Annotated in this window: 42 protein-coding genes, 1 tRNA gene and 1 pseudogene (1 of these 44 only partly in view); 29 read left to right on the forward strand and 15 right to left on the reverse strand. The window is 38.1% G+C overall.

Annotated features, from left to right (window positions below; genetic code table 11):
* Positions 1-1,218, forward strand: the 3' portion of a protein-coding gene (locus L1283_RS18435; RefSeq protein WP_159333377.1) for a recombinase family protein. 255 nt of this gene lie to the left of the window's left edge; 1,218 of the gene's 1,473 nt are visible here — the last part of the coding sequence; its start codon lies beyond the left edge, outside the window; its stop codon occupies positions 1,216-1,218.
* 326 nt (positions 1,219-1,544) lie between these two features.
* Positions 1,545-2,483 (forward strand): annotated as a pseudogene (locus tag L1283_RS18440) (recombinase family protein); the annotation flags it as partial.
* 577 nt (positions 2,484-3,060) lie between these two features.
* Here the strand turns inward: L1283_RS18440 and L1283_RS18445 are convergent.
* Positions 3,061-3,134, reverse strand: a tRNA-Pro gene (locus L1283_RS18445).
* Positions 3,135-3,476: 342 nt separating this feature from the next.
* On the opposite strand from L1283_RS18445, the gene rplS reads away from it, so the two are divergent.
* From rplS to L1283_RS18470, 5 genes are all read left to right on the forward strand, one after another.
* Positions 3,477-3,824: a 50S ribosomal protein L19 gene (gene rplS / locus L1283_RS18450; RefSeq protein WP_075994123.1), complete on the forward strand. Its 348-nt coding sequence runs from the start codon at positions 3,477-3,479 to the stop codon at positions 3,822-3,824.
* Positions 3,825-4,121: 297 nt separating this feature from the next.
* The gene (locus L1283_RS18455) at positions 4,122-5,207 is read left to right on the forward strand and encodes a carbohydrate-binding family 9-like protein (protein ID WP_088162902.1); all 1,086 of its coding nucleotides are present in this window, start codon (positions 4,122-4,124) and stop codon (positions 5,205-5,207) included.
* A 123-nt stretch (positions 5,208-5,330) separates the two neighbouring features.
* Positions 5,331-6,941, forward strand: coding sequence for a CTP synthase (locus L1283_RS18460; protein ID WP_088162903.1), 1,611 nt, complete (start codon positions 5,331-5,333; stop codon positions 6,939-6,941).
* A 39-nt stretch (positions 6,942-6,980) separates the two neighbouring features.
* Entirely contained in the window at positions 6,981-8,807 is a 1,827-nt protein-coding gene (yidC, locus tag L1283_RS18465) for a membrane protein insertase YidC (protein ID WP_088162904.1), read from the forward strand.
* A gap of 118 nt (positions 8,808-8,925) precedes the next feature.
* A complete protein-coding gene (locus L1283_RS18470) occupies positions 8,926-9,711 on the forward strand; it encodes an META domain-containing protein (protein ID WP_088162905.1) in 786 nt (261 codons plus the stop codon).
* A 115-nt stretch (positions 9,712-9,826) separates the two neighbouring features.
* Here the strand turns inward: L1283_RS18470 and L1283_RS18475 are convergent, their stop codons facing one another.
* Positions 9,827-11,176, reverse strand: coding sequence for an acyl-CoA dehydrogenase family protein (locus L1283_RS18475; protein ID WP_198385988.1), 1,350 nt, complete (start codon positions 11,174-11,176; stop codon positions 9,827-9,829).
* Between the two features lie 327 nt (positions 11,177-11,503).
* Here L1283_RS18475 and L1283_RS18480 point away from each other — a divergent pair, with 327 nt between their 5' ends.
* From L1283_RS18480 to L1283_RS18495, 4 genes are all read left to right on the forward strand, one after another.
* A complete protein-coding gene (locus tag L1283_RS18480) occupies positions 11,504-11,725 on the forward strand; it encodes a PG1828 family lipoprotein (RefSeq protein ID WP_075994129.1) in 222 nt (73 codons plus the stop codon).
* 145 nt (positions 11,726-11,870) lie between these two features.
* Positions 11,871-12,074 carry a PG1828 family lipoprotein gene (locus L1283_RS18485; RefSeq protein ID WP_088162907.1) on the forward strand — a complete coding sequence of 68 codons (204 nt, stop codon included), beginning with the start codon at positions 11,871-11,873 and terminating at the stop codon, positions 12,072-12,074.
* Between the two features lie 126 nt (positions 12,075-12,200).
* Positions 12,201-13,550: an adenylosuccinate lyase gene (gene purB / locus L1283_RS18490; protein ID WP_088162908.1), complete on the forward strand. Its 1,350-nt coding sequence runs from the start codon at positions 12,201-12,203 to the stop codon at positions 13,548-13,550.
* Positions 13,551-13,622: 72 nt separating this feature from the next.
* On the forward strand, positions 13,623-14,177 hold the full coding sequence (locus L1283_RS18495) for a NifU family protein (RefSeq protein ID WP_088162909.1): 555 nt from the start codon (positions 13,623-13,625) through the stop codon (positions 14,175-14,177).
* 125 nt (positions 14,178-14,302) lie between these two features.
* On the opposite strand, the gene L1283_RS18500 is transcribed toward L1283_RS18495, so the two are convergent.
* Complete coding sequence (locus L1283_RS18500) at positions 14,303-16,720, reverse strand: glycoside hydrolase family 3 N-terminal domain-containing protein (protein ID WP_088162910.1); 2,418 nt, start codon at positions 16,718-16,720, stop codon at positions 14,303-14,305.
* A gap of 170 nt (positions 16,721-16,890) precedes the next feature.
* Between L1283_RS18500 and L1283_RS18505 the strand changes: the two genes are divergently transcribed.
* The 7 genes from L1283_RS18505 to L1283_RS18535 all read left to right on the forward strand — a co-directional run bounded on the left by L1283_RS18505 (position 16,891) and on the right by L1283_RS18535 (position 22,715).
* Positions 16,891-17,739 carry a transketolase gene (locus L1283_RS18505; protein ID WP_075994134.1) on the forward strand — a complete coding sequence of 283 codons (849 nt, stop codon included), beginning with the start codon at positions 16,891-16,893 and terminating at the stop codon, positions 17,737-17,739.
* A 1-nt stretch (position 17,740) separates the two neighbouring features.
* Positions 17,741-18,694 (forward strand): transketolase family protein, encoded by a 954-nt coding sequence (locus L1283_RS18510; protein ID WP_075994135.1) that lies wholly within the window; start codon positions 17,741-17,743, stop codon positions 18,692-18,694.
* 21 nt (positions 18,695-18,715) lie between these two features.
* A complete protein-coding gene (locus L1283_RS18515) occupies positions 18,716-19,261 on the forward strand; it encodes an RNA polymerase sigma factor (protein ID WP_075994136.1) in 546 nt (181 codons plus the stop codon).
* Positions 19,262-19,294: 33 nt separating this feature from the next.
* Positions 19,295-20,251 carry a hypothetical protein gene (locus L1283_RS18520; protein WP_145327963.1) on the forward strand — a complete coding sequence of 319 codons (957 nt, stop codon included), beginning with the start codon at positions 19,295-19,297 and terminating at the stop codon, positions 20,249-20,251.
* A complete protein-coding gene (locus L1283_RS18525; RefSeq protein ID WP_232475616.1) occupies positions 20,251-20,670 on the forward strand; it encodes a hypothetical protein in 420 nt (139 codons plus the stop codon). Before L1283_RS18520 ends, L1283_RS18525 begins: the two co-directional genes overlap by 1 nt.
* A gap of 61 nt (positions 20,671-20,731) precedes the next feature.
* A complete protein-coding gene (locus L1283_RS18530) occupies positions 20,732-21,919 on the forward strand; it encodes an aspartate aminotransferase family protein (RefSeq protein ID WP_088162912.1) in 1,188 nt (395 codons plus the stop codon).
* Positions 21,920-21,953: 34 nt separating this feature from the next.
* Complete coding sequence (locus L1283_RS18535; protein ID WP_075994140.1) at positions 21,954-22,715, forward strand: SGNH/GDSL hydrolase family protein; 762 nt, start codon at positions 21,954-21,956, stop codon at positions 22,713-22,715.
* A 69-nt stretch (positions 22,716-22,784) separates the two neighbouring features.
* On the opposite strand, the gene L1283_RS18540 is transcribed toward L1283_RS18535, so the two are convergent.
* The 5 genes from L1283_RS18540 to thrA all read right to left on the reverse strand — a co-directional run bounded on the left by L1283_RS18540 (position 22,785) and on the right by thrA (position 30,333).
* Positions 22,785-23,981: an MFS transporter gene (locus tag L1283_RS18540; protein WP_088162914.1), complete on the reverse strand. Its 1,197-nt coding sequence runs from the start codon at positions 23,979-23,981 to the stop codon at positions 22,785-22,787.
* A gap of 65 nt (positions 23,982-24,046) precedes the next feature.
* A complete protein-coding gene (locus tag L1283_RS18545; RefSeq protein WP_075994142.1) occupies positions 24,047-25,234 on the reverse strand; it encodes a class I SAM-dependent rRNA methyltransferase in 1,188 nt (395 codons plus the stop codon).
* Between the two features lie 162 nt (positions 25,235-25,396).
* Complete coding sequence (gene thrC, locus L1283_RS18550; RefSeq protein WP_088163763.1) at positions 25,397-26,704, reverse strand: threonine synthase; 1,308 nt, start codon at positions 26,702-26,704, stop codon at positions 25,397-25,399.
* A 155-nt stretch (positions 26,705-26,859) separates the two neighbouring features.
* Complete coding sequence (locus tag L1283_RS18555; protein WP_088163765.1) at positions 26,860-27,798, reverse strand: homoserine kinase; 939 nt, start codon at positions 27,796-27,798, stop codon at positions 26,860-26,862.
* A gap of 87 nt (positions 27,799-27,885) precedes the next feature.
* On the reverse strand, positions 27,886-30,333 hold the full coding sequence (gene thrA / locus L1283_RS18560; RefSeq protein ID WP_088162915.1) for a bifunctional aspartate kinase/homoserine dehydrogenase I: 2,448 nt from the start codon (positions 30,331-30,333) through the stop codon (positions 27,886-27,888).
* Positions 30,334-30,869: 536 nt separating this feature from the next.
* Between thrA and L1283_RS18565 the strand changes: the two genes are divergently transcribed.
* Together L1283_RS18565 and L1283_RS18570 are read left to right on the forward strand one after the other, a co-directional pair.
* Complete coding sequence (locus L1283_RS18565; RefSeq protein WP_046671999.1) at positions 30,870-31,451, forward strand: C40 family peptidase; 582 nt, start codon at positions 30,870-30,872, stop codon at positions 31,449-31,451.
* Between the two features lie 105 nt (positions 31,452-31,556).
* Positions 31,557-32,069 carry a phosphoribosyltransferase family protein gene (locus tag L1283_RS18570; RefSeq protein ID WP_070563077.1) on the forward strand — a complete coding sequence of 171 codons (513 nt, stop codon included), beginning with the start codon at positions 31,557-31,559 and terminating at the stop codon, positions 32,067-32,069.
* Positions 32,070-32,078: 9 nt separating this feature from the next.
* On the opposite strand, the gene L1283_RS18575 is transcribed toward L1283_RS18570, so the two are convergent.
* From L1283_RS18575 to L1283_RS18595, 5 genes are all read right to left on the reverse strand, one after another.
* Positions 32,079-33,545: a LysM peptidoglycan-binding domain-containing protein gene (locus tag L1283_RS18575; RefSeq protein ID WP_088162916.1), complete on the reverse strand. Its 1,467-nt coding sequence runs from the start codon at positions 33,543-33,545 to the stop codon at positions 32,079-32,081.
* 184 nt (positions 33,546-33,729) lie between these two features.
* A complete protein-coding gene (gene tatA / locus L1283_RS18580; protein WP_088162917.1) occupies positions 33,730-33,927 on the reverse strand; it encodes a twin-arginine translocase TatA/TatE family subunit in 198 nt (65 codons plus the stop codon).
* A 93-nt stretch (positions 33,928-34,020) separates the two neighbouring features.
* The gene (locus L1283_RS18585) at positions 34,021-35,334 is read right to left on the reverse strand and encodes a murein hydrolase activator EnvC family protein (protein ID WP_088162918.1); all 1,314 of its coding nucleotides are present in this window, start codon (positions 35,332-35,334) and stop codon (positions 34,021-34,023) included.
* 108 nt (positions 35,335-35,442) lie between these two features.
* Positions 35,443-36,246 (reverse strand): DUF4292 domain-containing protein, encoded by an 804-nt coding sequence (locus L1283_RS18590; RefSeq protein WP_088162919.1) that lies wholly within the window; start codon positions 36,244-36,246, stop codon positions 35,443-35,445.
* On the reverse strand, positions 36,236-37,957 hold the full coding sequence (locus L1283_RS18595; RefSeq protein ID WP_145327962.1) for a tetratricopeptide repeat protein: 1,722 nt from the start codon (positions 37,955-37,957) through the stop codon (positions 36,236-36,238). The genes L1283_RS18590 and L1283_RS18595 overlap by 11 nt, the downstream gene beginning before the upstream one ends.
* 235 nt (positions 37,958-38,192) lie before the next feature.
* Between L1283_RS18595 and rplM the strand changes: the two genes are divergently transcribed.
* From rplM to L1283_RS18625, 6 genes are all read left to right on the forward strand, one after another.
* Positions 38,193-38,636, forward strand: a complete 444-nt coding sequence (gene rplM / locus L1283_RS18600) for a 50S ribosomal protein L13 (RefSeq protein WP_046671993.1) — start codon at positions 38,193-38,195, stop codon at positions 38,634-38,636.
* Positions 38,637-38,647: 11 nt separating this feature from the next.
* On the forward strand, positions 38,648-39,034 hold the full coding sequence (rpsI, locus tag L1283_RS18605) for a 30S ribosomal protein S9 (protein ID WP_070563091.1): 387 nt from the start codon (positions 38,648-38,650) through the stop codon (positions 39,032-39,034).
* Between the two features lie 18 nt (positions 39,035-39,052).
* Positions 39,053-39,850, forward strand: a complete 798-nt coding sequence (gene rpsB / locus L1283_RS18610; RefSeq protein ID WP_075994149.1) for a 30S ribosomal protein S2 — start codon at positions 39,053-39,055, stop codon at positions 39,848-39,850.
* A gap of 195 nt (positions 39,851-40,045) precedes the next feature.
* Positions 40,046-40,882: a translation elongation factor Ts gene (gene tsf / locus L1283_RS18615; protein ID WP_075994150.1), complete on the forward strand. Its 837-nt coding sequence runs from the start codon at positions 40,046-40,048 to the stop codon at positions 40,880-40,882.
* 186 nt (positions 40,883-41,068) lie between these two features.
* Positions 41,069-41,932, forward strand: a complete 864-nt coding sequence (locus L1283_RS18620) for an SDR family oxidoreductase (RefSeq protein ID WP_145328036.1) — start codon at positions 41,069-41,071, stop codon at positions 41,930-41,932.
* 143 nt (positions 41,933-42,075) lie between these two features.
* Positions 42,076-42,897, forward strand: a complete 822-nt coding sequence (locus L1283_RS18625) for a helix-turn-helix domain-containing protein (protein WP_145327961.1) — start codon at positions 42,076-42,078, stop codon at positions 42,895-42,897.
* On the opposite strand, the gene L1283_RS18630 is transcribed toward L1283_RS18625, so the two are convergent.
* Positions 42,894-43,154 (reverse strand): hypothetical protein, encoded by a 261-nt coding sequence (locus tag L1283_RS18630; RefSeq protein ID WP_075994153.1) that lies wholly within the window; start codon positions 43,152-43,154, stop codon positions 42,894-42,896. The genes L1283_RS18625 and L1283_RS18630 overlap by 4 nt on opposite strands.
* Positions 43,155-43,336: 182 nt before the next feature.
* On the opposite strand from L1283_RS18630, the gene L1283_RS18635 reads away from it, so the two are divergent.
* The 3 genes from L1283_RS18635 (at position 43,337) to L1283_RS18645 (ending at position 46,347) form a co-directional block, all read left to right on the forward strand.
* Positions 43,337-43,732 (forward strand): hypothetical protein, encoded by a 396-nt coding sequence (locus L1283_RS18635; RefSeq protein WP_232475617.1) that lies wholly within the window; start codon positions 43,337-43,339, stop codon positions 43,730-43,732.
* 157 nt (positions 43,733-43,889) lie between these two features.
* Positions 43,890-44,666: an ABC transporter ATP-binding protein gene (locus tag L1283_RS18640; RefSeq protein ID WP_088162924.1), complete on the forward strand. Its 777-nt coding sequence runs from the start codon at positions 43,890-43,892 to the stop codon at positions 44,664-44,666.
* 1 nt (position 44,667) lies between these two features.
* The gene (locus L1283_RS18645) at positions 44,668-46,347 is read left to right on the forward strand and encodes a hypothetical protein (protein WP_145327960.1); all 1,680 of its coding nucleotides are present in this window, start codon (positions 44,668-44,670) and stop codon (positions 46,345-46,347) included.
* A 95-nt stretch (positions 46,348-46,442) separates the two neighbouring features.
* On the opposite strand, the gene L1283_RS18650 is transcribed toward L1283_RS18645, so the two are convergent.
* Positions 46,443-48,359, reverse strand: a complete 1,917-nt coding sequence (locus L1283_RS18650) for a peptide-N-glycosidase F-related protein (RefSeq protein WP_145327959.1) — start codon at positions 48,357-48,359, stop codon at positions 46,443-46,445.
* Positions 48,360-48,503 lie beyond the last annotated feature (144 nt).

The following is a 48,503-nucleotide window of genomic DNA, read 5'->3' on the forward strand; positions in this document are numbered from 1 at the left end:
GACCGTTTTAGCCGTAATGCAGGCGATGCATACCAAATGATAAATATTCTACGTGACCTCAATATTGAACCACAAGCCATAGAACAGCCGTTAGATCTCTCAATACCAGAGAATAAGATGATGCTGGCATTCTATCTTGCAGCTCCAGAAGTTGAAAATGATAGGCGTGCATTGAACGTTTTTTATGGAATGCGTCGAGCAAAGAAAGAAGGAAGGTATATGGGGTTGGCACCTGTAGGTTATAAAAATAAAGTTGATGAGAGCGGTCTCAAATTTATCACACCAAAAGAACCTGATGCATCAGTCTTGCGTTGGTCATTTGAACAATTGGCGAAAGGTCTTTACAATACCGAACAGATTTGGAAAAAATCAAGAGAAAAAGGGTTAAAATGCAGTAAAAATGCGTTCTGGCAGATGATAAGAAATCCGCTTTACTGTGGTAAGATATTCATTCCGCCATTCAAAGATGAAGAAGGTTATTTTGTAGAAGGACAACACGAGGCAATTCTAGAAGAAAAACTGTTTGAAGAAGTCCAGGATATCCTAGACGGGCGTGGGAGAAAATATCGCTTAAAAATTGATACACGTAATGAGTTTCCACTACGGGGATTTCTGATCTGTCCAAAATGTGGAAAATTATTAACAGCTAGCCGATCAAAAGGTAGAAGCAGATATTACAACTATTACCATTGTTATAAAGGATGTTCACTGCGTATTGGGAGTGATAAATTAACTGAACTGTTTGAACAGGAATTAGGGAGATATAAACCACGCAAAGAATTATTAGAAGTATATAAGGAAATTTTGAAAGAGTGCTATTTTGAGCAAACAAGAGATATACAGACTGCAAAAAAACAAATTTTTACACAATTGAAAGATTTTGAAAACCGGATATCCCATATAAGGGACCTATTGGCTACAGACAAGATCGACGCATCAGAATACAATGAAATAAAGAGCCAATACGGTATCTCAATCGATCAATTAAATAAGAAGTTTTCTGATGTAAGCGGAAGAATTCCAGATATAGAAGAACTTTTAAAAAATGATATTTCAGAACTTCTTAAACTTGATGGCGTTCTAAGTCAGAGCAGTAGTGAAGATTTAAGAGCTTTCCTAAACATATTATTCCCTGAAAAATTGATATTTGATGGAGAATCTTTCACAAAATCAAAATTCTGTCCGGCAGTGAAAAAGGGGTATCGATACATTGTATAGTATCTGAAATATCTAAAAGCTTTCAATACATAAAGTTTCAATCAAAATATGCCTTTATAGGGCATTTTTTTTTGATTTTCCCATAAAGGATTGTAGGAAATTAAACTCTGACAGTCCTACAATTCAATTTACAACAAAACAAACAATTTTTATGAACATTGCTGAAAAATAAGATGTTAGGTGTTTTGATTTTTGTAATTTAGTGCCAAACAAAGCCAACGAGCACCATTGAAAGACAGGATACATTACTTAAATAGTTTATTGTTAAGGGTTCCAGGATCTATGTATAATTTTTGTGCGGAGTTGTCTATAAATTATTTTTAGCGATGGGAAATATAGCAGACTTATACATTCGAGTTAGTACAGATGAACAGGCTGATAAGGGCTATTCACAGAGAAACCAAGAAGAGATGTTGCGCAAGTATTGCATCAATCAGTCGATTGAGGTAAGAAATATTATCTATGAGGACCATTCCGCAAAGACATTCAATAGACCCGAATGGAAAAATCTTGTACTGACACTTAAAAAAAAGAAAAATAATGTGAACCTTATTCTGTTCACAAAATGGGATCGTTTCAGCAGAAATGCTGGTGATGCCTATCAAATGATTAACATTCTTCGCGGGTTGGGCGTAGAACCGCAGGCGATAGAACAACCACTTGATTTGTCTATCCCTGAGAATAAAATGATGCTGGCATTTTATCTTGCGGCTCCTGAAGTTGAAAATGACCGTCGTGCATTGAATGTATTTTACGGAATGCGCCGAGCGAAGAAAGAGGGTCGCTATATGGGATTAGCTCCTGTAGCATATGAAAATAAAACTTCCGAAAATGGAAAGAAATTTATTGCACCGAAAGAGCCTGACGCTTCCGTTTTAAGGTACGCATTTAAAGAAATAGCGAAAGGTATATTCAATACCGAGCAGGTGTTTAAGCAAGCGAAAGAAAAGGGATTGAAATGTAGCAAGAATGCTTTTTGGCAGGTTATACGAAATCCATTGTACTGTGGTAAAATATTCGTTCCCCAGTTCAAAGACGAAGAAAGCTGTTTCGTTGATGGGCAACACGAGGGAATCATATCTGAATCGCTCTACTATGAAGTACAGGACGTATTAGATGGACGCGGACGAAACTATCGTCCCAAGATAAAAACCATTGATGAGTTTCCGGTTAGAGGATATTTGGTTTGCCCTGAATGCAGTAAGTTATTGACTGGAAGTAAATCAAAAGGTAGAAGCCGTTACTATGCATATTATCATTGTATCGGAGGATGTACGCATCGTGTGAATGCTGAAAAAGTCAACGCGGCTATTGTAGAAGACTTAATTGAATTTCTTCCTAAAATCCAAAATAGATCTTTCTATGAAGAAACCATTTCGAAAGACTACCTAGGTGGAACACTAGAAGTACAATCAGAAAAAAAGGAGATTTTGGCAGAAATTAAAGATTATGAAGATCGATTATCTCACACGCGAGACCTGCTTGCTACTCGTCAGATTGAAGCTGAAGACTATAGAGAAATGAAATCAGTCTATAGTTCAAAGATTTCTGCTCTGGAAGCAAAGCTAAATAGAGTTAATTATGATTCAGATAACATTCAAGACCTTATAAAACAAGGAATTAACAAGATAATTGAGATAGAGAAAAATGTAATGAAAGGAGAACTTGCAGAGATATCAAAAGATATTGGTTCAATTTACCCTGAAAAAATCATTTTTTCAGAAAGCCAAGTTCGAACCGCTCGTCGAAACGATTTTATACAACATATCAACTTGATAAACAAAAAGTTATATACAAAAAAAAACGGGACAAAAGTAGATTTTTCTACTTTGTCCCGTGAAGTCGGGGTGGCAGGATTCGAACCTACGACCTCCACATCCCAAATGTGGCGCGATACCGGGCTACGCTACACCCCGAAAAGGTATCACCTTTGTTTTGTGTGGCACAAATATCGAATCATTTTTTGACTTTGTCAACACCCTGCAGAAAATTAATCACTAAATAGCTGATTGATTGCACAATATTTTTACACAAAGCACATATTCTATTGAATTTAGTAATTAAAAACCCTCTCCATATAGCCTACAAAGGAATATTCAAAATATCTTTAGATTATCCATTTCATTTTCATATCTTTGCATCCGATTTGAATATCAGTCAATAGTTTTTTAAAAAAGTATTTTTATATTCAGAAAATAAGTCGTAATATTGCATTCCGATTTTTACAGGATATAAATCGTTAATAATTACTCGAAATCATGGATTTAGTAAAATTTGTAGAAGAACAAGCGGTAGTAAAGAATGAAATTCCCGCTTTCAAAGCTGGAGATACCGTCAGCGTTCATTATAAAATTCGCGAAGGAAATAAAGAGCGTGTACAGGTGTACCAAGGTGTAGTAATTCAATTAAACAGCGAAGGTGCTAACGCTACTTTTACCGTTCGTAAAATCTCAAACGGTGTAGGTGTTGAACGTATTTTCCCTGTAAACTCACCAAACATTGAAAAAATTGAAGTAAACAGCTACGGTAAAGTTCGTCGCGCGAAATTATTCTATTTACGCGGCCTTACTGGTAAAGCTGCTCGTATTAAATCGAAAAGAATCTAATTACGACTATTACAGCATAAAAAAAGGCTTTGAATATATTCAAAGCCTTTTTTTATTGACTATATTGCCCTGGCTTCTCAAACGCAGACAGCACAACCAACTTCCTTCTGTAATAAATTTAGGACAATTAGATAATGTCCTTCAAAATTCCAACCCTCTTTTTGCCGCGCTAAAACATTTTACTTACTTTTAGCACCGTATCTGAAAGGTAGAATCGTAGATGATTACAATAGCGGAAAACAAACTGGTATTGTTTCATCCCAACTTGGCTACCGCTAAAAATCAAACTGTATCTTGATGAGAACTATAGCTTTTATCCTTACTTTTATCATCTATCCGACCTTTATTTTTGCACAACGAAATCTGAATGAATTTCTTCAGCTACAGTCGCGCCCTCAAACGTATTATGTACTTCCAGTAACAGATGCGATCACGATTGACGGAAAGGACAGTGAAGCTTCCTGGTCAAAAGCGATATGGACAGATTCTTTTAAGGATATTGAGGGATCAAATAAACCTGCCCCTACTTTTAAGACACAAGTCAAGATGCTTTGGGACAAAGAAAATCTTTACATTTTTGCTAAGCTTCAAGAACCTCATATCAAAGGATATTTAAGACAAAAAGATACAATCATCTATCATGACAATGATTTTGAGATCTTTCTCAAGCCAAATCTGTTATCTCCAGAATATATAGAGATTGAAATAAACGCATTAAATACCGTAATGGATCTTTTGATGACTAAACCTTATCGCTTTGGCGGCAGAGCTAATCTAAATTGGGACACAAAAGATATGGAAAGTGCAGTCTATCATGCTGGGTCCATCAACGATCCTCAAGACAAGGATGAATTTTGGACTGTGGAAATGAAAATACCTGTAAAAAGTCTAAAATACTTTGGCGAAGGAAATCAGATTAAAGCAAATGAAACCTGGAAGATAAACTTCTCACGTGTTCAGTGGCATTATGACAACACCGAAACAACCTACAGCAAGAGAAAAGACAACACGGGTAAGACGCTCGCTGAAGAGAACTGGGTATGGTCTCCAATCGGCCTCGTTAATATGCATTACCCTGAGCGATGGGGACATATAAAATTTGTTAACGACACAGACCATCAACCTATCGATGAGCAATTCCTCGCACTCGAAAAAGTTACCTGGAATATCTTTTACCTGCAACAGATCTATAGAAAGGATAAAAAACGCTATGCAACGTCAATTCAGGAGCTAAGCAAATTATATCCTGAAATTATAAATGAGCACAAAAATTATGAGATTGTATTTTCAAACAGTAATAATTTCTATCGCATTGAAATCAAGTCAAAAGCACAGCCTACATTAAAGACAACAATAGATAGCCAAGGTAATATCTATTTTTAATTTAATTAATCGAGCCATCTTCAATTCTGATTTTGAATAAAAATTGCTATCTTTGTATCCCGTACATAGAGCAACTATTATTGGTCATTTTGACCACATAAAATTGAAAATCCTTTAATTGTTATGACTAAATATATTTTTGTTACGGGCGGCGTTACTTCGTCGTTGGGGAAAGGTATTATTGCTGCCTCCCTTGCTAAACTTCTCCAAGCGCGTGGCTATAAAGTTACCATTCAAAAATTCGACCCTTACATTAACATCGATCCAGGAACATTAAATCCATATGAACATGGAGAATGTTATGTTACAGAAGATGGCGCTGAAACAGACCTTGACTTAGGTCATTACGAGCGCTTCCTGAATGTCCCTACCTCACAAGCAAATAACGTCACGACAGGCCGCATCTATCAACACGTTATCCAACAAGAACGTGAAGGTGCATATTTAGGAAAAACCGTTCAAGTGATTCCCCATATCACCGATGAGATAAAACGCAGAATGCAACTGTTGGGTGAGTCCGGCAAATATGACATTATCATCACTGAATTGGGCGGAACTGTAGGCGATATTGAGTCCTTACCGTTTGTGGAGGCCGTAAGACAGCTTCGCTGGGAATTAGGAGCCAATAATTCGCTGGTTATCCATTTGACTTTAGTCCCTTATTTGGCTGCTGCTGGTGAGCTTAAAACAAAACCTACCCAGCATTCCGTAAAAACATTATTGGAATATGGTGTACAACCTGATATTCTAGTATGTCGTACTGAACATAAATTATCGCAAGAAATCCGTAAAAAATTAGCGCAATTCTGTAATGTCAACATCAACGCCGTCGTAGAATCTATCGATGCGTCGACGATTTATGATGTCCCATTATTGATGTTGAAGGAGAATCTTGATAAAACAGCATTAACAAAGCTAAAACTTTCCAACAAAAATGAGCCTGATCTAGAAAACTGGAAAAACTTTTTAGGTAAGCTCAAAAACCCGACAAGTGAAGTTAATATTGCTTTGGTCGGAAAATATGTTGAGCTTCCAGATGCTTACAAGTCCATTATCGAAGGATTTATTCATGCGGGCGCAACAAACGAATGTAAAGTAAAAGTGAGCTATATTGCTGCTGAAAGTGTTACAAAAGAAAATGTTGCTGAAAAGCTGAAAGGTATGGATGGAGTTTTGGTTGCTCCGGGTTTCGGTGAACGCGGCTTGGATGGTAAGCTAAATGCTATTCAGTATGTTCGTGAAAATAATATTCCGTTCTTTGGTATCTGCTTAGGTATGCAATGTTCGGTTATCGAATTCGGAAGAAACGTATTGGGATTAAAAGATGCCAACAGTTTTGAAATGGATGCCAACACCAGCAATCCGGTCATCAATTTGATGGAAGAGCAAAAAAATATTACCAATATGGGCGGTACAATGCGTTTAGGTGCTTACGACTGTGAAATTAAAAAAGGAACTAAGGCCTTTGCCATCTATGGTAAAACAAAAATTTCTGAAAGACACCGTCACCGTTATGAGTTTAACAATGACTATTTAAAACAATATGAAGCAGCTGGAATGATTGCTTCAGGATTCAATCCGGAGACTGGATTAGTTGAAATTGTCGAATTGAAAAACCATCCATTTTTCGTTGCCGGACAATTTCATCCAGAATTAAAGTCAACTGTTGCAAATCCTCACCCACTTTTTGTTAGCTTTGTAGCCGCTGCTTTGGCCAACAAAAAATCAAAGTAGTAATAGAAGGATACAATTAATTAAGTTTAATTATTAAAAATGGATAGAAATACCCTAATTGGTTTGGTCCTGATGTTTGCTATCATCACTGGTTCATTTTACCTGATGAAGCCTTCAGAATCGGAAATCAAACAAGAACAAGCGAGACAAGAGGCTAAAGCGCGCACAGAAAAAGGACTGCCTGCCGAAAGTGACTCTACCGCTAAAACCAAAGCAGCACAAACAGCAGTGATTGCTGATTCGGCGGAATTGAAAAAGCCTTTTGGTGCGACAAAATTTGGAACGGAGAAAGTCATTACGATTGAAAACGAGAAAATCATTGCCAAAATCAGTACAAAAGGTGGTAAGGTTAAATCTGTAGAACTAAAAGGCGAAAAGAATTTCAATGGAAAACCTTTGATGCTTTTTGATGGTGAAGACAATAAGTTTGGTTTTCAATTTAACGCAGCTGGTCAAAACGTATCAACAAATGATTTATACTTCAATACAGAATCTTCGGATATCCAAGTTTCTGGTGAAGGTAAACAATCTGTAAAATTCCGACTAAATTACAGTGCCGAACAGTATATTGAATATGTGTACTCGATTGCTGGTAAAGGCTATAATGTTGGACTGGATATTAACACAAAAGGGATACAGAATTTAATTCCGCAGAGTCAAAAAACGTTGACCCTTAACTGGAACACCGCGTTGAGACAAAAAGAGCAAAACATAGAATCTGAAAGACAGAAATCTACACTTTATTATAAAGAAGATAATAAAGTAGATCATCTTTCAGAATCAAAAGATGCGGATGAAGCATTGGAGAAAAAAGTACAATGGATTGCATTCAAGCAGCATTACTTCTCTAGTATCCTCAGCACTAAAGATGGCTTTGTCAATGCAAAAGTGGATGTAAAACATGCTTCAGAAACCGACATCGTCAAATTCTATAATACAAACGCAGAATTGGCATTTGATAATCATAAGGACAATAACTATTCCTTAAACTTCTTCTTTGGACCAAATCAATACAATGTATTGAAGGCCGAGGGTAATGACTACCAATCGATCATCAATATGGGTTGGGGCCCTATGCGTTGGATCAACCAATGGATTACAGTACCTGTATTTAACTTCCTGGATGGTTTCCATATGAGCTACGGTATCGTTATCCTTTTATTGACATTGATGTTGAAGCTGATTCTTTCACCAATGACCTACAAGTCTTATGTCTCTATGGCAAAAATGCGTGTATTAAAACCGCAGCTGGATGAGATCAAAGCAAAAGTGGGTGAAGATAATCAAATGTTGATGCAGCAGGAGCAAATGAAATTGTACAAACAGGTTGGTGTAAATCCACTTGGTGGATGTCTTCCGCTTGTCCTACAAATGCCATTTACAATTGCGTTCTTCTACTTCTTTCCAAATTTATTTGAATTGAGAGGACAAAGCTTCTTGTTTATGAAGGATATGTCAACCTATGATACACTGTTTACATTTGCACCTATTTTTGGATCATTCAACCACATCTCTTTGATGTGTATCTTGATGACATTGACAACATTGTTGACGACTTGGTATAACAACGCTACATCTGGTGCTACAGGACAAATGAAATACATGGGCTATATCATGCCTTTGATTTTCTTCTTTGTTTTGAATAGCTTCCCAGCAGGTTTGAACTACTACTATTTCTTAAGTGCATTATTTACGTTCTTGACTCAGTTGGTTATTCGCACCATGGTGAATGATGAGAAAATCTTAGCTAAATTGGAGGAAAATAAAAAGAATCCAAAAGCAGATAAAAAATCGAGCTTCCAAACGAAAATGGAAGAGATGATGCGTGCACAACAACAAGCACAACAAAATAAAAACAAATCGTAAGATTTATCATACTGATAAAGAAGGCTTCCAAATTGGAAGCCTTCTTTGTTTGTGAACTTTTGTAGCATTTCGTCAAACCAAACGTTAAAAAGGGTGTTAATAGGTTAAAATTTAGAATATGAACTTTAAAAACATCGCCATATTGGCCATCTTAATCGTTAGTCTTGGAAGTTGCTCTGTGATCAAGAAGAACGCGAATGAGCAGAACACAGACAGTAGCATGTCGTCAGTAATTGGAAAAAAATGGCAATTGATTGAAATCAATGGACAGCCTGTAGCGGATCAGATCAACGGCAAAATGCCTTACCTCCAGCTGGACGAAAAAAGTTACAGTGCAAGTGGCGGATGTAATGGCATCGGTGGAGAATTGACATTATCAAAAAATGGAAAGATTAAATTTGCTCAGGGCATGTCTACGATGATGGCCTGTCCGGATATGTCTATTGAACAAGCTTTATCCAAAAACCTGACTGCTGCAGATAATTATACGGTTAAGGATGGCATTCTTAGCCTGAACAAAGCTAAGATGGCTCCCCTGGCAAAATTTAAGTTAATTCAGAACAATAAACAAGAACTTAGTGGAACTTGGGAACTTGATTATATATCCGGCCCACGGATCGCTTTCGATGGTCTATATCCCAATCGTAAACCAACAATGACATTTGATGCTGCCAGTGGTAAAGTAAACGGAAATAGTAGCTGCAATAACTACAATACGACTTTTAAAACCAATGGAAATACCATTAATTTTGGCCCGATTATGTCAACGAAAATGGCCTGCGAAGGTAATGGTGAAGCAACTTTCTTTTCGACATTGGAAAAGGTAAACACCTATAGTGTAAGCGAGAATACCTTGACATTTATCATGGGAGATATTGCTATTATGCGATTTAAACGGAAATAGAAAATTGCTTTTTTGCTCCAACTGAAGTAAAAAGGGCATTGTTTAAAAAACAACGCCCTTTTTATGTATTAAGCGATATTTGGCAACAGGAAGTCAAAAACCAGCCGGATCTCGCCTAAACAAAGGCACTAAATCCAGTTATACTTCTACCAACTATGAGTGAATTGATTTCTTTTGTCCCCTCATAGGAATAAATTGCTTCGGCATCGGCCAAAAACCGTGCGACATTATACTCCAACAGAATACCGTTTCCACCCATGACCTCTCGAGCCTTGGAAACAATATCTCTCGTACGTAAAGAACAGAAGACTTTAGCCAGCGAGGCATGTTCATCTTTTAGTTCACCTTTATCCTGTAATTCAGATAATCTGAAGACAAGCGTTTGCATAGCTGTTAAATTGGACAACATTTCAACCAGGTGATTTTGAATAAGTTGAAAAGAAGCGATTGGTTTACCAAATTGCTTCCTTTTACGCGTATAATCCAAGGCATTTTCATAAGCACCCCGCGCACATCCTACGGCCATCCAAGCGACACCTGCTCGCGTCATCTGAAGAACCTTTCCTGTATCTTTAAAGGAATTCGCATTTTGCAGGCGATCACTTTCTGGAACGATACAATTCGCTAAAGTAATAAGGCCATTCTGCACAATGCGCAAAGCCATCTTATCTTTAATTTTTTCAACTGAAAAACCTGGATTATCCTTTCGTACAATAAACCCCTTAACTTCGCCATCATCAAGATCCCTTGCCCATACGATTGTGATATCGGAAAAGGTGGAATTCCCGATCCATTTTTTTTGACCATTTAAGACCCAACCTTCAGCTGTCTTCCTACAGGTCGTTGTCAATCCGCCTGCTGCTCCCGACCCTACTTCGGGCTCTGTTAAACCAAAAGCACCAATCACTTGCATCTGCTGCATTTTGGGCAGCCACTCTTGTTTTTGCTCTTCGGATCCGCAAATATAAATTGATCCCATGGCTAAACCACTCTGTACGCCAAAGAAAGTCGCTACAGAAGCATCTACCCGTGCTATCTCCGCCGCTATGATCCCTTCCATTAATGAACTTCCCCCCATACAACCATACCCATCGTAGGTATAGCCACAAATATTTAAAGCTGCTAGTTTCGGTACTATTTCAAAAGGGAACTCATCTCTTAACCAATATTTATTGACGATTGGCTTAACTTCGGTCTCCATAAACTCCCTTACCTTCAATTGCAATGCACGATCTGAATCGTTTAATTTGCTATCCATAGCATAGAAATCACCATTAATAGGCGGTAATTCCTTTTTTTCTTTTCCTGCACTTAGCATTTTCATTAAACCATGAAGCTGCTTATCATCCATTTTTGATACGGCATCCATGACTGCTCCCAAATCCACTTTCTTCGATATTTCTTCCAATTTGCCAAAGTCTATTGATTTTGCCAAATCCATTATATTCTTTACTTTATCAAACATAACTGCAATTTCTTTTTAAGTGTTTACTTCTTAAAATAAGAAAAATAATCCAAAATTGTTTGGAAATGACATGATACAAATTGACAAGATGGAATTATCCGGTAAACAAACGAATGGACAATATCTTACCTTATATCGCCCAATCCCCTATCAATAAAATAGTGGAATCAGGAATGTTTTGAATAAAACATAGAATTATAAATAAATGAAAAACAATGTGTTAAAAATATTTTTAAAAAAACATCATTTTTTGGGTTACCTTTTTTGGTTACGTGTATTAAGAGATGAAAAAGAAAATTATTTCAATTTAAATTAGAAAATTAGAAAATGAAAAACGCATTAAAATTCGGTTTCTTAGGTTTAGCTTTAACTGTAGCTTTCGCATCTTGTAACAATTCAGAGAAAAAAGCTGAAGGTGCTGCAGATTCAGCTTCTGCTTTAGTTGATTCAGCTGCTAACACATTAGATTCAGCTGCTACTAAAGTTGATTCAGCTGCTGCTAAAGTTGATTCAGCTGCTGCTAAAGTTGATTCAGCTGCTACTAAATAATTCAGGACTGAATAAAGCTTTTGGAAGGCCTTTTTTACGAAAGGCCTTTCTTTTTTTAAAAAAAATAAATACAGGGGTTACCTTTTTGGTTTAATGGTATTAACTCCTAAATAACAAGATTTAAAAATATTTTAATTTTAATAAAATGAAAAACGCATTCAAATTCGGTTTCTTAGGTTTAGCTTTAACATTGGCTTTCGCATCATGTGGTGAAACAGCTAAAAAAACTGACGCTGCTACTGATTCAGCTAACGTTGCTTTAGATTCAGCTAACACGCAATTGGATTCAGCAAAAACTGCTGTAGATTCAGCTGCTGCTAAAGTTGATTCAACTAAAGCTGCTCACTAATTCGCTGAAAAAGAATTTACACCGTATAAAAAGCTTCCTTCAACAAGGAGGCTTTTTTTATATCTACACCAATTAAATTGCTAAGCTCCAAGCATTTTTTTACCTTTGCCAAAAATCATTCAATCTATGGCTTTATCATCTTTAACAGCAGTTACGCCTATTGACGGACGCTATTACAATAATACTAATGAACTTTCAGCATTTTTTTCCGAATTTGCTTTAATAAAATATCGTGTACGCGTAGAGGTCGAATATTTTATTGCATTAAGTGAATCCGGTATTGCTCAATTACAACAGTTTGACAAAACACTCAATGAAAAATTGCGGGATATCTACAGGAATTTTTCTGAAGAAGATGCCATTTGGATCAAAAACACAGAAAAAGTTACGAACCATGATGTTAAAGCAGTTGAATATTTTCTAAAAGATCAATTTGAAAAATTAGGATTACAGGACTACCTTGAATTCATCCATTTTGGTTTGACTTCACAAGATATCAATAACACAGCGATTCCACTTTCCTGGAAAGAAGCCATTAAAGAAAGTTATACACCGGCAATAGAAGAGTTGCTTCATGAGTTAAAATCATTAGCAACGTCATGGTCAGACATCCCGATGTTGGCACGTACCCATGGACAACCGGCATCTCCAACTCGTTTGGGTAAAGAGTTTTATGTTTTTATCGAACGCATAGAACGTCAATTGCAACTATTACATCAAGTACCGTATTCCGCTAAATTTGGTGGCGCAACTGGTAATTTTAATGCGCATCACGTTGCATATCCAGCGACAAATTGGATCAATTTTGGGAATAATTTTGTAAACAATATCTTGGGGTTAGACCGTTCACAAACGACCACACAGATTGAGCATTACGATAACTTTGCGGCGAGCTGTGATGCCTTAAAACGGATAAACAATATTGTCATCGATTTATGCCGTGACATTTGGACATATATTTCGATGGAATATTTTAAACAAAAAATCACTGCTGGTCAAATCGGTTCTTCGGCTATGCCACATAAAGTCAACCCGATTGACTTTGAAAATGCAGAAGGAAATTTAGGTATTGCAAATGCCATTTTTGAGCACCTTGCGGCTAAGTTACCAGTTTCCCGCCTTCAACGAGATTTAACAGATTCTACGGTATTACGTAATATTGGTGTTCCGTTTGCACATACCCTAATTGCTATTAAATCGACTTTGAGAGGGTTACGCAAATTGATTTTAAACGAACAGGCGTTGGCCAATGATCTTGAAAATAATTGGGCTGTTGTTGCGGAGGCACTACAAACTATATTGAGAAGGGAAGGCTATCCAAAGCCGTATGAAGCTTTAAAAGACCTAACACGTACCAACACACATGTTACAAAAGAAACGATAGCAACATTTGTTGATAATCTAAATGTATCAGCGGAAGTTAAAGAGGAACTGAAAGCGATCAGTCCTTCTAACTACACAGGTGTCACTTTATAAGCTTTTACTTATAGATGACCTTAACAAAGCTTCATTTGACCTATATTTGCTTGGAATAAAAATAGATACTACATGGCTACGATTAACGTATATACAGAGTCTACACCCAACCCTTCTACAATGAAGTTCTTGGTCAATAAATTGTTGATCAACGGTAGTGTGGATTTTCCAAATAAAGAAGCAGCACAAGATTCACCGTTTGCACTTGAATTATTCAAATTTAACTTTGTAAATGGGGTATTTTTTGCAAGTAACTTCGTGACCATTACCAAAACTGAAGATGCGGAATGGGAAGACATTGAAGCCTTGCTAAAAGACTTTGTAAAAGGTGCTGTAGAGTCTGAACTTGCTGTAAAAACGGTACACCACGATACAGAGGTTAATTTTGAAGGTACTGAAACTGAAGTGAAGATACAACAAGTATTACATGATTATGTAAGACCTGCTGTTGAACAAGATGGTGGAGCAATCCATTATAAATCCTTCAACGAAGGTATTGTGACAGTTGAACTAAAAGGTTCTTGCAGTGGTTGTCCATCTTCGACAATCACATTAAAAGCAGGAATTGAGGGATTGTTGAAACGCATGGTTCCAGAAGTGACTGAAGTTGTCGCTGAGGCCATGTAATCACAGCTATTCGATACAATAAAAAAAGGATTCAGTAATTAATTTTGCTGAATCCTTTTTTTATTCACTAGTCTTAAGAAGAAATAATCGCTATCCACCATCTGCTTGGTATAGCATTTTTTAACCTAATTGACTACTTCAAATGAATCTTTAAGCGGAAGATTAACAGAAGAATTACCGATAAATAGTTCAAATTTGCCGGGTTCAACTGTCCAGTTATTATGCTGATCCAAAAGTTCCAGGTGGGCAGGTAAGATCGTAAACTGTAACGTCTTCTTTTCCCCTGGATTAAGCTCAACTTTTTCGAATCCACGCAAATCCATCTCATATGTCGTTACCGAAGACAGCACGTCTTTGATATAAAGCTGAACAACTTCGGCGCCTTTCCTCTTCCCTATGTTTTCAATATCAACCGTAACTGTAAGGGAATCCGTTGGTCTGATCTGTTTCTTCGCGAGTTGTAAATTTGAAAAACTAAAATCTGTGTAGCTTAATCCATATCCAAAAGGGTATAAGAATCCAACAACCCGACTATTGCCCCACCCATTGGGTCCGACCCCAGGTTGCCCCGCCTGTGCAGCGGGCTTGGTCGGAAAATTCATTTCAACCTGTCCGACGGACTTCGGAAATGAAATAGGCAATTTTCCACTAGGGCTATACCCTCCAAACAGCATTTCGGCAAGAACATTTCCCGACTGATTGCTAAGAAACCAACTCTCCACAATTGCAGGTAGATACTTGTTTTCCCAATTGACAGTAAGTGGACGACCATTGACAAGTACCAGCACAATAGGTTTACCTGTTTCCTTCAATTTCATTAAATAGTCGCGTTGCTTGCCTGGCAAATTTAGATCTGATCGCGATCGACTTTCACCGACTTCCCGTTCCGACTCGCCCATTACCGCTATGATTAGGTCAGATTCTTTACCGAGACGAACACCTTCGGCCATCTTTTCCAGCTCCTCGCCGGACAAGTCTGTTGGAATAATCTCACTCTCAGGCCAGTTTTTATCCACGACATCTACCCCTTTTGCATAATCAACCCGAAGTGCCTTTGTTTTTCCATAGTTTATAATCCCATCTTTGATGGTGGTGATCGGATTATTGGAAGGTCCATAGCGACTTGTCGTATAATTTGTTGCTTCTGCCATTGGTCCCGTAACCAAAATTCGTTTGTATTTATTCACGTCTATTGGGAGAAGATTCTGTTCATTTTTCAACAGAACAATAGACTCCTTATTCATTTGAAGTGATACTTCTTCATCTGCGGGGGTATGCACCTTTTTATCGGCTATCGCTATATCTTCTCTCAATGGATGATCAAATAAACCCAGTTTAAATTTCACGGTCAGGACTTCGCGAACCCGCTGATCCAATATTTTGATATCCAGCCCTCCTTCTTCTATTAGTTCCATTAGTGGCGTTAGATATGTACTCGGTGGATCAAAATTTGTCCGCACATTCAAACCCGCCTCTAATGCCTGTTTAATAGCATCTTTATAGTTTGCAGCAACATGGTGTTTGTTGTAAATAAACTCTAGAGCCTCACTGTCGGACACCACATACCCTTCAAAACCATACTCTTTTCGGAGTAAGTCCTGTAAAAAATAGCTGCTGGCAGATACAGGCACGCCATCATAATCATTATAACTACTCATGACTCCCAAGGGTTTGGCTTCCTTTATGACCCTTTTAAATGGATAGAGGTGAAGCGAATGCATCTCACGAAAGCCAACATGAGGATCCGTACGTGCATTGCCATCTCTTCCCCCTTTGGGCACAGAATAGACCGCATAATGTTTCAATGTGGATGCGACTCCATTTTGTTGAATCCCTAAAACAACTTGTTTCCCCATTTCAGCAATATGAAACGGATCTTCGCCATAGGTTTCAACCACTCTTCCCCAGCGCGGATCTCTAGAAACATCAAGAATAGGCGTATAGACATTGGTATAGCCCAGATATTTGGCTTCCCTACCAATTATATCGCCAGCTTTACGTACCAGTGAAGTATTCCATGTACTTCCAATATTGATTGGTGCCGGCAGGGAAGTAGCGCGATCATGGTTGAGTCCATGAATCCCCTCATTGGTAAAATCAACGGGAATACCAAGTCGTGTGTTTTCCACAAACCATTTTTGAACATTATTTAAGGCTTGAGCATGGCGGCTGAAGGGATACGAAAATGAACTTTTTGCCGACTTATTATAAGCCAAGCTATTCAACATTTCGTCGATATTGGCCAAGCCGTGTTTCCAAATCTCTTTGTCCCAAGCGGCAGTGGGCTGCTCATCTTTCAAAACCCGCCCATAACCGTAGAGTGTAACCGTCTGATTGGCCTTTTCTTGAACAGTCATTTGACGCAACAGATCCTCCACGCGACTGGCTATTTTCTGTTTGGGGTCTTCATAAATATCCTTTTTCCCATTTTTGTTAAAATCGATCCAATCCTTATGGTAAATGTTGATGTGCTGGGCAGAAGAATGCAAATAAAGGGCTGAGAGCGCTGAAATAATAAGGCTGCTTTTGAGTTGATTAGGCATTATGCTGAAAATTGTTGGTTTTATAAAGTGAAGCAAGGTACAAAAAAAATAAAAATCCGCAGATCAAACACATCGTCGATCTGGGATAAGTCAATATAAATTCATTTTTTAACAAGCATCTAGCTTAAAAATAGTTAACTTTACGACCAATTGTGAAACCAACAAAAAAAATGAGTGCAGATATTAACAAACTAGAACAAATTGCATCACAGGTAAGACGTGATATCGTACGTATGGTACACGCTTGTCAATCAGGACACCCAGGTGGTTCGTTAGGTTGTACAGATTACTTTGTGGCGCTTTATTTCAATGCAATGAAACGCAATCCTTCCTTTGACATGGATGGAAAAGGAGAAGATTTATTCTTCCTGTCAAATGGACACATCTCTCCTGTATTTTACAGTACATTGGCGCATGCGGGATATTTTGAAGTGAGCGAATTAGCAACGTTCAGAAAAATCAATTCCAGACTTCAAGGTCACCCAACAACACACGAAGGCCTTCCGGGTATTCGTATTGCTTCGGGATCATTGGGCCAAGGATTATCTGTTGCAATTGGAGCCGCACAGGCAAAAAAATTGAATAAAGACAATAATCTAGTTTATGTTTTAATGGGTGATGGCGAATTGCAGGAGGGCCAAGTTTGGGAAGCTGCAATGTACGCACCACACAACAAAATCGACAATTTAATTGCTACTGTTGACTATAACAAAGCACAAATTGACGGATCTACAGATCAAGTATTATCTCTTGGTGATCTTCGTGCAAAATGGGAAGCATTTGGCTGGGATGTGATGGAAATTGCTAAAGGCAATGACATGAATGCTGTTGTTGCAGGTTTAGCAGAAGCTAAATCACGCACAGGAAAAGGTAAACCGGTTATTATTCTGATGCATACTGAAATGGGTAGCGGTGTTGATTTTATGATGGGTTCTCATAAATGGCATGGTGTTGCTCCAAATGACGAACAATTGGCGTCGGCGTTGAATCAGCTTACAGAAACTTTAGGAGATTACTAGCATGAAAAAATATACTTATACAGAGTCAAAAGATACACGCTCAGGATTTGGTGCGGGCTTACTAGAAGCAGGAAAGCAAGATGAGAATGTAGTTGCATTATGTGCTGATTTAATCGGTTCGTTAAAAATGAACGATTTTATCAAAGAATTTCCTGAGCGCTTTTTCCAAATCGGTATTGCGGAAGCAAACATGATGGGTATTGCTGCCGGACTTACGATCGGTGGTAAAATACCATTCACAGGTACATTCGCAAATTTCTCAACAGGCCGTGTTTATGATCAGATTCGCCAATCGATCGCATACTCGGACAAAAATGTAAAAATTGCGGCGTCACATGCTGGTCTAACCTTAGGTGAAGATGGTGCAACTCACCAAATCTTAGAAGATATCGGTTTGATGAAAATGTTGCCTGGAATGACAGTGATCAATCCTTGTGATTTCAATCAAACAAAAGCCGCTACGATTGCTGCAGCCAAATATGATGGACCGGTTTATTTGCGTTTTGGCCGTCCTGTAGTTCCTAACTTCACTCCTGCTGATCAGGAATTTGTGATTGGTAAGGCGGTATTATTAAATGAAGGAACGGATGTTACGATCATTGCTACAGGTCATCTGGTATGGGAAGCTATCCAAGCTGGTGAGCAATTAGCTGAGTTGGGCATCAACGCTGAGATTATCAATATCCATACAATCAAACCTTTGGATGAAGAAGCTATTTTAAAATCTGTTGCTAAAACCAAATGTGTCGTAACGGCGGAAGAGCATAATCGTCTTGGCGGTTTAGGTGATAGCGTTGCTCAGGTATTAACAAGAGAGTTGCCTACTCCACAAGAATACGTTGCTGTAAATGATAGTTTTGGAGAATCAGGTACTCCTGCTCAATTGATGGAAAAATACGGTCTGAATGCAGCGGCTATTGTTGCAGCGGCTCAAAAAGTAATCAAAAGAAAATAACAAAACTACGCAAGTCAATATATGGATGACGCTTTAATTATAGCAAAATTCGCCGAAGAGAGTACGCGAGAAGAAGCTTTCCGTTTATTGTTGAAGAAATATCAACAGAAGATTTATTGGCATGTGCGAAGAATGGTCATCGATCATGACGATGCGGACGATGTTGTACAAGATATTTTTGTGAAAGTATGGAAGAACCTTGGGAACTTCCGGGAAGACTCACAGTTATACACGTGGCTTTATCGTATTGCAACAAATGAATGTATTACCTTCTTAAATAAGAAAAAGCAAAAGCAGAACGTGTCGTTGGATGACGACACGACTGCTTATCTGGCAGAAACGCTTGCTGATGGCAATTATTTCAATGGTGATAGAGCTCAAATGAAATTACAACAGGCTTTGTTGACCTTGCCAGAGAAGCAAAAATTGGTCTTCAATATGAAATATTTTGAAGACATGAAATATGAAGAGATTTCAGAAGTTCTCGGAACAAGTGTTGGAGCGCTTAAAGCCTCTTATCATTTGGCCGTCAAAAAAATAGAGGCATTTTTTAACAACAACGATTAAACCTTTTAGCGAAATTAGGTTCTAACAAATACTATGAAGGAAAATGGCACATATCATGATGGGCTGGAGCCTACAAATCTTCCAGCATCGTTGCGTGAAAATCCATTTGGCTTACCTGAAAATTATTTCAGTGATTTAGAATCAAAAATAATTACGCAAGTCAAATTGATTGAATGCAAGGAAGAATCCATCTTTGAGGTTCCAGAAGGATATTTTGATAGCCTATCTGAGGCCATTATGTGTAAAGTAGCAGAAGACAATTTAAAAAATCAAGTTGCTACTGACGGCTTTGAAATTCCTGAAAATTATGCTTCCGAACTATCTTCAACTATCCTCAACCGAATTTTAGAAGACAAATTAAAAGAAACGATTGTATCTGATGGCTTTACAATGCCTTCTGCTTATAATCAAACGCTTGAAGATTCCATCTTCGCCCGTTTAGCTGAGCAGGAATTGAAGAAAACAGTTCCTACAGATGGTTTCTCTGTTCCGGCTGGCTATGAAGAAACAGTTGAATCGACTATTTTTGCTCGTATCGCTGAAGAAAAACTCAAAGAAACGGTTGTGACTGCAGGCTTTGATGTACCACAACATTATTTTGAGACTCTTTCCGACAGTATTATTAATGCTGTGCAGGAGCCTGAAAAAGATCATACACCTATCCATCAAATAGGAAGACCGAAAAAATGGTATGCACGCTATGCTGTTGCAGCATCTTTTGCCGCCATGTTGAGCATAGGAGGATATTGGGGGTATCAGTATCAACAACAAAATGCAGCTCCCGTAGAAACAGTTGCAGAAGAGCAGTTGAGCCAACATTTGTCAGAAATTCCTAAGCAGGAAATTATTAATTACCTTGCGGCTTCAGCTTCTGGTGATGATATGATCTATATGTCCCAGTATACCGATGAAGCGAATCTCCCTACCAAGGGATTTGGGAGTAATATATCTAAACAAGAAATAGAAGATTATCTAAACTATACCTTATAATGATGTTCGATAAAAAATACATATGGATAACATTGTTCTTTAGTATATTTTCTATTGCCTTGGGCTTTGCACAAGACAAAAATCGATTTCAAGCTATAGAAAATGAAAAAATAGCTTACATTACTAAAGAACTAGATTTAACGCCAAGAGAGGCTCAGCAATTCTTTCCGCTCTATAATGAGTATAGCCAAACACTTTGGGATATCAGAAAAGAAAAATTGAATGGTGCTCCCAAAAATAGTTTTAGAGGTGGTTCCAGAGATGTCTTACAGTATGATGTTAAAGAAGTGGAGATCAAAAAAGAATACCGGGTCAAATTTGCCAAAGTTATTGGCAATGCGCGGGCATCGCAATTTTTTGAAGTAGAACAGGAATTCAGAGAACATCTATACAAATCCCTGCAGAATAGAAGAAAATAATCTCGAAAATAAAAAAGAAGTCTTGAAGACTTCTTTTTTATTTTCGGACATTTGTAAGATCATGTTAAGCAACAGAGAATTATTTTTAATGAATACTGCTCAAACATCTAGCTCACCTAGATTGGTTGAAGTAGTTAAGGCTGAAGGTGTCTACCTTTATGGCCCCAATGGAGAAGAATATATGGATTTGGTCTCCGGCTTCAATGTCAGCAATATAGGCCATCGTCATCCGAAGGTTTTAGAGGCTATAAAATCACAATTGGAGCAGTACTTACATGTCACCGTTTATGGTGAATTTGTGCAGGCGCCACAGGTGCAATTTGCTACAGAATTACTAGCAGAACTTCCCGCTAATTTTCAATCAGTCTACCTCACCAACAGTGGAACGGAAGCCGTAGAGGGATCTATGAAAATAGCAAAGAAATATACTGGTCGCAGGCAGATTATCGCTGCAAAAAAAGCGTACCACGGCAGCACACAAGGCGCGCTCAGTCTGATCGGAAACGATGAGTATCGCAAAGCGTATGCCCCCCTCCTTCCCGAAATAGATTTTATCGGGTTTAATGACATGGAAGATCTCACAAAGATTACGGAACAAACTGCTGCTGTCATCCTCGAAGCTATTCAGGGAGAAGCTGGTGTCCGAGTCCCGGATATCGCTTACATGCAAGCTGTTAGAAAACGCTGTAATGAAACAGGTACTTTACTGATCTTTGATGAAATTCAAACAGGTTTCGGTCGAACAGGCCGTCTTTTCGCCTTCGAACATTTTGCTATTGTTCCAGATATCCTGATGCTTGCCAAAGGCATCGGAGGCGGTATGCCCTTGGGTGCATTTGTTGCAGCCAAAGAAGTGATGGACGTTATTAAGGATAATCCCATGCTTGGGCACATCACAACTTTCGGGGGGCATCCTGTGAGTTGTGCCGCAGCGCGGGCTTCACTAGCTGTTATCAAGGAAGAAAAATTAGTCGAACAGGTTGAGCGAAAATCGCTTTTATTTAAAGAAAAACTCAGGCATCCTGCAATTAAAGAAATTCGAGGACTAGGCCTTATGATGTGTCTGCAACTGGCTTCTTTTGATCAAGTTTACAATGTGAGTAAGTATTGTGCTGAAAAAGGGGTTATGATCGATTGGTATCTGCATTGTGAAACGGCACTCCGTGTCGCCCCACCATTGACTATTACAAATCTAGAAATTGAAAAAGCTTGTAACATCATTATAAAAGGTTTGGAAAAGTATGCCTAAAGTATGTAACTTTAAACATAACAAAAACCTAATAATGAACACAAACCGCAGATCATTTATCAAAAAAAGCATTATTGGCACCGGTCTATTGACTGGCGCCGATTTACTGAGAAACGATGTATTCGCACACGAATCAACAGTCGGTTCCTCAAAAATCACTTTAAATAACGACGACATCATTTTATTTCAGGGCGATTCCATTACGGATGTGGGCCGAGATAGAAATAACAAAAATGCCAATGACACCGCAGCGCTGGGGCATGGTTATGCTTTATTGGCTGCCAGCCAACTCTTAAATAAATATCCAGCAAAGAGACTAAAGGTATATAATACAGGTATTAGCGGAAATCGTGTACCCGATCTTCAAAAGCGCTGGCAGGAGGATACTCTGGCAATTAACCCTACTGTATTGAGTATTTTGATTGGTGTGAACGATTTCTGGCGGACAATCGATCGAGGAGCACAGACTACGGTTGAAGAGTATAAATCCCAGTACAAACAGCTATTGCAGGAGACATTACAAAAGCTTCCAAATGTCAAATTGATCATTGGAGAGCCTTTTGCAGTAAAGGGTGTAGGTCACATTACTGAAGCTTGGTATCCAAAATTTTTGGCTTATCAAGAATCCGCTCGTGAGATCGCCAAAGAATTTGGAGCAATTCTTATCCCCTATCAAAAAATATTCGACAATGCTCAAAAGAATGCCCCTGGTGCCTATTGGGCTGCGGACGGCGTACATCCCACGCTTGCTGGGGCACAAATGATGGCCTCAGCCTGGATGGACTGCATCAAGTAATAAAAGAAAAGAGCGGATACTTTATTGAAATCCGCTCTTTCTTTTTTAACATATGCCTATATGTTAAATCTAAATTTCTTTATAAGGTGTTTTTTGTAGATTGGGAAGAAAATAAGCCACAATACCGATCAATGGCAGATAGGAACATAAGTGATAAATAAACTCGATGGAAGTATGATCTGCCTGCCAGCCAAGTACAGCGGATCCAATCCCCCCCATTCCAAATGCAAAGCCGTAAAATAAACCTGAAACCATACCCAACTTTTTAGGCAATAGTTCTTGTGCATAAACAATAATTGCTGGAAAAGCTGATGATAAAATCAACCCAATAATCACGATTAATATCCCCGTCATCGTAAGTCCAACATAGGGTAATGCCAATGCAAATGGCGCAACGCCCAAGACGGAGAACCAGATGACATATTTGCGACCAAATCGATCGCCGAATGCTCCTCCAAGTAGGGTTCCCACCGCAACGGCTATCAGAAAATAAAATAGATAGACTTGTGCTTCCACTTCATTGATTCCGAATTTCTTGATTGTATAAAACTGGAAGTAGTTTGTGATACTTGCTATATAGAAGTATTTTGAAACAATCAGTAATAGGAGTATAATAACCGTCACGACGATTCTGCTATTGGGTAGATCAGGTACGCGTATTGTTCTCTTCGTTGATTTAGCGGAGCTTTGAAGCCTCTTTTTATACCAACTACCGATATAATAAGATATAAATTGGCCGAGAATGGTAAATAAGCACATCCAAGCGATCGCCTGTTGCCCTCTCGGTAAAACCAAAAAAGCGACAATGATTGGAGCCATTGCGGTCCCTGCATTGCCTCCGATCTGAAAAATAGATTGTGCCATACTTCTTCTTCCTCCCGACGCCATATAAGCTACACGAGAAGATTCAGGGTGAAAGATTGAAGATCCAATCCCGACCAGAAAAACAGAAAATAAGATCCATTCATAACTATGTGCTTTCGAAAACAAAAACATACCGAGAAGTGAAAAAGACATCCCTATAATCTGGGAGTACGGTACAGGATGTTTATCCGTAAATGAGCCTACAACAGGCTGGAATATTGAAGCTGCTATCTGATAAACCATTGTAATCATCCCAACCTGAGAAAAGCTTAGATGATGCTCTTCTTTGAGCAAGGGATAGGTTGCCGGTATCACTCCCTGAATCATATCGTTCAGAAGATGCACCATACTCACGGCAAACAAAATAGAAAAAATAGGTCTACCCGCCTTCTCTTGTATCATGACGTCTTTCAAAAATTAAAAAGGTTGATTTTAACAAACCAACCTAAACTACCTTCATATAATAATTACAATACGCGTACCAACAATCCTTTCAGATATTCACCTTCGGGGAACGAGGCCCGGACAGGATGGTCTTCAGGTTGATGAAATTGTCTGATAAACTGAATTTCCTTACCGGCATCCAGTGCAGCCCAAGCGAGCACTTGTTTGAACGTATCCATATCCATCGCACCTGAACAAGAAAATGTCGCTAATAAACCACCGCTATTTAACAACATCAATCCGCGGCGATTCAGGTCTTTATACGCCCTTGATGCTCTTTCCAATGCAGATCGAGAGGGTGCATATTTCGGTGGATCCAGGACAATCAGATCAAATTTTTCCCCTTCATCAATGAATTTACGCAATTGCTTGTTTACATCAGACAATATTGCTTTATGTCGACTAGGTTCAAAACCATTTTCAACAATATTCTTTTCCAGGGTTTCAATAGCCAGTGCAGAACTATCTACAGATATGACTTCTGCAGCGCCACTTTTCAAACTATTTAACGTAAAACCACCGGAATAGCAGAAACAATCTAGGACTCGTTTATTCAAAACGTAGTTGGCCGTTAGCTGGCGATTTTCACGTTGGTCGCAATAAAATCCCGATTTTTGCCCATCAATAATGTTAACCTTATAATGAATGCCATTTTCGATAACGTCGACAAATTCAGATGGAAGTTCTCCAAACAAAAGTCCATTGGTATCGGGTAATCCTTCATGTTCGCGGGATTTCAGATCACTGCGCTCATAAATTCCTTTGGGTTGCAGCAAAGCATTCAATTCATCTATAATAATGGATTTGACTTTTTCCACCCCAACTGAATGAATCTGAATGGATATAAAATCTGCGTATTTATCTGCAATAAGTCCAGGAAGAAAATCTGCTTCAGCAAAGATTAAACGAACTGTATTGGTAACGCCTTCTTGCAACAGATGCTGTCTTGCTGCAACAGCCTTCTGAACTCGGGCACGCCACCAATCTGCATCAATCTGTGCTTGAGGGTTCCACTCCAATAAACGAATGGCTACACGCGAGCTATTGTGAAATAGACCATAGGCAATAAATTCACGTTCAGCATTGTAAACGCCAACAACTTCGCCATCTTCAATTTTATCGGACAATGATTTAATTGCTCCAGAAAATACCCAAGGATGCAATTGCCAGGCAGCTTTATCCTTACCCTTATTCAAATAAACTGATTTCATTGTTGCAAAATTAACTTATTAATTCGACATCCTGATGAAACTTTCCGGATAAAACAATCTAACATCCTCAATACATTATATATTTCCCAAAAATCCTTTTAATCCAAAAAACTCAACTATTTCTGAATAAAAATAAAAGGGCTCCTAAGGAGCCCTCAACGTTTAGTTATGGTTGATTAAATATTTTTTGAAGGCTTCAAAATCAACTTTCAAAGATTCTGCTAATTTCTCTTTTCCTTGCAATGTTTCTGCGCCGACAGGCAAAACTATTTTTTCGAATACATCTGCGGCTATTGCATCCGGGAATTTGCAGGGATGTGCTGTCGATAAGAAAACTGAAGCATACGGACCGGGGTACTCATTTGCATAAGCACGAGCGCCAAGCCAGGCAATTGCTGTATGCGGACAGGCGATATAATCCGATTCTTCAAGTAATTTCTGCATTCCTTCTTTTGTTTCTTCATCTGTAAATGTATAAGAAGAAAGCATATTTTTTAATTCAGCCACATTTCCGCCAAAGAGATCCTGTATACGTACCCAGTTGCTTGGATTTCCCACATCCATGGCATTGCTTAGGGTTTGAACAGAAGGCAGTGGCTCATATTTACCTGAAGAAAGGAATCTAGGAACGGTATCATTGACGTTTGTTGCTGCTACAAAATGTTTCACTGGAAGTCCCATTTTATAAGCCAATAAACCAGCTCCAATATTACCAAAATTACCACTCGGCACTGTAAATACGACCTCATTGACTCCTTGTGACTTCAATTGTGCATACGCATAAAAATAATAAAATGTCTGTGGGATCAACCGTGCTATATTGATTGAATTAGCGGAAGTCAAACGCAATATAGCATTAAGTTCGGCATCACTAAAGGCTTGTTTTACCAATGCCTGACAATCGTCAAAGGTTCCTTCTACCTCAATAGCACGAATATTTTGTCCATTAGTGGTCAGTTGTAATTCCTGAACCTCCGAGACTTTACCTTTAGGATATAGTATCGTCACACGTGTTCCTTCTACTCCCAAAAAGCCCAAGGCAACAGCTCCACCGGTATCGCCTGATGTCGCGACAAGTACGTCCAGTAATTTATCGTCAGTCTTTGAAAAATAGCCCATGACCCTACTCATAAAGCGAGCCCCAAAATCCTTAAAGGCATAAGATGGCCCATGAAATAGTTCAAGCACAGCGGTGCTGTCGGTCAAGAATTTTACAGGAGCATCAAAATTGATGGCATCGTTCACAATCTGTTTTAAATCGTCTTTGGGAATATCATTTCCCAATAGTGTAGAAGCTACTTCAAAAGCAATCTCCTGCAAGGAATACTGTTGAATATTCTTAATAAACAGCGGATCCAATTGTGGTATCTCTTCAGGCATATACAATCCTTTGTCTGCAGGGAGAGAATTGAAGACCGCATCTTTGAAGGAGACTTCTAATGTTTTATTATTTGTACTATAAAATTTCATATGTAAATAATCTTTTTGTAGAGGCCGATAAAACATCCTGTTATTTTCATTCGTGTTGACTTTAGAATGTGGATATTTCATTTTATTATCTTTTCTGAGGCAATGATCAATTAACCTAAGATTTTATAAACCTCGTTTCTGTCCTTAAATAATTTTTAATCTAATATTCTGGGTCCTTCCACATTGACACGGGAAACATAGCCAAAACTATCAATTTCATTTTCTTTGAGATGAGTTTGTATTTTGTCGGCAATATCCTTTGCTATTTTTTCATCCCGTGTTATTGCAACGACGGAAGGTCCTGAGCCAGAAATACCAAAACTCAAGGCGCCATTTTTCAAGGCAATCTCTTTCATTTCATAAAACTGAGGAATTAAAATTGCACGGGTTGGTTCAATAAGAATATCTTTCATGCTTCGCGCAATGAGATCATAATCTTCCTTGAACAACGCGGCAACCAATCCCGCGATATTTCCCCATTGTGTGACGGCGTCTTTTAACAGCACTTTATCTTTTATAAGTTGTCTTGCGTCACGTGTGGGAACATCGACCTGTGGAAAAACGACCGCTGCTACGAGTTCTTTTGGTGAAGGAATGGAAATAACATCCAAAGGTTCATTTCCCCGAATTAATGTTATGCCTCCATAAAGCGCCGGGGCAACATTATCGGCATGGCCTGTACCGCAAGCCAAACGCTCACCTTCAACACAAAATGGCAGTAATTCTTCTTTTGTCAAAGGGTTTCCAAGCATGGTATTGATGGCAAAAAGCCCAGCCACGGTACTTGCTGCACTGGAGCCAAGTCCCGATCCAATTGGCATATGTTTATGCAATTCAATTTCGACACCTACCTTTGAAGAGATATTCAAGGCTTGTAATAGATATTGAACACAGGCAGATACCGTATTCTTACCGGGATCGAGTGGTAGTCTTCCATCGTCGCCAGTTATTTCCCGAATCGTTACTCCAGGTTGTTGCGTGCGCCGCATAACCACCTCATCACCGGGTTCCTCGACAGCAAACCCCAATATATCAAAACCACAGATCATATTTGCGACAGTTGCAGGCGCAAAAACACGAACTTCGGACAGCATGCTGTCTAAATTTATCACCTTATCCTTGAGATACTCCACATTTAAATTATTGGCCATCACGTAATTTTTATTTTCCTTGACTAGTTTTTATGCTCCAACATTTACCAAATCTGCAAATACACCGGCAGCTGTCACCTCAGCCCCCGCACCAGGACCTTTTACTACGAGGGGACGTTCTTTATAGCGCTCTGTTGTAAACGATATAATGTTATCGCTGCCTGATAAAGCATAAAAAGGATGGTTTTCATCAACAAACTGAATCGCAATGGATACTTTTCCATTTTCCAATTTCCCGATATAACGGATTACTTTATTTTCATTAGCAGCTTTCTTCTTCATTGCTTCGAAATATTCGTTTTCTTGCTGCAATTCTGTATAAAAAGAATCTACAGTATCTGCTTTCAAACATGCTGGAGGTAATATTGCGCCGAGGTCTACGTCTTCGGCCTCAACAGCATACCCGGCATCTCTTGCCAAGATGAGCATTTTACGCATAAAATCTATACCACCTAAATCATCTCTTGGATCTGGCTCGGTATATCCAAGCTCCTGAGCCTGTTTGACGACATCATAGAAAGAAGCATCTGCTTTAAAATTGTTAAAAATATAGGAGATTGTCCCTGAAAGAATAGCCTCTATCTTCACGATACGGTCACCACTCAACATTAAGTCTTTAAGCACCCTGACGATAGGCAATCCAGCACCTACATTTGTTTCATAAAAGAAATCTACACCGTGTCGATGAGCAGTATCACGGAGTGTTTTATATTGCTCGTATTTACCTGAATTCGCAATTTTATTGCAAGTGACGATCGAAATATTGGATTTAAAGATATCTTCGTAGTAGGTCGCCGGTAATTTGCTTGCAGTATTATCGATAAATACACAGTTCGGTAAATTCAGTGCCTTCATTCGATCAATAAACAATGCCAGGTCTGATTCAGTTCCATTTTTAGCAAGTTCATCGGACCAATTATTTAAATCAACACCTTCGGTATTAAAAAGCATTTTACGGCTATTGGAGATTCCAACAACCTTAATTTCAATATCATTTTTATCCAAAAGGAATTCATGCTGATTTTCCAATTGTTTAAATAAAGTTGCACCAATGTTACCGGTACCGATATTAAATACATGCAAAGTTTTCTTCAGCTCTGCGAAAAACGCGTCATGTACCGCATTAAGTGCCTTTGCTAAATCTTCCTTACCAATAATTACAGATATATTGTATTCAGATGAGCCCTGCGCAATAGCCCGGACGTTAATACCGTTCCGTCCTAGCGCTGCAAATAACCGACCGGACATACCGGGAGTTTTTTTCATATTTTCACCAACGATGGCTAATACAGACAGGTTTTCTTCAATCGCAGGAACGACCAGTTTATTCGCCTGGATTTCAAGCTCAAACTCCACTTCGATCAATTGTATAGCACGTTTGGCATCTGATGGATTGACAGCAAATGTAATGCTATGTTCGGAAGAAGACTGAGTGATTAGCACAACATTGATCTGCTCTCTAGCCAATAGCGTAAAAAGCCGTCCGCTAAAGCCCGACTTACCGATCATCCCTGATCCACTCAGATTGATGACAGAAATATCGGAGATCGAAGAAATTCCCTTGATTGGCAGAGCGGTTTTTCCACTATCAAACTGAATCACAGTCCCTGAGAAATCAGGTTCAAAAGTATTTCGAATAACAATCGGTATTTTCTTTAAAAAAGCCGGAATCATCGTAGGAGGATAAATCACCTTAGCACCGAAGTAAGATAATTCCATTGCCTCTGTATATGATAATACAGGCAGGGAAAAAGCTTTCTTCACAATACGTGGGTCGGCGGTTAACATCCCATTCACATCTGTCCAAATTTCAATGGCTGTTGCGTCCAGTATTGAGCCGAAGATCGCTGCAGTATAATCTGATCCACCTCTTCCCAAGGTGGTAATACGCCCATTTTCATTACTTCCGATAAAACCTGTAACAAACAGCAGCTTATCACGATGCGTTATGTACAAGGATTTGACCAATTGCTCGGTTAGCATTTCATTTAAATGAGCATTACCGAAATTTGAATCTGTTTTCACATAATGGGATGCATCTACAAATAGAGATTCAGGAATATATTGTTCCATCACCTTAGATACCATATAATTTGAGCAACGCTCACCGTAACTAAGGATCAAATCTTTACTTTGATTGCTCAGCTCCTTTAGCGCAAAAATTCCTTGGAGGAGATCTTCTATCTCATTAAAAAACAACTTTAGCTTTGTAAATACAGGATTTTGATATTTCACAGCCAGAAGCTCTTTAACAACCGTAAAATGCTTATCTTCCAGGGACTTTAGGCCATCTGAAAAGGACTTTCCTTCTGCAGCGTCCTCAGCCAACTGGGTAAGCAAGTTCGTTACACCAGACATAGCTGATAACACAACCAATGGCTTTTCCTTTGCATCATAAGATTTTTTTACAATACTTAAGACCGCCTTTAGACTTTCTACCGTACCGACCGATGTGCCTCCAAATTTTAAAACTTTCATACTGTTTTATACTGTTTGTTTAGATTGATGATTTTTGTGCTAAAAAAAGAAGCGCTTTCCTTTGTCGAGGAAAGCGCTTCTAAATATTGTGTCTACAATTATATACAACGAAACTACTTCCTCCTGAGTTTTATACCGGTGGTAATAATAATCGATGTAATAATTGTATTTGTGTTCATTGCTATTGCTTATGTTTTGTAAATATAGAACAAATATTATCACTTTACCAAAGAAAATTAATATTTTTTTTTAGATTCACAATGAGAGCCCAAATAGAGTGGCATTCTATCAGATAGACATTTTTTTTAAGTGTAGCAAACAATCTACTTTATGTAGCCGACGATTGACAGAACCATTAATTTTCAATAAGTCTAGGTGGGTCCGATAAAGATGTTAAAATTGTTAAAATTTCGTTAAATACCTTAAAATAAATTTGACCTTAAACTGATATTGTATTATATTCGCAACAGTGCTGTCCAAAATAGATGACAGTGTTGAATTTTTAAAAGTTAAATGTTGTACAAAAAAGCGATTTAATGAAAACAAAGAAATTTATAGCGTCAATGCTATTTATCGGCTTATGTCTAGTGTCGCAGGCACAAACCAACAGAAACTCCAAACCAGAATCAGATCCTGATAACCTAGCGAAAGAATACTTTTCACAAATTATGGGAGTTGCAGTCTCAGCAACAACAAATACCAAACTTTATCAATTTGTTTACGAATGGTTGGGTACTCCATACCGTCTAGGAGGAGATTCAAAAAGAGGCATTGATTGTTCTAAATTTTCTTATGAATTATACGACAAAGTATTTAATACTTCGTTAGGATATAATAGCAGAAATCAATATTCTCAAGTCAAAACTGTCGAAAAAAATGAGCTAAAAGCAGGTGATTTGGTATTCTTTAAAATTAGAAGTAAAAGTATCACCCATGTTGGTGTTTATATTGGCGACAATAAATTTGCACATGCCTCATCTAGCAAAGGAGTTATGATCAGCAATTTAGATGAACCATACTGGAGACGTTATTATTACAATGGCGGTCGCTTACCAGAAGATAATAGATCGCTTACTGCAGAAATATTAAAAGCAGAAAAAGATAATAAATTGAATTAATAAGATCGGTTCGATCTAGGAAAGTCCAAAGCGTTTAACTCGTTTTGGACTTTTTTTATACAATATAATATCCTATTTTTACCCTATAATCATTGGAATACTATTATGTCTTCAAAGAAAACGCTCATCTTAAATAAAGAACAAATAAAACAAAAATCTATTCGGATTGCCTATCAAATTTTGGAAGACAATTTTGAAGATGAAACACTTGTATTAGTAGGAATTGCCGACCGGGGTTATGTATTTGCGCAACGCCTTCAAGCAATTTTACAGGAGATTTCAACGAAAGAAATTCTGCTGATTAAAGTTACCATGAAGAAAACGAGTAGATCACTGAGTGCAAGCACAGACATACCTGTTGATATTGCAAAAGACAAGACCATCATCTTGGTTGATGATGTGTTGAATAGTGGTAGAGCCTTAGCTTATGGACTGGGTGTATTTTTGAACGTTCCACTGAAGAAAATGAGAACGGCTGTATTAATTGATAGAAGCCACCATAAGTTCCCTATATTTAGTGACTACTATGGCACGAAGCTTTCAACGATATTAAGAGAACATGTTACCGTTACTCTTGAAGAATTTGATAAAGAAGAAGATGCAGCATGGTTAATTTAAACCATGCTGTTATTTCTTTGAGACTTTCAATTTCATCCCCGGTTTTATCCGGCTTCCGTTTAAATCATTTTCACTTTTAAGTCGACCGACTGATGTACCATTTTTATCTGCGATATCAGATAAAGTATCGCCTTTCTTCACGACATAGTAAGCTGTACGTGTAGCGCTAGCGGCATGCTGTTGATTCTTCTTTGAAGATCTTTCTGTATTACGAGCTAATTTCGCGTTTACGAAATCATCCTCCTTTTTTATCAGTAAGTTTTGTCCAGGGACAATTTGATTGCCGCGCAGGTTATTCCACGATTTTATATCCTGTACTGTTACTTCAAACTTGTCAGCAATGGAAGCGAATGTCTCACCAACTTTCACTTTATATTTGCCATTTTGTAAAGGTTCACTCAAATTTTCCGTCTGACTAAGAGTTGCGGAAGATATTGGTGTGTTGAGAGCTGCATACAATTCTTCTGAGGCAATCTTTTTATCCAAAACAGGTAACACCAATCGCAATGGAGACTCTTCGGTACCATTTAATACATTTCTTTTAAAACTAGGATTCAATGCACGTAATGTCTCTTTTGAGACATGTAAAGCATCCGCTATTTGGTTCAATGAAATCCGTTTATTGATATCTAATGCTTGAGTTCTTAGTGAAAGTTCAGTATCCGCAGCATTGATATCATTTTCGTCCGCGTATTTCATCGCATATGTCATTGCGATGAACTTAGGGATATAGTTTTGGGTCTGTTGTGTTAGATATGGTGCGATATCCCAAAAAGTAGCATTCTCTTTTCCGGAACGTTGGATCGCACGGCTAACCGCTCCTTTACCACCATTATAGGATGCTATCGCTAATAGCCAATCGCCATATTCATCGTAAGCTTCTTTTAAGATTTTTGCGATGGCATAACTAGAAGCAATCGGATCCATACGTTGGTCGGTATAACTGTCCACTGTAAGATGATAAGTTTTGGCTTCATAATACATCAATTGCCATAAGCCTGTTGCTCCGGCACTGGAGATATCGCGTGGATTTAATGATGATTCGACTACACTTAGATATTTGAGTTCCCGTGGCACTCCAACTTCATCCATGATTTTATCAAACAATGGGAAATAGTATTGCCCTAGTCCCATCATCCTACACATATAAGGGTTATAATTATCCGACGTATATTTAGCAACCAGATCTTTCACTCGCGGTGAGTAGTCCAATGGAACCTCACGTTCTATTGCTTTCAGTTTCCGCACGAGCTGTATATCTTCATCTGTAATTTCAGCATCATGCTTCCCGTTATTTCCGGAAGATTTTATACTGTCAAGGTATTGGTAAATCTCTTGTTTTTCTTTTTCGATACTTTTTTGAAAGAAGGTATGGGCGGCTTCTTTCATGCCTTCTACAGCGCTTTCTTGGGCCATGAGTGGTAGTACATAGCATACCCCTCCTAGTATTGAAATTAACGTCTGTTTTCCGATCATAAATTTACTGTTAAATCCGAGTTTGATTCATCTGCTGAAAAATCAACAATAATCTAAACGTTTAGAAATGGATTTTAGTATAAAAATGGTTTTCGCCCTATTTAGCTGTAGGTCGAGTATAAAACAAAATACGATTTTGTTCCTCACAAAATCGTATCCATGCTATATGGGATCAAAACCTCCCTTATTTGTTATCTTCTATTTCAGATTTTTTTTCAGGTGAAGACTCATCTTTTTGGCCTTCTTTAAATTCCTTAACTCCTTTACCCAATCCGCGCATCAATTCAGGAATCTTCTTGCCACCAAATAATAGTAACAATATTACTACAATGACAATTAACTCTTGCCCCCCGATTCCCATGATTAATAATGATGTTGACATAACTATAATTTCTTGTTTTTCAATTCTTTTAAACTAAAACTTTTCTCTCTCTTTACAAATGTAATGATAATTATTAAATATAGTAATTATTTCTTATCTCGCCAACCATGACATCGGATTCAGCGGTGTTGTTCCTTGTAGCACAGAAAATTCTACCATCGGAACTCCCGTATCCGAGTCCACATCAGCCGTTCCTATAGTTTGGCCCGTGCTTACTTTTTGCCCTTTTGAAACACTTACACCAGCCAAATTCATATACACAGTAAAGTATTCACCGTGTTTAATCATGACAATACGCTGCCCCATCATCGATACTATACTCAAAACTTCTCCATTAAATACTGCTTTCACAGCCGAACCGCTTGATGTTTGTATTTTAACAGTTTCGTGATCCCAATTGACATTTCTACCGACACTTTCCGAACCAAACTCTTGCATAATCTTCGCATTAGAAACAGGCCAAGGTAAACTACCGCGATTAGATCTGAAGTCATTTGAAAGTTTGACTGCTTCCGGTGTGCTACGTAAGACTTCAGAATCTGATTTTCGAGTAGTATTACTGCCTTTCGAACTTGTATTGTTCTTACCTTTTGTAGTTGATGTAGACTCATTCGCTTTGCGGTTACGCTCAGCAGCCGCTTCTGCCGCACGACGTGCCGCCTCAGCCCGTCGACGTTCAGCCTCAATTTCTCTTCTAATGATCTCCTTAATGGCCGCATTAATACGACGCTCCTCTTTTTGCTTTTGGGTAATATCTTTCTTGACACCGCGCTCTGTAACAATCAATTCACTCAATTGTCCAGAATAAACAGATCGCTGTTGAGATATTGTTCTTTTCTCATTTTCCTGCTCTTTCATCAAGGCAACCTGTTTGTTTCGGTCCGCCTGCAATTGAGCTATTTTTTGTTCAATCTGTTTCTTGGTATTTTCGATATCAGCAGCTTTCAGCTTTCTAGAATCATTAAACTGTTGTAAGTACTTAACCCGTCGGAACCCCTGATTAAAATCCTTTGATGCAAAAATAAACATCAATTTATTATAGGCATTTCGGTTTCTGAACGCAAACATCACCATCTTTTCATAGTCACGTTTCATCTTCTCCAATTCAGCTTTCAACTTATTTACGGCAGCGGTATTGGCATTGATATGTTTGTTGATTACAGCGACTTCCGAAGTAATGGTATTTATCTTCTGCTCGCGCAAATTAATCTGCTTACTCAATGCTGTCACTTGTTGTTGGGTCAGTGATTTTTCCTTTGCAATCTCTTTGACCGTATTTTGTAATTCAGCAATTTCGCGGTTGAGTTTCTCACGCTGTTTTTCAAGTTCAGCCCTAGTCTGCGCCGATGAAATCCCAATCATGAATAGGAAAGCAGCTATACCAAGTATTGTCTTTTTAAAGTTCATTTACAGTACTATTTTTTTGTGTTTGCCATCTTTCTATCCTATCAATTCACCCTATACTTTAGCAAACTAATTGCGAAAGTAATAAATCTAAAGGAAATAGACAGCTTCTCATCGGATTACTTTATAACGTGACGATACTGAAAAAGGCATTTCGACCGGTTCATTAAAAGTCACTTTGTTAAAATTTATCTCTGTTTTTATCTCTTGACGACCATCAGAAATGATCATTTTTAAAAGCATCGGAAATTCCTGCCCAGAAGCCATGGCATATTCGCCGTAATTGGCTTCCAACAACTGTTTCTTTGAAAGTTGCGCTAATCTAAATTGATAAGGCCTATTGTTATTATTTAATTTATATAAAAAATCTAGTTCATTCAGTTTGCCATCTAACTGGACAGACATCGAATCCTGCTTAAAATTAACCTGATCAATATCGGACAATAGATTCACCGAAAGATTTGCAAGCAACAAATCTTGTAGGTTCCCGAAAGTTAAATCCGGGCTGGCAAAACGATATAGATAGTCAAATGGCTTAACCATATATTCGCTCTGAAATTTATTTAAGATTTGTACACTGTCTGGAGTTATCAATACCCGGGCAACTTCTATACCCAGTGTGGCAGAAATGGAAATCCAAATCCTTTTATCTTTCTCTATTCTAATAGTGGAAGTGACATCATAATTATCCTTCCCAAGATCGAGACGCATTTTTGCTTTTCCAGAAAAAGTAGAATAATTCAAATTAGTCAAAAAAAGATTACGTAAGCTATTTTTCTTTGCTTCCCTTGTATTATCTTTTATCGTCAACTCATTTTCAGCTTTCAGATCAGCACCTTTTAGTAGCTTCTTCTTAGAACTACAAGAAGAAAGCAGCAACACAACAGCACTAACCCAAACAATTTTATTCCACATAGCTTTTAGTCTCAATCTTCTTTTTCAATTTCAGCTTACTCTCCTCCGTATCAGTCCCCTTTTCTAAAGCCAGGTTCCACTGCTTAACGGCATCTGTTGTTTTCCCTAACTTACTAAGAATGTCGCCGTAATGCTCCAGCAATACAGACGTTTGCGGATTTGTATTTTTTAACGCTTTTTGAATCCACACCAGCGCATCATCATATTTTCCGTTTGCGAAAAGTACCCAAGCATAGGTATCTTCAAAAGTTCCATTATTGGGCTGCAATTTCGTCGCCATTGCTGCATACTTTGTAGCATCATCAAGTCGTTCTTTTCTTAACGACAAATAGTATGCTAAATTGTTCATGGCCGTCACATTTGTACTATCCAATCGAATAGCTTCGATATAAGCCGCATCAGAGGCTTTATACATCTTAAGTGAATTATAAATATCACCTAATCCGCCATAAATATTTGCCTGTAGAAAAGGTGATTCATCCTGTGCATTATTAAGTGCGGCTTCCATAAACTTCCGGCTATTCTCCATGTCTTTCTTCATCAAATAGGCCATGCTTGTAAAATAGAGTATGGTTGCATTATTGGTCACATAGTGTAGCGCTTCCCCACCATGTGCAATGGCTTGATCAAATTCGCCTTTGTCCATATCCAAACTCATCAGCATCCGCCAAGCATCAATTTGATAAGGGTTCATACTCACTGCAACTGCTAGCGAACTTTGAGCGGCTGACTTATCGTCTCTCAACCATAACACTTGTCCCTTTGCCATATGGCTTTCGGCAATACGTGGATGAACTTCAACCAAGATATTGACCAGTTCCAAAAGTTGGTCTTTTGAATAGGGGCCCTTCGGATTCAACAAGGTCATTATAATCCGATTCTTATCTGCAAAGTCAACTTTCTTAGATTGAAATCCTTGTTTAAGTGCATCGAAAGATAATTTCATCTTTTTATCAAATCGATAGAGATCAGCCAAATCGAAATAAAGAAAATCCTCTTTTGTTGTCTGAATTCCTTTATTAATATAGTCCAATGCAAGCTTCGAGTTTTTGGAAAGATTATAAGCTTGTGCTAATTGACCATATACTTGAGCCAGCGAAGTTCCTTTGTCTGCCCAGGGTTTCAAAAGATCAATGACCGCTTTATAATTACCAGCATCATTTAACAAGACACTACCAACCATGTCCAATGTATCAGAAGCGACTGCAATCTCTTTGGTTTTATAGAAATACTCCAAAGCCACATCCTTGTATCCGCCATTGAAAAGGAGCATGATACGCTCCCGTTTTAGTGAGGCTGTATTATTGTCATCTTGATCTATCAACTTATCGAGATAGATTAAAGCACTATCCGCCTCGTTTTTACTTTTAAACGCATCTACGGCAAAACTTAGATATTCAGGCTTAGACTGAATATTCAACGCTTCTTTTATGGCTTCGATTGCTCCATCTTGATTTCTCATCTGTGCAAGAAGGATTGCCTTTGTAAAATAGATATCATCTGCTTGTGGGTAATCCGCGAGTATGGCGTCCAAAGAATCCATCCCTGGACCAATTTTCCCTTGCTTCAATATTTCCTGTACGTTTTTGAATCGTGCATCGTAAGGTTTAGGTTTTTTATCCGAAGATTGTGCCTTTAATGAACCCAGTGCTATTAGAAATACACCAATAAAACTTAAAAAAAATCGTTTATCTAAAAAATTCAATCTCATCTACTTCCGCTATAATAATTTAAAAATTCTTCCTGCAATATACTAACTAATGTAACAATATTCATTCGAGGAAGTTGTAAAAATATTGAGATTAGTGGGGCTCGTTTGAAATTCAACTCGTTTTCAACAAAATAAGCAAAATAGATTTTAAAATATAGAATAATAGATGTACCTTTGCAGACCCTTGAGATAAGGGAAGGAAAAATATTTTAATAAATTATTTAAACAAAAGCAAGTGAATACGTTAAGTTACAAAACTGTCTCTGCCAACAAGAACACCGTTAACAAAGAGTGGATCGTTGTTGACGCTGAAGGAGAGATTTTGGGGCGCTTGGCGAGCAACATCGCGAAAGTAATTCGTGGTAAGCATAAGCCTACATTCACCCCTCACGTAGACTGCGGAGATAACGTGATCGTTATCAATGCGGACAAAATCAAATTGACAGGAAACAAATTAGGCGACAAAGTTTACGTTCGCTACACTGGATACCCAGGTGGTCAACGCTTTGTTTCTCCAAAAGAGTTAATGGCTAAATTCCCTGAACGCATCATTGAAAAAGCTGTTCGTGGTATGCTTCCTAAAAACCGTTTAGGTCGTCAATTGTTTAAAAACCTTTACGTTTATGCTGGTACTGAGCACAAGCATGAAGCACAAAATCCAAAACCAGTTAAATTTTAAGGAGAATCGTCATGTCAACAACTAACACTTCAGGAAGAAGAAAAACTGCTGTTGCCCGCATTTACTTAACTGCTGGTAGCGGAAACATTATCATAAACGGTAAAGACTACAAAGAGTATTTCCCAACATTACCTTTGCAATACATCGCTACACAGTCATTGAACGTAGCTGGTGAATTAGCAAACTTTGATGTAAAAGTAAACGTTAACGGAGGTGGTGTTAAAGGTCAAGCAGAAGCTGTTCGCTTAGCGATCGCAAAAGCTTTGGTTGAACTTAACCCAGAAGTTAAACCTGCATTACGCGCTAAAGGTTTAGTAACACGTGATGACCGTATGGTTGAACGTAAGAAACCAGGACGTCGTAAAGCTCGTAGAAGATTCCAATTCAGTAAACGTTAATCAAAGGAGGATCAAAAAATGGCAAGAACTACTTATCAAGATTTATTGGATGCAGGTGTGCACTTTGGTCACCTTACACGTAAATGGGATCCGAAAATGGCTAAGTACATTTTCATGGAACGTAACGGTATCCACATCATTGACTTGAACAAAACTCTTACGAAATTAGAAGAAGCTGCTTCAGCTATCAAACAAATCGTAAAATCAGGTCGCAAAGTTTTATTCGTTGCAACGAAAAAACAAGCAAAAGAGATCATCGCACAACAAGCAAAAGAGGTTAATATGCCTTTTGTAACTGAGCGTTGGTTAGGTGGTATGCTTACAAACTTCGCTACAGTTCGTAAGTCTATCAAAAAAATGTCTAACATTGACAAAATGCAAAAAGATGGTACATACGATGTATTGTCTAAAAAAGAGAAGTTGATGATTCAACGTGAGCGTATCAAATTAGAAAACCTTTTAGGAGGTATCGCTGATTTGAACCGTTTACCAGCTGCTTTATTCATCATCGATGTGAAAAAAGAACACATCGCTGTTTCTGAAGCAATGAAATTGAACATCCCTACTTTTGCAATGGTAGATACAAACTCTGATCCTTCAAATATTGATTTCCCAATCCCAGCAAATGATGACGCTAGTAAATCTATTAGCTTAATCGCCGGTATCATTGGTCAAGCAATCCAAGAAGGTTTGGACGAGCGCAAACGCGACAAAGAAGAAGAAGCTGAAAAAGATGCTGCTGCTGCTAAAGCAAAAGCTGATAATGGTGAAGCTTCAGAAGCTAAACGTCCTCGCAAAGCGAAAGACGGAGAATAATATTTTTATTCCAAACCGGATGGCGTAGCGTTAGTTTCTGGAAAAGTTTACTTTTCTTGAACTAGCCTCTCTGTCCGGTTTTTTGGTTTAACAACACTTGTTTATCAAGGAATGTTAAACTTCATATTAGCTTAACATGTTTTAAGTTAATATTGTACAAATTTCAGTCGTAAATAATAATAAAAAGAAATAAACATGTCAGTACAAATTTCTGCATCAGATGTAAACAAATTGCGTCAACAAACTGGCGCTGGTATGATGGATTGTAAAAAAGCTTTGGTTGAGTCTAATGGTGACTTTGAAGCTGCTGTAGATTACTTGCGTAAAAAAGGCGCTAAAGTAGCTGCTAGCCGTCAAGATCGCGACTCTAACGAAGGTGTTATCATCGCTAAAGCGACTGCTGATGGTAAATCAGGTATCGTAGTTGAAGTTAACTGTGAAACTGACTTCGTAGCTAAAAACGCAGACTTCGTAGCTTTCGCTGAAAAAATTGCAGATCTTGCATTAAACAATAAACCTGCTTCTTTGGAAGAATTAAAAGGTTTGGAACTTGATGGCAAAAACATCGCTGATTCTTTAATCGAGCAAACTGGTGTAATTGGTGAGAAAATTGACGTTTCTAAATACGAAACTATCACTGCTGAAAAAGTTATTGCTTATATCCACGGGAACTACCGTCTAGGTGTATTAGTAGGTCTTTCTGCTGATGCAGCTGGCGCTGAAGAAGCTGGTAAAGATGTAGCAATGCAAATTGCTGCAATGAACCCAATTGCAATTGACAAAGATGGTGTTGATCAAAACACAATCGAGCGTGAAATTGCCATTGCTAAAGAACAAATCATCGCTGAAGGAAAACCAGCTGAAATGGCTGAGAAAATTGCGCAAGGTAAATTGAACAAATTCTTCAAAGATACAACTTTGTTAAATCAAGAATTCGTAAAAGATTCTTCTAAAAACATCGCTCAATTCTTAGATTCTGTTTCTAAAGGATTGACTGTAACTGCTTTCAAACGCGTACAATTAGGCGCATAAGCATACTTCCATTCCATTCAGAATGGAAATTTTAAAGCAGGAGCTATTCGATGAATAGCTCCTGCTTTTGTTTATATCTCTACCTCCATTTATTCCTGAACTATTTTTATCCGCTCCACCGTGGCTTTTATTTTATCCCAAATTTGTGTAACTTAAGGATACATAAAAACTGGACAGTATATGGGCATGTTAAAGGAAAACGCGTTAAAAGGAAAACGAATTTTGATTACGGGTGGTGGTACAGGTCTAGGGAAAGCCATGACAGATTACTTTCTCGAGCTTGGCGCCTCTTGCCTGATCACAAGCCGTAAAGATGATGTTATACAACATACAGCAAACGAATTATCGGAAAAACATCAGGCAAAATGTCTTGCAGTAGCTGGAGACGTGCGAAATTATGAAAATGTCGAACGCGTCGTTTCCTATGGATATGAACATTTTGGGGGGATAGATATCCTCATAAACAATGCTGCTGGAAATTTTATCTCGCCTACCGAACGTTTAAGCCACCGAGCTTTCGAATCTGTTATTGGTATCGTGCTCCAAGGGAGTATAAACTATACCCTAGCGCTGGGCAAACGATGGATTGAGGCAAATGAACAGAATAAAGCTATACTCAGTATCGTAACAACTTATGCTTGGACGGGTTCGGGATATGTTGTTCCTTCTGCAACTGCTAAAGCCGGAGTTCTTGCGCTAACCAGATCTCTAGCTGTAGAATGGGGAAAAAAAGGAATAAGACTCAACGCTATAGCTCCTGGTCCATTCCAAACTTCGGGTGCCATGGAACGGTTACTCCCGGGCGAGTTAGGCGAACTCCTCTCACCTACCAAACGTATCCCCTTAGGCCGCTTGGGCAAACTGGAGGAATTAGCTAACCTCGCGGCCTATCTAGTATCCGATTATGCGAGTTATATCAACGGAGATGTTATCACGATAGATGGTGGCGAATGGCTTAAGGGGGCTGGAGAGTTCAATGGATTAGATATTATTCCTGAAGATCAATGGGATACTATTGAAAAAATGACCAGAAATGCAAAAAGCACTTGATAACCGTTTAAAACAACGAATGATTTATATTTTATTGTGAATACATAACTGTAATCCATGTAGATTTAAGCGAGGAAAAAGTAAAGTCTTTAATTCATTTTTCTTAGGTTTGTAGCGATTATTTTCCAATAGGGTCTGTACATATGATGAATTTATCTTTCGAATCTCAAAAAATCAAACACAAACAAAAATTAGAACTAAACAAAACAGGTTTTGATTTTGCGTTAGTTTATATATCCGAAGGCACACTCGTATCGAAAGGAAATAACTTAAAATTTTCAAAAGAGAATTTACTTTTTTTGAATAAAGATTTCGAAACACTTGAGACAAAAAAGGATACAATCGCATTTGTACTCTATTTCTCAAACTCCTATTTTAAAGACCTGCACCTTATACAACAAAATTTCAGACTTTCTCACAATCCGGTTGATATCTTCAACTCGAAGACTTTATTCAATAAAAGCCTATCGCTTAAAAAGGAAAATAAAAAACTAATCGAGCGGGTAATATCTCTGATTCAACAATATGAGCGTGAAGATACAGCGGAATCAATTTTTATATTCCATCAGACAATGTCCCTCTTCGCTTTAGTCGAAAATATTTTGAAGGATCTGGAGCTACCTATTAACGAGTCATATGAAATGTCTCAAGAGATCGAGCAATACATACAGCAAAATATTTATTTCCCCGATAAATTACAAATCAGGTCTATCGCAGATCAGTTCCAAATTTCAGCAAATTACTTTGGGGCATTTTTTAAAAAAAGATATTCAAAAAGCTACAAAGTATATATAGATGATATTCGTATTAAACTAGTTGAAGAGAGATTAGCATCCAACAGATACACAATGAAACAAATTGTAGAAGAATTAGGATTTAATGATGAAAGTCACCTGACCAATTTCTATAAGAAGAAAAGAAACATTACACCTAGCTCTTATAAAAGAGCTAAAAATAGTGCTTAATTGTCAAGCTGGATTATACCATTAAGATCATGATTTAAGGAGCGTTGAATGGCCTCATCCAAAATAAGAATCTTTTTTCCTTGAAAGGTAGCTGCATCATCACTTTCAAAATTTGAGGTACTGGAATTAAAAGAATCCAATTTCATCGGGAAATAAATTGGGTTCTCGTCTTCAGCTCGACCAATGGTCAATAAAATATTGTAGCCTTGTAGGCGTAAACTCTGTAAAGTCTGATAATTTAAACGCTTGAAGATCATAGTCCCTATTTTAAGATAGAACAAACATATAATTACATTGTTTTAATGCTTTAATCATTTTTTGTGTTTTTATCTTTTAGAAGGATATTCGAACCCAGAATCTCTTAATACTTTTGGAATAATAGTTTTGCCGAATAAATTCAAAACTTTTTTTTTTGAGAACTGTTTTACAAATGAATAACATGAGTAGGATTATGTCAAAAAAAGAGCATAAAAATGGGAAAGTCGAAGAAGACTATTCCGATATGGATCAGGATCTTGCTTTCAATGAAGAGCTTGACAGTTATGAAATGGATGTCGATGATAATGACCCAGATTATGACCACCCCGCCGACTATGATACAGTAGCTGAGGGCTCAATTGATGATGATTCAACATACGATGATTCTAATCCATTTGTCGGAGATGAATATGCAACACAAGATGAGCTCGAAGAAGAAGATCTAGATAAAGCTAACATGCGAATTGAGACTTTTAAACATGAACGGCTATCCCCTTTGGACAAGAAATTAGCCGAGAACGAAGAAGATCTGAGAGATGATCTTGATGAAGAGGGATATCCCAAAAACAACAGGTAGTTTTTCCGAAAATAACATAGTTTTGAAGGGACCAAAAGGTCCCTTTTCTATTGATTAAAATAGAGATATTCTTCTCAAGAGTATTAAATATATACTTTTCAATTGGAAACTATAACTCCAATTTTTTATGTAAGTTTACTTTGAAGATTATAATCATATGGAAAGTATATTACCTCTCATCCGTATTGTTGACCTAAAAAAATCATACGGAGTAAAAGAAATATTGAAAGGAATCAACCTTGACATATTCCCAGGTCAAGTTATCGGGTATATTGGCCCAAATGGTGCTGGCAAATCCACTACCGTTAAAATATTAACAGGACTAATCGAAGATTTCACAGGCACTGTAGAAGTTAATGGCATCAATATTCAAGAAGATCCACTTGCAGTAAAAGCACTATTGGGATATGTTCCTGAGAACGCAGAATTATATGACGTCCTGACTCCCATGGAATACTTGGATTTTATAGGTAAACTCTATGGAATGGAAGATAATTTGATTTTAGAACGTTCCTTAAAACTGCTAACAGCCTTCGGTCTTGAATCTAATGCAAATAATAGGATGGATACCTTCTCCAAAGGAATGCGTCAAAAAGTACTTTTAATTTCAGGAATTATTCATAACCCACAAATCATCGTACTGGATGAACCATTGTCTGGACTCGATGCCAATGCTGTTATCTTTGTCAAAGAACTTATCTCATTACTTGCAAAAGAAGGGAAAACAATTTTCTATTGTTCACATATGATGGACGTTGTTGAAAAAGTATCTGATCGGATTTTACTGATAAATCAGGGCAGCATCATTGCGGATGGTACGATTGAGGAACTAAAAACAGATCCTAACGAATCATTGGAGCATATATTTGCTAAATTAACCAATACAGGCAACAGTGCATTAGACGCTTCCAATATCATTACAGCAATTCAATAACATGGAAAAATTTATCTTAAAATTTATCCTTCTTTTTCGTGGGGTTTGGAAAGGCTTGGGCATCAATTATGAACAGTTTAAGATCATCTTAGAAACCAAAGTAATCTTAGAGAACAGAAAGCCGATTAGCTTTAGGAAACGTAGCTCAGGGAAATCCTCTTCTTCGTCATCGATTTTACAATTCTTATTGTATCTCATCTTTGGCCTGATATTCATGGTAATTATTTTTTCGATTCCAGATAGGTACTTAGCCGTTTCGATTATGCTACTCAGTTTCATTAGCATGTTAAGCATTACGTTAATATCCGATTTTTCACCCATATTATTAGATACCCGGGATCAGTATATCATTATGCCTAGACCAGTTAATGACAAGACTTTAGCTATTTCCCGAATAACTTTTATTGCAATCAAGCTTTTTAATCAAGTAATTGCGTTGACCTTACCTGTGCTTATTTATGTATTATTCAATTGGGATATCGTCTCCGTCTTTCTTTTATGCCTGCAGCTTATACTAAGCACTTTAATCGCGCTGATATTTGTCAATGGATTTTATCTGATTAGCATCAAATATCTCCCCATCCAAAAGTTTAAAGATGTAATTACTTATATACAGATCGGTCTCTCACTGGTTCTTTTTCTATCCTATTATGTTGGCCCAAATTTGATCCAATCTATTGTGGAATCTCATTTAACGATGGAACAGCTCAGATTTCTTTGGATATTCCCAAGTACCTGGATTGCATCATTCCAACCATTACTCTTTGGTAACCACAATGTACATTTAGTCATCTTATCAACACTGGGAATACTAACTCCCTTTGCTGGTATCTACGCTTGTACTAAGCTGTTTTCACGTGGATTTAATGCAAAAATAGCGGCACTAGCAAGTGCCGACAACCTCCCTAGTGAAACTTCACAATTAACCCGAGATAATCCCTCCAAATTACCGCTATATAAAAGGATCTCTTCGAGCGTTTGCTCATCCCCTGTTGAAGAGGCTGGATTTGGCATTGTATGGCTGATAAGTTCTAAAACGAGAGAATTTAAGCAACAGCTATACCCTTCGTTGGCTTATCTACCTATTTATTTTGTCTTTTTATTTCTACGTACAGGAGATGATCTCCCAATAGCTGGCAAAATCGCGAAACTTCGGGATTCAGGCTTGTATATCATTATGTTTTATCTTTCGTTATTGACCATATTAACCGTTTTCCAGCTTATCACGCAAAGTAATAAATATAAAGCGGCCTGGGTCTACCATGTGACGCCGATACAAAAACCGGGACAACTGATGACTGGAGTTCTCAAAGCATGTCTTATTAAATATGTTTTACCGTTCAACATACTGTTTCTTTCTATCTGTGTACCGCTATTTGGTCTCAGTTCTATTAATGATCTGCTATTATCTTCCGCAGTCGGCGGTATCGAAAGTATTCTGATTATGCTTTTTATTGTCAAAAACTATCCGTTTTCTAAGGCTAGTCAATCCAATTCAAAAGCTATAACTAATCTACTGATATTAGGTCTATTGGGAATTTTGGGATACTTACATAAAACAATTTTCCACTATGAAACTCTAATTTGGATCTTAGCCGGACTTGCATGGGTCGTATTCTTTTTTATGCTGAAGTACCTACAGAGAGAAGACTGGAAAGGCTTAGCTTACGACGACAATTGATTAAACAGATAAAAAAAGCTTCATTAAAGGAGCTTTTTTTATCTAATTCGTCAAAATCTAAGCACAAAATATCTTTGTGCTTTTCTTTTATTCGGTTATCTTTTATTTATCCGTCCTTTAAATCGGCTCATACCATCCATCAGAACTTCAACGATTATTCTTCCTGGAGGTAGATGGCTCAGATCATAGCTCAGGACAGCTTGTTGAATGGATTTGTATTCATGTTTTTGCCACAAAACGCCATCAACCATAAAAAGCACTGTCATCTCACTCTGTTTATTGGACAATACGCTCAGTTGCGTCTTATCCACAACCGACCTTGGATAAAGTGAGAAGGCATATTGCGTTGAAATTGTGTTCATCTCAAATCCACGTTTGGCATTGAAACTAAACATTTCGCCATTTCCACAATCGCTTTCAAAAGCATGAATAAGGTTTCCTTTCAGATCGAAAATCCGTAAATGACCATCACCATTTTCAGGTTGTGCCCAAAACTGCAGTCCGTTACCTGCTGTATCAACCAAAGAGAGTGAGTGATTTCCCTCATTAAGATGTAAAGTATCTCTATACATCGTTGCCGCAGCCAGTTGAGAGCCTGTCTTACAAAAGACCGTATCCTGCCTTGCATTCATTAGAAATATACGATTATCCGCTGGTTTATTATTGGTCGTAAACTCCAAAATAAAATCAGTTGGAAATTTCTGCAGAGCTGTAAAGACGCTTTCCGCCTCATTGTCTGTGGGCCATGCATCCGGCTTTCCATTAGGCTTAAGAAGTGACACCGTGAATACATTCTCCCGATCTTTTTCCTGTATTTCTCCGGGTAGTATAACTTCTGCAACTTGATTAAAAGAAAGATTACCTTTCCAATGGAAAGTTTTGACAGGAAATCCTTTCGTGCCATAAACAATTTCTAGGGATCGAATCGGGTCAGCACCTAAATTTCTGAAAGAGATCCTTGGGCCAGCACTCGCCGGATTTAATCTAGAGAAACGCTGTTCATCACTTGGAACCATTATTGACTCGACTGCAACATCTACCTTTTGTTTAGGGACTGAATATTGAAACAAGTAAGCCGATATATTTTCGACAGCCTGTACATTGTCTGTCGCTGTATAGGGTTCCATCTGTAAGGCAACTTGATGAGTGCCAACTTTGGTAAATACATCAATAAAATCAGGCTGCTGTAAATCTCCAGGACACCAATATGCGCGGTCATGTACCCAGGTACCGCCTTGTGGATAAAGTGGATTACCTCCACATTTCTTCCACATATCACGTCTGTCTACAGTCTTTCCATCGAAGGTGAGTTCGCGCCATCGGCTACAGAATTCACTACAGCCACGCGGTTTATCCATACCATGCCCTGTATGCTGAATACGTATTCGGCTCAATGCAGATCCCGGACTCGAGGTATATGTTATTGGTCGTAGATTTTCTGCTATCTTTTCGTTGACATCCCCATATTTATATGCTTTATTCCACAGCACTGTTATTCCCAATGGGGTAACGACTGGTGGACCTGATAAAATTTCAAAATCTACAGTAAGTGCCCACCCTACAGTCTTGTCCTCAAAACCAGAATGAGTATAGACAATTTCCACGCTATCCCTTAAGAAAGGAGCAAAATCAGTTACATCGACCTGCCATTTCCAACTCCATCCTTTATTATAGATACTACCATATGGCGTAAGCATTCTTCCTAATTCATAATTTAGCACAGCTCCATTTTTTCCTCCTTTACGACGTAATACGATGTGATCCAAATAATCCCAATGCGCTGTGCGCAAACTATCTGGGCTCCCAAGGGTAACAAACATAGTAACCTTTCTTACAGGATCGTTTTCTTTCGGAAATACCCCCCAAGCTGGATAGGAATTCTCGCCTTTCTGTGCATCACATAGAATGGTTTTCCGTTGATGTGTAACGACATGGCCTATTGTGCCTTCTTGTGCAAAAACGTGATAGCAGATAAAAAAGTAGAATAGGGTTAGTATAGGTCTTATATTCATTATTTAAATATTATCCATGAAACAATACAAAGATAGATGTACTCTTGTCGGGATCATACCGAAAGTTTGGGGGAGGAGAAGTTTTTAAGCATACAATTTCATTACTCTATATAGGAAGAATGTGGTGTCTCTTACACCGCGAAA

Origin of the sequence: Sphingobacterium sp. HSC-15S19 (genome assembly GCF_050433745.1) — a bacterium.
Taxonomy (GTDB): Bacteria; Bacteroidota; Bacteroidia; order Sphingobacteriales; family Sphingobacteriaceae; genus Sphingobacterium; species Sphingobacterium siyangense.

Bases quoted from the DNA above. Each gene is read 5' to 3' on its own strand.
- rplS (WP_075994123.1), top strand. From the start codon at position 3,477: ATGGATTTAGTAAAATTTGTAGAAGAACAAGCGGTAGTAAAGAATGAA.
- L1283_RS18455 (WP_088162902.1), top strand. From the start codon at position 4,122: ATGAGAACTATAGCTTTTATCCTTACTTTTATCATCTATCCGACCTTT.
- L1283_RS18460 (WP_088162903.1), top strand. From the start codon at position 5,331: ATGACTAAATATATTTTTGTTACGGGCGGCGTTACTTCGTCGTTGGGG.
- yidC (WP_088162904.1), top strand. From the start codon at position 6,981: ATGGATAGAAATACCCTAATTGGTTTGGTCCTGATGTTTGCTATCATC.
- L1283_RS18470 (WP_088162905.1), top strand. From the start codon at position 8,926: ATGAACTTTAAAAACATCGCCATATTGGCCATCTTAATCGTTAGTCTT.
- L1283_RS18475 (WP_198385988.1), bottom strand. From the start codon at position 11,176: ATGTTTGATAAAGTAAAGAATATAATGGATTTGGCAAAATCAATAGAC.
- L1283_RS18480 (WP_075994129.1), top strand. From the start codon at position 11,504: ATGAAAAACGCATTAAAATTCGGTTTCTTAGGTTTAGCTTTAACTGTA.
- L1283_RS18485 (WP_088162907.1), top strand. From the start codon at position 11,871: ATGAAAAACGCATTCAAATTCGGTTTCTTAGGTTTAGCTTTAACATTG.
- purB (WP_088162908.1), top strand. From the start codon at position 12,201: ATGGCTTTATCATCTTTAACAGCAGTTACGCCTATTGACGGACGCTAT.
- L1283_RS18495 (WP_088162909.1), top strand. From the start codon at position 13,623: ATGGCTACGATTAACGTATATACAGAGTCTACACCCAACCCTTCTACA.
- L1283_RS18500 (WP_088162910.1), bottom strand. From the start codon at position 16,720: ATGCCTAATCAACTCAAAAGCAGCCTTATTATTTCAGCGCTCTCAGCC.
- L1283_RS18505 (WP_075994134.1), top strand. From the start codon at position 16,891: ATGAGTGCAGATATTAACAAACTAGAACAAATTGCATCACAGGTAAGA.
- L1283_RS18510 (WP_075994135.1), top strand. From the start codon at position 17,741: ATGAAAAAATATACTTATACAGAGTCAAAAGATACACGCTCAGGATTT.
- L1283_RS18515 (WP_075994136.1), top strand. From the start codon at position 18,716: ATGGATGACGCTTTAATTATAGCAAAATTCGCCGAAGAGAGTACGCGA.
- L1283_RS18520 (WP_145327963.1), top strand. From the start codon at position 19,295: ATGAAGGAAAATGGCACATATCATGATGGGCTGGAGCCTACAAATCTT.
- L1283_RS18525 (WP_232475616.1), top strand. From the start codon at position 20,251: ATGATGTTCGATAAAAAATACATATGGATAACATTGTTCTTTAGTATA.
- L1283_RS18530 (WP_088162912.1), top strand. From the start codon at position 20,732: ATGTTAAGCAACAGAGAATTATTTTTAATGAATACTGCTCAAACATCT.
- L1283_RS18535 (WP_075994140.1), top strand. From the start codon at position 21,954: ATGAACACAAACCGCAGATCATTTATCAAAAAAAGCATTATTGGCACC.
- L1283_RS18540 (WP_088162914.1), bottom strand. From the start codon at position 23,981: ATGATACAAGAGAAGGCGGGTAGACCTATTTTTTCTATTTTGTTTGCC.
- L1283_RS18545 (WP_075994142.1), bottom strand. From the start codon at position 25,234: ATGAAATCAGTTTATTTGAATAAGGGTAAGGATAAAGCTGCCTGGCAA.
- thrC (WP_088163763.1), bottom strand. From the start codon at position 26,704: ATGAAATTTTATAGTACAAATAATAAAACATTAGAAGTCTCCTTCAAA.
- L1283_RS18555 (WP_088163765.1), bottom strand. From the start codon at position 27,798: ATGCTGTCCGAAGTTCGTGTTTTTGCGCCTGCAACTGTCGCAAATATG.
- thrA (WP_088162915.1), bottom strand. From the start codon at position 30,333: ATGAAAGTTTTAAAATTTGGAGGCACATCGGTCGGTACGGTAGAAAGT.
- L1283_RS18565 (WP_046671999.1), top strand. From the start codon at position 30,870: ATGAAAACAAAGAAATTTATAGCGTCAATGCTATTTATCGGCTTATGT.
- L1283_RS18570 (WP_070563077.1), top strand. From the start codon at position 31,557: ATGTCTTCAAAGAAAACGCTCATCTTAAATAAAGAACAAATAAAACAA.
- L1283_RS18575 (WP_088162916.1), bottom strand. From the start codon at position 33,545: ATGATCGGAAAACAGACGTTAATTTCAATACTAGGAGGGGTATGCTAT.
- tatA (WP_088162917.1), bottom strand. From the start codon at position 33,927: ATGTCAACATCATTATTAATCATGGGAATCGGGGGGCAAGAGTTAATT.
- L1283_RS18585 (WP_088162918.1), bottom strand. From the start codon at position 35,334: ATGAACTTTAAAAAGACAATACTTGGTATAGCTGCTTTCCTATTCATG.
- L1283_RS18590 (WP_088162919.1), bottom strand. From the start codon at position 36,246: ATGTGGAATAAAATTGTTTGGGTTAGTGCTGTTGTGTTGCTGCTTTCT.
- L1283_RS18595 (WP_145327962.1), bottom strand. From the start codon at position 37,957: ATGAGATTGAATTTTTTAGATAAACGATTTTTTTTAAGTTTTATTGGT.
- rpsI (WP_070563091.1), top strand. From the start codon at position 38,648: ATGTCAACAACTAACACTTCAGGAAGAAGAAAAACTGCTGTTGCCCGC.
- rpsB (WP_075994149.1), top strand. From the start codon at position 39,053: ATGGCAAGAACTACTTATCAAGATTTATTGGATGCAGGTGTGCACTTT.
- tsf (WP_075994150.1), top strand. From the start codon at position 40,046: ATGTCAGTACAAATTTCTGCATCAGATGTAAACAAATTGCGTCAACAA.
- L1283_RS18620 (WP_145328036.1), top strand. From the start codon at position 41,069: ATGTTAAAGGAAAACGCGTTAAAAGGAAAACGAATTTTGATTACGGGT.
- L1283_RS18625 (WP_145327961.1), top strand. From the start codon at position 42,076: ATGATGAATTTATCTTTCGAATCTCAAAAAATCAAACACAAACAAAAA.
- L1283_RS18630 (WP_075994153.1), bottom strand. From the start codon at position 43,154: ATGATCTTCAAGCGTTTAAATTATCAGACTTTACAGAGTTTACGCCTA.
- L1283_RS18635 (WP_232475617.1), top strand. From the start codon at position 43,337: ATGAGTAGGATTATGTCAAAAAAAGAGCATAAAAATGGGAAAGTCGAA.
- L1283_RS18640 (WP_088162924.1), top strand. From the start codon at position 43,890: ATGGAAAGTATATTACCTCTCATCCGTATTGTTGACCTAAAAAAATCA.
- L1283_RS18645 (WP_145327960.1), top strand. From the start codon at position 44,668: ATGGAAAAATTTATCTTAAAATTTATCCTTCTTTTTCGTGGGGTTTGG.
- L1283_RS18650 (WP_145327959.1), bottom strand. From the start codon at position 48,359: ATGAATATAAGACCTATACTAACCCTATTCTACTTTTTTATCTGCTAT.